The sequence below is a fragment of the Aestuariimicrobium soli genome, assembly GCF_051192575.1.
GTDB lineage: Bacteria > Actinomycetota > Actinomycetes > Propionibacteriales > Propionibacteriaceae > Aestuariimicrobium > Aestuariimicrobium soli.
Genome location: NZ_JBPJSQ010000004.1, coordinates 1 through 57671, shown reverse-complemented (window position 1 = coordinate 57671; position 57671 = coordinate 1). Strand labels below are relative to the sequence as shown.

General features: G+C 67.9%; 51 protein-coding genes and 4 tRNA genes (1 of these 55 running past the window's edge). 18 read left to right on the top strand and 37 right to left on the bottom strand.

Translation table 11 applies throughout. The features are described 5' to 3' along the window. Together ACSDQ9_RS06345 and ACSDQ9_RS06340 are read right to left on the bottom strand one after the other, a co-directional pair. On the bottom strand, positions 1-340 hold the 5' portion of the coding sequence (locus tag ACSDQ9_RS06345; RefSeq protein ID WP_435145075.1) for a DUF4112 domain-containing protein. The gene continues 143 nt to the left of window position 1, outside the view; 340 of the gene's 483 nt are visible here — the first part of the coding sequence; it begins with the start codon at positions 338-340; its stop codon lies off the left edge, out of view. A gap of 29 nt (positions 341-369) precedes the next feature. After that, positions 370-1818: a DUF2252 domain-containing protein gene (locus tag ACSDQ9_RS06340; protein ID WP_435145073.1), complete on the bottom strand. Its 1449-nt coding sequence runs from the start codon at positions 1816-1818 to the stop codon at positions 370-372. An 81-nt stretch (positions 1819-1899) separates the two neighbouring features. Between ACSDQ9_RS06340 and ACSDQ9_RS06335 the strand changes: the two genes are divergently transcribed. Next, complete coding sequence (locus tag ACSDQ9_RS06335) at positions 1900-2922, top strand: LacI family DNA-binding transcriptional regulator (protein ID WP_435145070.1); 1023 nt, start codon at positions 1900-1902, stop codon at positions 2920-2922. A gap of 97 nt (positions 2923-3019) precedes the next feature. Here ACSDQ9_RS06335 and tuf read toward each other — a convergent pair whose 3' ends face one another. The 4 genes from tuf to rpsL form a co-directional block, all read right to left on the bottom strand. Next, a complete protein-coding gene (tuf, locus tag ACSDQ9_RS06330; protein ID WP_435145067.1) occupies positions 3020-4213 on the bottom strand; it encodes an elongation factor Tu in 1194 nt (397 codons plus the stop codon). A 215-nt stretch (positions 4214-4428) separates the two neighbouring features. After that, on the bottom strand, positions 4429-6531 hold the full coding sequence (fusA, locus tag ACSDQ9_RS06325) for an elongation factor G (protein ID WP_435145065.1): 2103 nt from the start codon (positions 6529-6531) through the stop codon (positions 4429-4431). A 114-nt stretch (positions 6532-6645) separates the two neighbouring features. Further along, complete coding sequence (gene rpsG, locus ACSDQ9_RS06320; protein WP_435145063.1) at positions 6646-7116, bottom strand: 30S ribosomal protein S7; 471 nt, start codon at positions 7114-7116, stop codon at positions 6646-6648. After that, positions 7116-7487 carry a 30S ribosomal protein S12 gene (gene rpsL / locus ACSDQ9_RS06315; RefSeq protein WP_435145061.1) on the bottom strand — a complete coding sequence of 124 codons (372 nt, stop codon included), beginning with the start codon at positions 7485-7487 and terminating at the stop codon, positions 7116-7118. The genes rpsG and rpsL overlap by 1 nt, the downstream gene beginning before the upstream one ends. Positions 7488-7999: 512 nt before the next feature. On the opposite strand from rpsL, the gene ACSDQ9_RS06310 reads away from it, so the two are divergent. Continuing rightward, a complete protein-coding gene (locus ACSDQ9_RS06310; protein WP_435145058.1) occupies positions 8000-8647 on the top strand; it encodes a hypothetical protein in 648 nt (215 codons plus the stop codon). Between the two features lie 95 nt (positions 8648-8742). On the opposite strand, the gene ACSDQ9_RS06305 is transcribed toward ACSDQ9_RS06310, so the two are convergent. The 4 genes from ACSDQ9_RS06305 to wecC form a co-directional block, all read right to left on the bottom strand. After that, the gene (locus ACSDQ9_RS06305; RefSeq protein WP_435145261.1) at positions 8743-12633 is read right to left on the bottom strand and encodes a DNA-directed RNA polymerase subunit beta'; all 3891 of its coding nucleotides are present in this window, start codon (positions 12631-12633) and stop codon (positions 8743-8745) included. Between the two features lie 143 nt (positions 12634-12776). After that, complete coding sequence (gene rpoB / locus ACSDQ9_RS06300) at positions 12777-16253, bottom strand: DNA-directed RNA polymerase subunit beta (RefSeq protein WP_435145258.1); 3477 nt, start codon at positions 16251-16253, stop codon at positions 12777-12779. Positions 16254-16550: 297 nt separating this feature from the next. Then, positions 16551-17318, bottom strand: a complete 768-nt coding sequence (locus ACSDQ9_RS06295; RefSeq protein ID WP_435145056.1) for a hypothetical protein — start codon at positions 17316-17318, stop codon at positions 16551-16553. Between the two features lie 150 nt (positions 17319-17468). Next, on the bottom strand, positions 17469-18725 hold the full coding sequence (gene wecC / locus ACSDQ9_RS06290; protein ID WP_435145054.1) for a UDP-N-acetyl-D-mannosamine dehydrogenase: 1257 nt from the start codon (positions 18723-18725) through the stop codon (positions 17469-17471). Positions 18726-18877: 152 nt separating this feature from the next. Between wecC and ACSDQ9_RS06285 the strand changes: the two genes are divergently transcribed. Genes ACSDQ9_RS06285 through ACSDQ9_RS06255 form a run of 7 tightly spaced genes read left to right on the top strand, consistent with a single transcriptional unit; the run spans position 18878 to position 28013 of the window. Then, positions 18878-20092, top strand: a complete 1215-nt coding sequence (locus ACSDQ9_RS06285) for a glycosyltransferase family 4 protein (RefSeq protein ID WP_435145051.1) — start codon at positions 18878-18880, stop codon at positions 20090-20092. Beyond that, positions 20089-21804: a glycosyltransferase family 4 protein gene (locus ACSDQ9_RS06280; protein ID WP_435145048.1), complete on the top strand. Its 1716-nt coding sequence runs from the start codon at positions 20089-20091 to the stop codon at positions 21802-21804. The genes ACSDQ9_RS06285 and ACSDQ9_RS06280 overlap by 4 nt, the downstream gene beginning before the upstream one ends. Next, on the top strand, positions 21804-22697 hold the full coding sequence (locus ACSDQ9_RS06275; protein ID WP_435145045.1) for an ABC transporter permease: 894 nt from the start codon (positions 21804-21806) through the stop codon (positions 22695-22697). Before ACSDQ9_RS06280 ends, ACSDQ9_RS06275 begins: the two co-directional genes overlap by 1 nt. Continuing rightward, positions 22681-23568 carry an ABC transporter ATP-binding protein gene (locus ACSDQ9_RS06270; protein WP_435145042.1) on the top strand — a complete coding sequence of 296 codons (888 nt, stop codon included), beginning with the start codon at positions 22681-22683 and terminating at the stop codon, positions 23566-23568. The genes ACSDQ9_RS06275 and ACSDQ9_RS06270 overlap by 17 nt, the downstream gene beginning before the upstream one ends. Then, positions 23565-23933, top strand: coding sequence for a hypothetical protein (locus ACSDQ9_RS06265; protein ID WP_435145039.1), 369 nt, complete (start codon positions 23565-23567; stop codon positions 23931-23933). The genes ACSDQ9_RS06270 and ACSDQ9_RS06265 overlap by 4 nt, the downstream gene beginning before the upstream one ends. A gap of 10 nt (positions 23934-23943) precedes the next feature. After that, positions 23944-27027: a glycosyltransferase gene (locus ACSDQ9_RS06260; RefSeq protein ID WP_435145037.1), complete on the top strand. Its 3084-nt coding sequence runs from the start codon at positions 23944-23946 to the stop codon at positions 27025-27027. Continuing rightward, entirely contained in the window at positions 27024-28013 is a 990-nt protein-coding gene (locus tag ACSDQ9_RS06255; protein WP_435145035.1) for a polysaccharide pyruvyl transferase family protein, read from the top strand. Before ACSDQ9_RS06260 ends, ACSDQ9_RS06255 begins: the two co-directional genes overlap by 4 nt. Before the next feature lie 18 nt (positions 28014-28031). Here the strand turns inward: ACSDQ9_RS06255 and ACSDQ9_RS06250 are convergent, their stop codons facing one another. Continuing rightward, complete coding sequence (locus ACSDQ9_RS06250) at positions 28032-28919, bottom strand: hypothetical protein (protein ID WP_435145032.1); 888 nt, start codon at positions 28917-28919, stop codon at positions 28032-28034. 476 nt (positions 28920-29395) lie between these two features. Here ACSDQ9_RS06250 and ACSDQ9_RS06245 point away from each other — a divergent pair, with 476 nt between their 5' ends. Next, on the top strand, positions 29396-30241 hold the full coding sequence (locus ACSDQ9_RS06245) for a hypothetical protein (protein ID WP_435145029.1): 846 nt from the start codon (positions 29396-29398) through the stop codon (positions 30239-30241). A gap of 127 nt (positions 30242-30368) precedes the next feature. Then, positions 30369-31121 (top strand): DUF6270 domain-containing protein, encoded by a 753-nt coding sequence (locus tag ACSDQ9_RS06240; protein WP_435145026.1) that lies wholly within the window; start codon positions 30369-30371, stop codon positions 31119-31121. A gap of 15 nt (positions 31122-31136) precedes the next feature. Here the strand turns inward: ACSDQ9_RS06240 and wecB are convergent, their stop codons facing one another. The 6 genes from wecB to ACSDQ9_RS06210 all read right to left on the bottom strand — a co-directional run bounded on the left by wecB (position 31137) and on the right by ACSDQ9_RS06210 (position 38016). Continuing rightward, positions 31137-32297, bottom strand: coding sequence for a non-hydrolyzing UDP-N-acetylglucosamine 2-epimerase (gene wecB / locus ACSDQ9_RS06235; protein WP_435145024.1), 1161 nt, complete (start codon positions 32295-32297; stop codon positions 31137-31139). 43 nt (positions 32298-32340) lie between these two features. Next, a complete protein-coding gene (locus tag ACSDQ9_RS06230) occupies positions 32341-34080 on the bottom strand; it encodes a glycosyltransferase family protein (protein ID WP_435145022.1) in 1740 nt (579 codons plus the stop codon). Between the two features lie 226 nt (positions 34081-34306). After that, entirely contained in the window at positions 34307-35995 is a 1689-nt protein-coding gene (locus ACSDQ9_RS06225) for a hypothetical protein (RefSeq protein WP_435145020.1), read from the bottom strand. A gap of 303 nt (positions 35996-36298) precedes the next feature. Beyond that, positions 36299-36694 (bottom strand): 50S ribosomal protein L7/L12, encoded by a 396-nt coding sequence (rplL, locus tag ACSDQ9_RS06220; RefSeq protein ID WP_435145017.1) that lies wholly within the window; start codon positions 36692-36694, stop codon positions 36299-36301. A 15-nt stretch (positions 36695-36709) separates the two neighbouring features. Further along, positions 36710-37342: a 50S ribosomal protein L10 gene (gene rplJ / locus ACSDQ9_RS06215; protein ID WP_435145014.1), complete on the bottom strand. Its 633-nt coding sequence runs from the start codon at positions 37340-37342 to the stop codon at positions 36710-36712. Between the two features lie 248 nt (positions 37343-37590). Continuing rightward, a complete protein-coding gene (locus ACSDQ9_RS06210; protein WP_435145012.1) occupies positions 37591-38016 on the bottom strand; it encodes a hypothetical protein in 426 nt (141 codons plus the stop codon). 9 nt (positions 38017-38025) lie between these two features. Here ACSDQ9_RS06210 and ACSDQ9_RS06205 point away from each other — a divergent pair, with 9 nt between their 5' ends. Continuing rightward, entirely contained in the window at positions 38026-38184 is a 159-nt protein-coding gene (locus ACSDQ9_RS06205) for a response regulator (RefSeq protein WP_435145009.1), read from the top strand. 247 nt (positions 38185-38431) lie between these two features. Next, positions 38432-39166 carry a C40 family peptidase gene (locus ACSDQ9_RS06200; RefSeq protein WP_435145007.1) on the top strand — a complete coding sequence of 245 codons (735 nt, stop codon included), beginning with the start codon at positions 38432-38434 and terminating at the stop codon, positions 39164-39166. Between the two features lie 29 nt (positions 39167-39195). Here the strand turns inward: ACSDQ9_RS06200 and ACSDQ9_RS06195 are convergent, their stop codons facing one another. The 14 genes from ACSDQ9_RS06195 to ACSDQ9_RS06130 all read right to left on the bottom strand — a co-directional run bounded on the left by ACSDQ9_RS06195 (position 39196) and on the right by ACSDQ9_RS06130 (position 48650). Beyond that, the gene (locus tag ACSDQ9_RS06195) at positions 39196-40317 is read right to left on the bottom strand and encodes a winged helix DNA-binding domain-containing protein (protein ID WP_435145004.1); all 1122 of its coding nucleotides are present in this window, start codon (positions 40315-40317) and stop codon (positions 39196-39198) included. 102 nt (positions 40318-40419) lie between these two features. Next, positions 40420-41127 (bottom strand): 50S ribosomal protein L1, encoded by a 708-nt coding sequence (gene rplA / locus ACSDQ9_RS06190; protein WP_435145002.1) that lies wholly within the window; start codon positions 41125-41127, stop codon positions 40420-40422. 126 nt (positions 41128-41253) lie between these two features. Further along, positions 41254-41685 carry a 50S ribosomal protein L11 gene (rplK, locus tag ACSDQ9_RS06185; RefSeq protein ID WP_435145000.1) on the bottom strand — a complete coding sequence of 144 codons (432 nt, stop codon included), beginning with the start codon at positions 41683-41685 and terminating at the stop codon, positions 41254-41256. Between the two features lie 126 nt (positions 41686-41811). Beyond that, on the bottom strand, positions 41812-42708 hold the full coding sequence (gene nusG, locus ACSDQ9_RS06180; RefSeq protein WP_435145255.1) for a transcription termination/antitermination protein NusG: 897 nt from the start codon (positions 42706-42708) through the stop codon (positions 41812-41814). After that, positions 42705-43316 (bottom strand): preprotein translocase subunit SecE, encoded by a 612-nt coding sequence (secE, locus tag ACSDQ9_RS06175; protein WP_435144998.1) that lies wholly within the window; start codon positions 43314-43316, stop codon positions 42705-42707. Before secE ends, nusG begins: the two co-directional genes overlap by 4 nt. Before the next feature lie 73 nt (positions 43317-43389). After that, positions 43390-43462: transfer RNA gene (locus tag ACSDQ9_RS06170), tRNA-Trp, on the bottom strand. 124 nt (positions 43463-43586) lie between these two features. Further along, on the bottom strand, positions 43587-44648 hold the full coding sequence (locus tag ACSDQ9_RS06165; protein WP_435144995.1) for an LCP family protein: 1062 nt from the start codon (positions 44646-44648) through the stop codon (positions 43587-43589). A 3-nt stretch (positions 44649-44651) separates the two neighbouring features. After that, a complete protein-coding gene (locus ACSDQ9_RS06160; protein ID WP_435144992.1) occupies positions 44652-45938 on the bottom strand; it encodes an aminotransferase class I/II-fold pyridoxal phosphate-dependent enzyme in 1287 nt (428 codons plus the stop codon). A 170-nt stretch (positions 45939-46108) separates the two neighbouring features. After that, positions 46109-47224, bottom strand: coding sequence for a UDP-N-acetylmuramate dehydrogenase (locus tag ACSDQ9_RS06155; RefSeq protein WP_435145252.1), 1116 nt, complete (start codon positions 47222-47224; stop codon positions 46109-46111). A 44-nt stretch (positions 47225-47268) separates the two neighbouring features. Then, positions 47269-47712: a MaoC/PaaZ C-terminal domain-containing protein gene (locus ACSDQ9_RS06150; RefSeq protein ID WP_435144989.1), complete on the bottom strand. Its 444-nt coding sequence runs from the start codon at positions 47710-47712 to the stop codon at positions 47269-47271. Between the two features lies 1 nt (position 47713). Beyond that, positions 47714-48154 carry an FAS1-like dehydratase domain-containing protein gene (locus ACSDQ9_RS06145; RefSeq protein WP_435144986.1) on the bottom strand — a complete coding sequence of 147 codons (441 nt, stop codon included), beginning with the start codon at positions 48152-48154 and terminating at the stop codon, positions 47714-47716. Between the two features lie 92 nt (positions 48155-48246). Further along, on the bottom strand, positions 48247-48417 hold the full coding sequence (rpmG, locus tag ACSDQ9_RS06140) for a 50S ribosomal protein L33 (RefSeq protein ID WP_435144984.1): 171 nt from the start codon (positions 48415-48417) through the stop codon (positions 48247-48249). Between the two features lie 36 nt (positions 48418-48453). Continuing rightward, positions 48454-48528: transfer RNA gene (locus tag ACSDQ9_RS06135), tRNA-Met, on the bottom strand. 49 nt (positions 48529-48577) lie between these two features. After that, positions 48578-48650: transfer RNA gene (locus ACSDQ9_RS06130), tRNA-Thr, on the bottom strand. 304 nt (positions 48651-48954) lie between these two features. On the opposite strand from ACSDQ9_RS06130, the gene deoD reads away from it, so the two are divergent. Next, positions 48955-49692 carry a purine-nucleoside phosphorylase gene (deoD, locus tag ACSDQ9_RS06125; RefSeq protein WP_435144983.1) on the top strand — a complete coding sequence of 246 codons (738 nt, stop codon included), beginning with the start codon at positions 48955-48957 and terminating at the stop codon, positions 49690-49692. A 75-nt stretch (positions 49693-49767) separates the two neighbouring features. Here the strand turns inward: deoD and ACSDQ9_RS06120 are convergent. After that, positions 49768-49853: transfer RNA gene (locus ACSDQ9_RS06120), tRNA-Tyr, on the bottom strand. A gap of 128 nt (positions 49854-49981) precedes the next feature. On the opposite strand from ACSDQ9_RS06120, the gene ACSDQ9_RS06115 reads away from it, so the two are divergent. The 4 genes from ACSDQ9_RS06115 to ACSDQ9_RS06100 all read left to right on the top strand — a co-directional run bounded on the left by ACSDQ9_RS06115 (position 49982) and on the right by ACSDQ9_RS06100 (position 53486). Continuing rightward, positions 49982-50473: a YajQ family cyclic di-GMP-binding protein gene (locus ACSDQ9_RS06115; protein WP_435144981.1), complete on the top strand. Its 492-nt coding sequence runs from the start codon at positions 49982-49984 to the stop codon at positions 50471-50473. Between the two features lie 61 nt (positions 50474-50534). Next, the gene (locus ACSDQ9_RS06110; protein ID WP_435144978.1) at positions 50535-51425 is read left to right on the top strand and encodes an exodeoxyribonuclease III; all 891 of its coding nucleotides are present in this window, start codon (positions 50535-50537) and stop codon (positions 51423-51425) included. An 80-nt stretch (positions 51426-51505) separates the two neighbouring features. Beyond that, complete coding sequence (locus ACSDQ9_RS06105) at positions 51506-52123, top strand: ArsR/SmtB family transcription factor (RefSeq protein WP_435144975.1); 618 nt, start codon at positions 51506-51508, stop codon at positions 52121-52123. A gap of 70 nt (positions 52124-52193) precedes the next feature. After that, positions 52194-53486 (top strand): MFS transporter, encoded by a 1293-nt coding sequence (locus ACSDQ9_RS06100; protein WP_435144972.1) that lies wholly within the window; start codon positions 52194-52196, stop codon positions 53484-53486. Between the two features lie 84 nt (positions 53487-53570). Here the strand turns inward: ACSDQ9_RS06100 and ACSDQ9_RS06095 are convergent, their stop codons facing one another. The 5 genes from ACSDQ9_RS06095 to ACSDQ9_RS06075 all read right to left on the bottom strand — a co-directional run bounded on the left by ACSDQ9_RS06095 (position 53571) and on the right by ACSDQ9_RS06075 (position 57482). Then, complete coding sequence (locus tag ACSDQ9_RS06095) at positions 53571-54539, bottom strand: enoyl-CoA hydratase/isomerase family protein (RefSeq protein ID WP_435144969.1); 969 nt, start codon at positions 54537-54539, stop codon at positions 53571-53573. Further along, positions 54532-56034: a polyprenol phosphomannose-dependent alpha 1,6 mannosyltransferase MptB gene (mptB, locus tag ACSDQ9_RS06090; protein WP_435144966.1), complete on the bottom strand. Its 1503-nt coding sequence runs from the start codon at positions 56032-56034 to the stop codon at positions 54532-54534. The genes ACSDQ9_RS06095 and mptB overlap by 8 nt, the downstream gene beginning before the upstream one ends. Next, on the bottom strand, positions 56031-56417 hold the full coding sequence (locus ACSDQ9_RS06085; RefSeq protein WP_435145250.1) for a 4Fe-4S binding protein: 387 nt from the start codon (positions 56415-56417) through the stop codon (positions 56031-56033). The genes mptB and ACSDQ9_RS06085 overlap by 4 nt, the downstream gene beginning before the upstream one ends. A 74-nt stretch (positions 56418-56491) precedes the next feature. After that, complete coding sequence (locus ACSDQ9_RS06080) at positions 56492-57097, bottom strand: NADH-quinone oxidoreductase subunit C (RefSeq protein WP_435144963.1); 606 nt, start codon at positions 57095-57097, stop codon at positions 56492-56494. Then, positions 57090-57482 (bottom strand): NADH-quinone oxidoreductase subunit B, encoded by a 393-nt coding sequence (locus ACSDQ9_RS06075; protein ID WP_435145247.1) that lies wholly within the window; start codon positions 57480-57482, stop codon positions 57090-57092. The genes ACSDQ9_RS06080 and ACSDQ9_RS06075 overlap by 8 nt, the downstream gene beginning before the upstream one ends. Positions 57483-57671: the final 189 nt, after the last annotated feature.

Here is a 57671-nt window from a genome sequence, read left to right as displayed (position 1 = left end):
CCAGGGCCTTCTCGAGCAGCCGCACGTTCTTGCGGTTGGCCCGCCAGAAGGCGTCGAGGAACGGCCCCGCGTAGGGGATGTAGCCGAGCAGGGCATCGATGCCGAGGTTGAGCAGCATGCGGGCGATGATCGGCAGCGGCAACCTCAGCCTGATCGAGTCGGCTATCACGGCACCCGAGGCGACCGTGCCGGCGGCCGAGCCGAACCCGGGCACGATCGAGGCGATCGCGTCGAGCCCCACCCCCTGCTTGAGGCCGGGAATCTGCACGAGGTCGTCCAACAACTTGCTGATCAGGATGGTCGACCGGGCCGGGCGGTTGGCGGGGCGGGGATCGCTCATGGGTCAAGGGTAGGCGCGCCGGGCTCGGTTCAGCCGGGCAGAGGGACCTTGCCGTGCTTCACAGCCGCGACCAGGGCGGCGTGGTCGTCCTCGGTCTGGTCGGCGTAGGCCCGGGCGAATCGGACGAAGGCCTTGGGCACCTTGTCGCCGCCGCCGAGGTAGCCCGCGATCATCGATGCCCCCGAGGTGCGGGCGTGACCCTTGGCGAGCAGCAGTCCGAGCACCTTCGCGTAGTCGGCGAGGGCGCTCGGGTCGAGCCCGTCGATCACGACGGCGCCCTTCATGTTGCGGTACTGGCGCACGTAGAACTGCATGCCGGGCACGCCGCCCTCGACGCCGGCCAGCGGTGACTTCGTCGGCGCCACCGGCAGGGCCTCGGTGCTGCACCACCCCAGCAGCGGGTCGGAGGCGGTCTGCAGCGCCTGCTGGTACTCCACCACCCGCTGGCCCTGATGGGTGTGCCGCGCCTCTCGTCCGTGCACGAACGGGGCGATCACCGAGCGTTGCGCCTGCTTGAGCTGCAGGAAGAGCACGTCGTCGGGGCTCGACCCCTCGAGCAGCGCGACGAAGGCTCGCAGCCCGACCGAGCCCACGCCGACGACCTTGTGAGCAATGTCGACCACCCGGTAGCCGCCCACCAGTCGCCGCCACTGCAGCGGCAGGGTCTCCAGGTAGTCGTCAAGGGCGGCCGCCAACTGGTCGATCCGGGCGGGTGAGAGCTGCATCACCACCGGCAGGTTCTCGGCGATGCGGCGTGCCCCGGCTTCGTCCGGTTCGGTGAGTTTGGGCAGCGACCGGTCGGAGGTCTGCTTGCGCGCCTTGCGGGTGGCGCGCTCGACCTCGTCGCGCAGGGTCGGGGTCTGCACGGCCTCGGACAGTCGGTCGACGTCGAGCCGGGCGAAGGCACGGGCCAGCAGCGGGGTCTCGGCGAGGTGGGCGAGCTCGTCGCGGTAGGCGGCGACGCAGGCGAACACGGCGGCCTCGCAGTGGCTCTCGGAGTGTCCGTTCTGACGGCCCGCGACGTGCACGCTGGCGGTGAGGCGCCGCAGGTCCCACTCCCAGGGGCCGGGGTGCGCCTCGTCGAAGTCGTTCAGGTCGATCACCAACTCGCCCTCGGGCGAGCGGTAGAAACCGAAGTTACCCAGGTGGGCGTCTCCGCAGATCACCGGACGAATGCCCGAGCTCGGCAGCGTCGCGCAGTCGGCCGCGCACACGTTGGCGGCCCCCCGCAGGAAGCCGAACGGGGTGGCGGTCATGCGCTCCAGCCGCAGCGGGACGAGGGCGCTGATGCGGTGGGCGTGTGAGGCGATGACGGCCTCGACCGGGTCAACGCGGCGGTCGTCGACCCGCCACTCCCCCAGGCTGGAACGCGGCACCTGATGGCGCAGCGACTTGCCGTGGGCGCGCCGGTCGGTGCGGCTGGGGGTGGCGCGGCGAACCGAGAAGTAGTCCTCGCTCGGCTCGGTCATCGAGGTCATGGCTGATTGTGTCACCGGATGGCCACCGGGCAGGCGAGATGCGTCCACCCGCGAGCCACCTCGGCTCGGCATACTGACGCCATGAGCAGCACGCGGCCGACCATCACCGATCTGGCCAGGTCACTGGGCCTGTCGAAATCGGCCGTCTCGAACGCCCTCAACGGACGACCCGGGGTCTCGGAGGCCACGCGGGAGCGGGTGCGCGCGGCCGCCGAGGGCACCGGATGGCGCCCCAATGCCCTCGCCCGGGCACTCTCGACCGGCCACGCGGGCGCGTTCGGGCTGTGCATCGCGCGCGACTCGGGAGTACTGGGCAGTGAGTCATACTACCAGCGGGTGATCGCCGGCATCGAGGAGGTGCTGATCGACTCCGAGCATGCGCTGCTGCTGCGGTTGGTCGGCGGGCCGGGGCGCGACCTCGACGTCTATCGGCGGTGGGCGGGCGAGCGCCGGGTCGACGGGGTCTGCCTGTTCGACCTCACGGCGGACGACCCCCGCCCCGCGCTGGTGGCCGAGCTGGGGCTCCCGGCCGTGATCCAGGGAAGTCTCGCCGACAGCCCACACCCGGTGGTGACCGGTGACACCGATGCGGAGGCGGCGCTGGTCGTCGACCATCTCGTCGAGCGTGGCGCCCGGCGGTTGGTGATGCTGCACGGGCCCTCGTCCTTCACCCACGAGAGCGAGCGGGTGCAGGCGGTGAGGGTGGCCGCCGACCGCGGACGACTGCCGCTGCGGCTCGTCGAGACCGACTACTCACAGCGGGCCGGGCACCAGCACGGACGCGACCTGATGGCCGAAGGTTGGGCCGATGCCGTGATCACGTCGAACGACCTGCTGGCCGTCGGGGTGATGTCGGCGACCCAGGAGGGTTTCAGTGGCCCCGTCGCCTCGCTGGACGAGCCCGGCTCCGGCCCGCGGGTGATCTCCTGGGACGATTCACTGCTCTGCGCGTACGTGAGGCCGGGGATCACGGCCCTCGATCGGCATCCGCAGGCGGTCGGACGACAGGTGGCTCGCCTGCTGCTGGCGCAGGTGCGTGGTGAGTCGGTGGAACCGGAGCCCACGCCGGTCACCCTGGTGGTGCGAGGGTCGACGGACGAGTAGGCCACCCCACCACCGTCGGTCGAGTAGGCCGGGCAAAGCACGAGGCCCGCACCCCCGAAGGGATGCGGGCCTCGTGTCACCCAGGTGTGGGATCAGATCACTTGAGGATCTTGGTCACACGACCGGCGCCGACGGTGCGGCCGCCCTCACGGATGGCGAACTTCAGTCCGTCCTCCATGGCGATGGGCTTGTTCAGGTGAACAGTCATGTCGGTGTTGTCACCGGGCATGACCATCTCGGTGCCCTCGGGCAGCTGAACCACACCGGTCACGTCGGTGGTGCGGAAGTAGAACTGCGGCGAGTAGTTCGAGAAGAACGGCTTGTGACGGCCACCCTCGTCCTTGGTCAGGATGTAGACCGAGCCCTCGAAGTCGGTGTGAGGGGTGGTCGAACCCGGCTTGATGACGACCATGCCGCGCTCCACGTCCTCCTTCTTGGTGCCGCGGAGCAGCAGGCCGACGTTCTCGCCAGCGCGACCCTCGTCGAGGATCTTGCGGAACATCTCGACACCGGTGACGGTGCTGGTCTGCTTGGTGTCGGCGATGCCGATGATGTCGACGGTCTCGCCGGTCTTCACCACGCCACGCTCGATGCGGCCGGTGATGACGGTGCCACGACCGGTGATCGTGAAGACGTCCTCAACGGGCATCAGGAACGGCTTGTCGGTGTCGCGCTCGGGCTGCGGGATGTACTCGTCCACAGCGTTCATGAGCTCGAGAACCGACTCGCCCCACTTGGCGTCGCCGTTCAGGGCCGGGAAGGCAGCCACGCGCACGACGGGGCAGTTGTCGCCGTCGAACTCCTGGCTCGACAGCAGCTCGCGCACCTCCATCTCGACGAGCTCGATGAGCTCCTCGTCGTCGACCATGTCGCACTTGTTCAGGGCGACGACGATCGCGGGCACGCCGACCTGACGGGCGAGCAGCACGTGCTCGCGAGTCTGGGGCATGGGGCCGTCGGTGGCGGCGACCACCAGGATGGCGCCGTCCATCTGGGCAGCACCGGTGATCATGTTCTTCACGTAGTCAGCGTGACCGGGGCAGTCGACGTGAGCGTAGTGACGCTGCTCGGTCTGGTACTCGATGTGAGCGATCGAGATGGTGATACCGCGCTGACGCTCCTCGGGGGCCTTGTCGATCTGATCGAACGGCGAGGCCTCGTTGAGGGTGGGGTACTTGTCGTGCAGCACCTTGGAGATCGCCGCGGTCAGAGTGGTCTTGCCGTGGTCGATGTGTCCGATGGTGCCGATGTTGCAGTGCGGCTTGGTCCGCTCGAACTTGGCCTTTGCCACTGGGGCTCCTTCTTGATGTCGCCGCGCTGGCCGCGAGGCGTTCCGGTTTTCGTCCGCCGGCGATCTGCTGGCGAAGCCTGACTTGGTCCAGGACGGACCTCACCCGAGCAGGCGAGGTACCCGACCCATTTTTCTGCACCCGTGCGTGAGAGTCAAACGACATGGTCGCCGACCCCCACGCACGGTCCCCCGCTGTGGGGGATGCAGAGGTGCGATCACTCGCCTCCGCGAGTCTTCGCGATGATTTCGTCCGCGACCGACTTGGGGGTCTCGGCGTAGGAGTCGAACTCCATCGAGTACGAGGCCTGGCCCGAGGTCTTCGACCGCAGGTCACCCACGTAGCCGAACATCTCCGACAGCGGCACGAGCGCGCGCACGACGCGGTTGCCGTGCTGCTCGTCCATCGACTGGATGTGTCCGCGACGACCGTTCAGGTCACCGATGACGGTGCCCAGGTAGTCCTCGGGGGTGGTCACCTCGACGGCCATCATCGGCTCGAGCAGGGCCGGATCGGCCTTGCGGGCGGCCTCCTTGAAGGCCATCGAACCGGCGATCTTGAACGCGAGCTCCGAGGAGTCGACGTCGTGGTAGGCACCGTCGGTCAGGGTGACCTTGATGTCCTCGACCGGGTAGCCGGCCAGCACACCGAACTGCATGGCGTCCTGGATGCCGGCGTCGACGGCGGGGATGTACTCGCGCGGGATGCGACCACCGGTCACGGCGTTCACGAACTCGTAGCCGGTGCCCGCGGGCTGCGGCTCGAGGTCGATGATCACGCGGCCGTACTGACCCGAACCACCCGACTGCTTCTTGTGGGTGTACTCCACCTTCTGCACCGGACGACGCAGGGTCTCGCGGTAGGCCACCTGGGGCTTGCCGATGTTGGCCTCGACCTTGAACTCGCGCTTCATGCGGTCGATCAGGATCTCGAGGTGCAGCTCGCCCATGCCGGCGATGATGGTCTGACCGGTCTCCTCGTCCGTGTGGACGCGGAAGGTCGGGTCCTCCTCGGCCAACCGCTGGATGGCCATGGAGAGCTTCTCCTGGTCGGACTTGGTCTTCGGCTCGATCGCCTGCTCGATGACGGGGTTCGGGAACTCCATCGACTCGAGGATGATCGGGTTGCTCGGGTCGCACAGGGTCTCACCGGTGGTGGTGTCCTTCAGACCCATCACCGCGCAGATCATGCCCGCACCGATCGACTCGATCTCCTCACGCTTGTTGGCGTGCATCTGGTAGATCTTGCCGATGCGCTCCTTCTTGCCCTTGGTCGCGTTCAGCACCTGGGTGCCAGCCTCGAGCACGCCCGAGTAGACGCGGACGAAGGTCAGACGGCCCAGGTGGGGGTCGGCGGCAATCTTGAACGCCAGCACCGACAGGGGCTCGTCGTCCGACGGCTTGCGGTGCATCTCGACGGTCTCGTCACCGGGCTTGAAGCCGTCGATGGCGGGAACGTCGGTGGGGGCGGGCAGGTAGGCGATGACCGCGTCGAGCAGGGGCTGGACGCCCTTGTTCTTGAACGACGAACCACACACGACGGCGTTGGCCTTGTTGGCCAGCACGCAGCGACGGATCGCGTGCTGCAGCTCGTCGACGGTGAACTCCTCGCCGGTGTCCTCACGCTCGAGCCACAGCTCGGCGAACTCGTCGTCGTTGTCGGCGAGGGTGTGGATGAGCTCCTCGCGGGCCTCGTTGGCCTTGTCGACCATGTCGGCGGGGATGTCCTCGACGGCGTAGTCCTCACCGATCTTGGTCTCGCCGCGCCAGGTGAGGGCACGCATGCCCACCAGGTCGATGACACCCAGGAAGTCGGACTCGGCGCCGATCGGCAGCTGGATCACCAGCGGGGTCGCCTGCAGGCGCTCGCGGATGGTCTTCAGGCAGTGGTCGAACGAAGCACCGGTGCGGTCCAGCTTGTTGATGTAACAGATGCGGGGCACGCGGTACTTGGTGGCCTGACGCCACACGGTCATCGACTGCGGCTCGACACCGGCCACACCGTCGAACACGGCGACGGCACCGTCGAGCACGCGCAGCGAGCGCTCCACCTCGACGGTGAAGTCCACGTGGCCGGGGGTGTCGATGATGTTGATCTGGTGGTCTTTCCAGAAACAGGTGGTCGCAGCCGAGGTGATCGTGATGCCACGCTCCTGCTCCTGCTCCATCCAGTCCATGGTCGCGGCGCCGTCGTGCACCTCACCGATCTTGTAGGTGATACCGGTGTAGAAGAGGATGCGCTCGGTGGTGGTGGTCTTGCCGGCATCGATGTGCGCCATGATGCCGATGTTGCGAACCTTGCCCAGGTCAGTGGTGGCCATTGGCCTCTACCTCAAATCTTGATTGTGGGACTCGGAGAGATGTGAGTGCCCGGCGCTGCGTGCGCGAGCAGGGATGTGCCCCCTCGTCCGACTGAGGGACGAGGGGGCAGCAGATCACCAGCGGTAGTGCGCGAAGGCGCGGTTGGCGTCGGCCATCTTGTGCGTGTCCTCGCGACGCTTGACGGCGGCACCGAGGCCGTTCGACGCGTCGAGGATCTCGTTCATGAGGCGCTCGGCCATCGTCTTCTCGCGACGGGCGCGGCTGAAGGTGACCAGCCACCGCATCGAGAGGGTGGTGGCGCGAGCCGGCTTCACGTCGATCGGCACCTGGTAGGTGGCGCCACCGACGCGGCGGCTCTTGACCTCGACCGAGGGCTTGATGTTGTCCAGAGCCTTCTTCAGGGTCTGCACGGGATCGATGCCGTTCTTCTCACGGCATCCCTCGAGAGCGGTGTAGACGATGTCCTGGGCGACGGTCTTCTTGCCGTCGAGGAGCACCTTGCTCACGAGCTGGGAGACAACCGGCGACCCGTAGACGGGGTCGACCATGACCGGGCGCTTCGGCGCCGGACCCTTGCGAGGCATTACTTCTCCTTCTTCGCGCCGTAACGGCTGCGAGCCTGCTTGCGACCCTTGACACCCTGGGTGTCGAGCGAGCCACGGATGATCTTGTAGCGCACACCGGGAAGGTCACGCACACGACCGCCGCGGACGAGCACCATCGAGTGCTCCTGCAGGTTGTGGCCGACACCGGGGATGTACGCGGTGACCTCGACGCCGGACGACAGGCGCACACGGGCGACCTTGCGCAGGGCGGAGTTCGGCTTCTTGGGGGTGGTCGTGTACACACGGGTGCACACGCCGCGACGCTGGGGCGAGCCCTTGAGCGCAGCGGTCTTGTTCTTGCTGACCTTGTCAGTGCGGCCCTTGCGGACCAGCTGCTGGATTGTAGGCACCGGCTGGTATCTCTTTCGTTGATCCTGAGGTTGAACCCTGGCTTGCATCCGCTCGTGCCACCGGGAGCCACCGTCACTCCGGCAGGCGCCAAGTCGAATGCCGTGCGAACTCCGCATCGACACCTCTCACTTCTGTGCAACCAGAAGGTGATGTCGCGCCAGGGCACGCACAGATGCTCGTGCAACTCCGAGCACAGTGTCCTAGGTTACGTGAGCGGCGAAGCAGGGTCAAAACGTCGGACGAGGCCCCTCCCCCGCGCGGGCCCGGGCCGGTTGCGCCCAGGTTGCGGGTCAGGTCGCCCCTCGCCGGGTCGCCGGGCAGCCCAGGCGGACTTTGTGACACGGACGCCCCAGAGTCCGCCGCGTGGGCCGATCCGGGCGGACTTTGTGACATCAGTGCCACGAACTCGGGCAACTCGTCCGATGGTGGGACGAGGCTGCCGCCGAAACGGACAACACCTCTGCCTGTGGATAACCCTTCTGGCGCCACCTCGCGGAGGCAGCATGGCGGGATGCGCTTGCTCACACCAGCCACCGCCGCTGCTCACGGGGTGACTCGTCACCAACTGCTCGGCCCGCGCTTCCGGCGTATCTTCCAGGGGGTCTACGTCGACGCCGACGTGGCACCGACACTCAGCGTGCTCGTCGCGGCGGCCCGGCTCGTGGTGCCAGGTGCCACCGTCACCGGCGTGACGGCCCTGCGCCTGCGTGGAGCCTCACTCGGCGCCGACTCCCCCGTCTGTCTCGCGACCACCCAGCGGGTTCGACGTGACGGCATCACGTGCGTGCACCGGCCGGCGACCACACCCATCGCCAGCCTGGTCGAGGCTCTGGACGACGCCGACCTCAGGCTCACCGACGAGGTGGTCACGCTCGACGAGTTGCGCCGGCTGGGCATGGTCCGACGCACCGAGGCGGACGACCTCGCGGCCCACCGCCCGCACACCTGGGCGCTGAGCGTGCCCACCTCCGGCTCGGTGCGGGAGTCACGCACCCGCATGCTGCTGATCACGGCCGGGCTGCCGGAACCCGTCGTGCAGTTCACGGTGGTCAGCTCGTCCGGAAGATTCGTGGGCAGGGTCGATCTGGCGCTGCGCGCGGGCGGGTGGCGGGGTCGCCCGCCGATGCTCGGTGCCGCGTGGCTCGCCGAGGTGGCGTGAGGCTGCCCGATCACCAGCCCGACAACGGACGAGGGCCGCCCCACCGAAGTGGGGCGGCCCTCGTCCGCGATCAGGCGATCAGGGGATCAACAAACTCAGCGCACGCCGTCGCCGAAGTCGATGTCCTCCAGCGGAACCGCGGCCCCCGAACCCGTACCGAAGTCGTAGTCGTAGGGATCGTAGTTCATCGTGAACGCGCTGGCCTTGGCCTCGGCGGTGGGCTCGACGCGCACGTTGCGGTAGCGGTCGAGACCGGTGCCGGCCGGGATCAGCTTGCCCAGGATGACGTTCTCCTTCAGGCCACGCAGCGAGTCCGACTTGCCGTGGATGGCGGCATCGGTCAGCACCTTGGTGGTCTCCTGGAACGAGGCGGCCGACAGCCACGACTCGGTCGCCAGCGACGCCTTGGTGATGCCCATCAGCACCGGACGACCCTCGGCCGCACGCACGCCGGACTCCACCGCTTCGCGGTTGGCGGCCTCGAACGACTGGCGGTCGACGAGCTCACCGGGCATCAGCTTGGTGTCGCCACCGTCGATGACGGTGATGCGACGCAGCATCTGCCGAATGATGATCTCGATGTGCTTGTCGTGGATCGGCGCACCCTGGGTGGCGTACACCTTCTGCACCTCGTCGACGAGCAGCTCCTGCACCTTGCGGACACCGTTGATGCGCAGCACGTCCTGCGGGTCCTTGGTACCGGCGGTGAGCTGCTGGCCAGCGGCCACGCGCACACCATCGGCGATGACGACCTGCTGGCCGTCGACCTCGAACTCCAGACGAGCACGCTTGGGCACGATGTACTCGATGTCCTCGCCACCGTCGTCACGCTTCAGCACGATCTTGCGCGAACGATCGGCGTCCTCGATCTCGAGACGACCAGCGGCCTCGGCCAGCGGAGCCTTGCCCTTGGGCTGACGAGCCTCGAAGAGCTCCTGCACACGGGGCAGACCCTGGGTGATGTCGTCACCGGCCACACCACCGGTGTGGAAGGTACGCATCGTCAGCTGGGTGCCGGGCTCGCCGATCGACTGGGCGGCGACGATACCGACGGCCTCGCCGACGTCCACCAGCTTGCCGGTGGCCAGCGATCGTCCGTAGCACTTCGAGCAGGTGCCGGTGGCGGCGTCACAGGTGAGCACCGAACGCACCTTCACCTCGGTGATGCCGGCGGCGGCCAGGGCGCGAATCTCGGCGTCGCCGAGGTCGGCACCAGCCTCGAGCAGCACCGTGCCCGACTCGTCGGTCGCATCCGTGGCCAGAGTGCGGGCGTACGCGGCCGTCTCGACGTTCTCGGGGATCGTCACGCGACCCGAGTCGTCGGTCACGGCGATGGTCTTGGTGAGACCACGCGACGTGCCACAGTCCTCCTCGCGGATGATCACGTCCTGCGAGACGTCCACCAGACGACGGGTCAGGTAACCCGAGTCGGCGGTACGCAGAGCGGTGTCGGCCTGACCCTTTCGACCACCGTGGGTCGAAATGAAGTACTCCAGAACCGACAGACCTTCCTTGAAGTTGGACTTGATGGGACGGGCGATGATCTCGCCCTTCGGGTTGGCCACCAGGCCACGCATGGCCGCCAGCTGACGCATCTGCGTCATCGAGCCACGAGCGCCCGAGTTCACCATCATCACGATGGGGTTGGTGGCCACGAAGTTGTCCTCCATGGCGTCGGTCAGCTCGGCCGTGGCGTCGGTCCAGATCTGGATGAGCTCCTGACGGCGCTCGTCCTCGGTGACCGCACCGCGGTCGTAGAGGGTGTCGATCTTGGACGCCTTCTTCTCGTAGGTCTCGAGAATGGCCGGCTTGCTCGGCGGGATCTGCACGTCACCGATCGACACGGTGACACCCGAGCGGGTGCCCCAGCGGAAGCCGAGGTCCTTCAGGTTGTCGAGCGTGCGGGTGACCACGGTCATCGGGTAGCTGTCGGCCAGCTCGTTGACGAGCGCACCGAGCTGCTTCTTGCCCACGTGGTCGGTGACGAACGGGTACTCCGCCGGGAGCGCCTCGTTGAAGGTGATCTTGCCCAGGGTGGTGTCGAGCAGGGCCGAACCGTCGGGGCGAACCGTCACGGTCGACTTCGGGCCGGCGACGTAGTCCTTCACGAGCACCTTGATCTTGGCGCGCATGTCGAGCTCACCGGCGTCGTGGGCCATGATCGCCTCGGCCACCGACGAGAAGGCACGCCCCTCACCCAGCAGCCCGTCGAGGCTCTGGGTCAGGTAGTACATGCCGATGATCATCTCGTGCGACGGCAGGGTGACCGGACGGCCGTCGGCCGGCTTCAGGATGTTGTTGGTCGACAACATCAGGATGCGGGCCTCGGCCTGGGCCTCTGCCGACAGCGGCAGGTGCACGGCCATCTGGTCGCCGTCGAAGTCGGCGTTGAACGCGGCACACACCAGCGGGTGGAGCTGGATGGCCTTGCCCTCGATCAGCTGCGGCTCGAACGCCTGGATGCCCAGACGGTGCAGGGTTGGTGCGCGGTTCAGCAGCACCGGGTGCTCGGTGATGACCTCTTCGAGCACGTCCCACACCACGGGGTGCTGACGCTCGACCATGCGCTTGGCCGACTTGATGTTCTGGGCGTGGTTCAGGTCGTCCAGACGCTTCATCACGAACGGCTTGAACAGCTCCAGCGCCATGGCCTTCGGCAGACCACACTGGTGCAGCTTCAGCTGCGGGCCGACCACGATGACCGAACGGCCCGAGTAGTCGACGCGCTTGCCCAGCAGGTTCTGACGGAAACGACCCTGCTTGCCCTTCAGCATGTCCGAGATCGACTTCAGCGGACGGTTGCCCGGCCCGGTGACGGGGCGGCCGCGTCGTCCGTTGTCGAACAGCGAGTCAACGGCCTCCTGCAGCATGCGCTTCTCGTTGTTCACGATGATCTCGGGGGCACCGAGGTCGAGCAGACGCTTGAGGCGGTTGTTGCGGTTGATCACGCGGCGGTACAGGTCGTTGAGGTCGGAGGTCGCGAAGCGGCCACCGTCGAGCTGCACCATCGGACGAAGATCCGGAGGAATGACGGGAACGGCGTCGAGCACCATGCCCATGGGCGAGTTGGTGGTGTTCAGGAACGCCGACACCACGCGCAGCCGCTTCAGGGCGCGGGTCTTGCGCTGCCCCTTGCCGGTCTGGATGGTCTCCTTCAGCGACTCGGCCTCGGCGGCCAGGTCGAAGCTGGCCAGGCGGTCCTTGATCGCCTCGGCGCCCATCGAACCCTTGAAGTACTTGCCGAAACGCGACTTCATCTCACGGTAGAGAATCTCGTCGCCCTCGAAGTCCTGCACCTTGAGGGACTTGAAGCGGTCCCAGACGGCGTCCAGGCGATCGATCTCGCGCTGGGCGCGGTCACGGATCTGCTTGGCCTCCTTCTCGGCGCCGTCCTTGATGCGCTTCTTCTGCTCCGCCTTCAGACCGTCGGCCTCAGCCTGGGCCAGGTCTTCCTCGAGCTTCTTGAGGCGGTTGTCGACGTCGACGTCCTTGCGCTTCTCGAGCTGCGAACGCTCCACGTCGACCTTGGCCTGCAGCGACGACAGGTCGCGGTGGCGAGCCTCGTCGTCGACCCAGGTGATCATGTAGGCCGCGAAGTAGATGACCTTCTCGAGGTCCTTCGGGGCGATGTCGAGCAGGTAGCCCAGCCGCGAGGGAACACCCTTGAAGTACCAGATGTGGGTCACGGGAGCGGCGAGCTCGATGTGGCCCATGCGGTCACGACGCACGTTCGAGCGGGTCACCTCGACGCCACAGCGCTCGCAGATGATGCCCTTGAAGCGCACGCGCTTGTACTTGCCGCAGTAGCACTCCCAGTCGCGGGTCGGGCCGAAGATCTTCTCGCAGAAGAGGCCGTCGCGCTCGGGCTTCAGGGTGCGGTAGTTGATGGTCTCGGGCTTCTTGACCTCGCCGTGGCTCCAGCCGCGGATCTCGTCGGCGGTGGCCAGACCGATGCGGAGTTCGTCGTAGTAGTTGACGTCCAGCACGTTGGTTGTCTCCATTTCCCTGCGGTGCGCAGGTGCTGAATGAGGGGTCTGAGTTCAGGGGGTTGGACTGGTCCTGGTGGGCGTCCGCAGGCTCGTCCGTGCTTCAACACGATCGGACGAGCCTGCGGGCCCGCGCACAGAACTCAGACTTCGTCGGCCATCGCGAACGAGTCGGAACCCGGACGACGCGACAGGTCGATGCCGAAGTCCTCGGCGCCGCGGTAGTCGTCGTCGGAGTCGCGGAGCTCGACCACCGTGCCGTCGGAGGAGAGCACCTCGACGTTCAGGCAGAGCGACTTCATCTCCTTGACGAGCACCTTGAACGACTCGGGGATGCCCGGCTCGGGGATGTTCTCGCCCTTGACGATGGCCTCGTAGACCTTCACGCGGCCGGGAACGTCGTCCGACTTGATGGTCAGCAGCTCCTGCAGAGCCCAGGCGGCGCCATAGGCCTCGAGGGCCCACACCTCCATCTCACCGAAGCGCTGGCCACCGAACTGCGCCTTACCACCGAGCGGCTGCTGGGTGATCATCGAGTACGGGCCGGTCGAGCGGGCGTGGATCTTGTCGTCGACCAGGTGGTGCAGCTTCAGCATGTACATGTAGCCGACACCGATGCGCTGCGGGTAGGGCTCCCCGGAGCGGCCGTCGAACAGACGAGCCTTGCCGTCGGCGTCGACCAGACGGTCGCCGTCGCGGGTGGGCAGGCTGTGCTCGAGCAGACCAGCGATCTCTTCCTCGGTGGCACCGTCGAAGACGGGGGTGGCCACGCGGCTGTTGGCGTCGGCGTGTTCGAGGCCGACCTCCTGCAGACGCTTCGCCCACTCCTCTTCCAGACCCGAGATGTCCCAGCCGGTCTTGGCGATCCACCCGAGGTGGTTCTCCAGCACCTGACCCAGGTTCATGCGGGACGGCACACCGAGCGGGTTCAGAACGATGTCGACGGGGGTGCCGTCCTCGAGGAACGGCATGTCCTCGACGGGCAGGATCTTCGAGATGACGCCCTTGTTGCCGTGGCGGCCGGCGAGCTTGTCACCGTCGGAGATCTTGCGCTTCTGGGCCACGTGCACGCGCACCATCTGGTTCACGCCGGGGGGCAGCTCGTCGCCCTCCTCGCGGTCGAAGACGCGCACGCCGATGACTGTTCCGGTCTCACCGTGGGGCACCTTCATCGAGGTGTCGCGCACCTCGCGGGCCTTCTCACCGAAGATGGCGCGCAGCAGGCGCTCCTCGGGGGTGAGCTCGGTCTCGCCCTTCGGGGTGACCTTGCCGACGAGGATGTCGCCGGTACCGACCTCGGCGCCGATGCGGATGATGCCGCGCTCGTCGAGGTTGGCCAGCATGTCCTCGTTCACGTTCGGGATGTCCCGCGTGATCTCCTCGGGGCCCAGCTTGGTGTCACGGGCGTCGACCTCGTGCTCCTCGATGTGCACCGAGGTGAGGACGTCGTCCTGCACGAGGCGCTGCGACAGGATGATCGCGTCCTCGTAGTTGTGACCCTCCCAGGGCATGAAGGCGACCAGCAGGTTCTTGCCGAGCGCCATCTCGCCCTGATCGGTGCAGGGGCCGTCGGCCAGCGGCGAGCCGACCTCGACCCGGTCACCGGGGGCGACCAGCGGACGCTGGTTGATGCAGGTGCCGGCGTTCGACCGCTTGAACTTCTGCAGCTTGTGGCTGGAGTAGGTGCCGTCGTCGTTGGTGATCTCGATGAGATCGGCCGAGACGCTGTTCACCACACCGCCCTTGGCGGCGAGGGTGACGTCGCCGACGTCGGTGGCCGAGCGGTACTCCATGCCGGTGCCCACGAACGGGGACTCGTTGCGGATCAGCGGCACGGCCTGGCGCTGCATGTTCGCGCCCATCAGGGCACGCGACGCGTCGTCGTGCTCGAGGAACGGGATCAGCGCGGTGGCGACCGACACCATCTGACGAGGCGAGACGTCCATGTAGGTCACCTCGGACGGGTCGACGGTGTCGACGTCGCCGTGGCGCTTGCGGACGAGCACGCGCTCCTCGACGAAGGCGCCCCGGTCGTCGAGCACGGCGTTGGCCTGCGCGACGATCTGACGATCCTCCTCATCGGCGGTCAGGTAGTCGATGGTGCCGGTGACGACACCGTCGACGACCTTGCGGTACGGGGTCTCGATGAAGCCGAACGCGTTGACGCGGGCGAACGAGGCCAGCGAGCCGATCAGACCGATGTTCGGGCCTTCAGGGGTTTCGATGGGGCACATGCGGCCGTAGTGCGACGGGTGGACGTCACGGACCTCCATGCCGGCGCGGTCACGGGACAGACCACCGGGGCCCAGCGCCGACAGGCGACGCTTGTGGGTGAGGCCGGCCAGCGGGTTGTTCTGGTCCATGAACTGCGACAGCTGCGAGGTCCCGAAGAACTCCTTCAGCGCCGCGGTCACCGGGCGGATGTTGATCAGGGTCTGAGGCGTGATCGCCTCGATGTCCTGGGTGGTCATGCGGTCGCGCACGACGCGCTCCATGCGACCCAGACCGGTACGCAGCTGGTTCTGGATCAGCTCGCCGACGGTGCGCAGGCGACGGTTGCCGAAGTGGTCGATGTCATCGGCCTCGACGGGGGTGCCGTTCTCGAGGGTCTCCTTGCCCTCGTGCAGCGCACACACGAAGTGGATCGCCTGCACGATGTCGTCGACCGTCAGCACCTGCTGGTCGAAGGGCAGGTCGAGACCCAGCTTCTTGTTGATCTTGTACCGACCGACCTTGGCCAAGTCGTACCGCTTCGGGTTGAAGTAGTAGTTGTTGAGCAGGGTCTCGGCGGCGTCGCGGGCCGGGGGCTCGCCGGGGCGCAGCTTGCGGTAGATGTCGAGCAGGGCCTCGTCCTGGGTGTGGACGTGGTCCTTCTCGAGGGTCTGACGCATCGACTCGTAGCCGGAGAACTCCTCGAGGATGCGCTCCTCGGTCCAGCCCAGGGCCTTCAGCAGCACGGTGACGTTCTGCTTGCGCTTGCGGTCGAGGCGCACGCCGACGAGGTCGCGCTTGTCGATCTCGAACTCGAGCCAGGCGCCGCGCGAGGGAATGATCTTGGTCGAGAAGATGTCCTTGTCGGACGTCTTGTCGGGGGTCTGCTCGAAGTAGACACCGGGCGAGCGCACCAGCTGCGAGACCACGACACGCTCGGTGCCGTTGATCACGAAGGTGCCCTTGTCGGTCATCAGGGGGAAGTCGCCGATGAACACGGTCTGCGACTTGATCTCACCGGTGTCGTTGTTCATGAACTCGGCGGTGACGAACAGCGGGGCCGCGTAGGTGATGTCGCGGTCCTTGCACTCGTCGATCGAGGCCTTCGGGTCTTCGAAGCGGTGGTCGCGCAGCGACAGCGACATGGTCTCGGCCATGTCTTCGATGGGCGAGATCTCCTCGAAGATCTCTTCGAGGCCCGACTTCGTGTTGATGTCGGTGCGTCCCTCAGCGAGGGCCTCCTGGACGCTCTTCTGCCACGCCTCGTTGCCCACGAGCCAGTCGAAGGAGTCGATCTGCAGGTCAAGCAGATTCGGGACTTCCATCGGTTCGGGAATCTTCGCGAACGACAGGCGTCCGCTGGAGGAGATGACGTTGGTGTTCTTTGCGGCGGTGCGCGAGGCGGCCAAGATGCGGTCCTTCCAAGAACTCAACACACAGGTGCTGTGCATGCAGAACGGCCCGCGTCAAAGCGCGCAGGAGCACGCACGGGTCGTCAAGTAGCGATGGGGCAAGAACCCACAGTACGCGGCCGGCGGCAACTTTGCAAAGCGCACGGCGGAGCCCGGGCTGTCAAGCGCAACCCGCTGGGAGGGGCGATGGTGGGTCTCCGGGACGGGCCCCATCATCTGAGCCCTCGGACGACGACCGTCGCGTCGCCACCATGGTAGTCCTCGGTCGGCCGGTGGCAAGCACCAGCCGGTGTGTCAGGAGTCCGAACCGGGCTGAGAGGTGTCGGTGGAACCGTCGGTCGGCCCGAGCGTGGGCAGCGTCGGCAGCTCGGTGGGCGGGTCGGTCGGCACCGAGGTGGGGGGCGTGGGCAGGTCGCTCGGCACGACCACGGTCGGCCCGAGGGTGGGCTGGCTGGTTGCCGTGGGGTACGACGTGGTGGTGGTCGACGTCGTCGGTGCGGACGAGGCCCCCGGCGGGGTCGAGGCCTGACCGGTGGGGGCGGCGCTCTTCCGGGTTGACGTCGGACGAGGCTTGGCCGGCGGCACGTACTGGGTGGTGCGGGTGGTGGGGGCCGCTGGCGCCGACGACTGCGCCGGCGTGCTCACGACCGAGGATCCGGCCGGCGTGCTGGCGGCGCTGGCCGGTGGGGCACTGGAAGCCGGGGAGGTCGGTGCGCTGGTGCTCGCCGCGTCGTGGGTCGGGCTGTCGGCACTCTGGGTCGATGCGGCGCTGGCAGCCGGGTCGGAGGGCACGGCCTCGGCCACGGCGTCACCGCGGTGCAACCAGGCCGGATTGGCGCCGACGAGATAGCCGGACCCGCAGAGCGCGACCCCGACCACGGCCAGCCCGACACCGAGGTGCTGGCGGGTGCGGTCGGTCGACAACCACAGGGCGAAGGCCGCGACCAGGGCGCCCAGCCCGCCGGTGAACAGGGCGAACCACGGGCCGGCGACGAGGATCGCCACCAGCACGTAGGCGATGGCGACGGGAATGACGAACTGCGGCTTCAACGCCTTCTTCACAGCCGTCACCCCCTTTCGCGCACATCGTCGGCAGAACTCGCCCCGATGCTAACCCGCCGCCGCTCCCCCACCAACGCGGGGGTCCGCGGTGATCGAGGGTGGGTTGAGAGTTGCCACGGAGCCTCGTCCGACGGGGGCCCCGGGTGAACCTCAGCGCGTGAGGGTCTGCGGACGACGTCGCCGCCACAGCCCCTTCGTGTCCACGAGCAGGCGACCCTCGAGCCGCTCCGCCGGAATCTCGCGGAACTCCTTGTGGTCGACCAGCAGCACCACCACGTCGGCGGCGCGGGCAGCCTCTAGGTCGACGAGGGTCACGCCTCGTCCGGCAAGGTTCTTGGGCAGTTCGGTGACATTGGGCTCGACCGCGACGACGTTGACGCCCTCGAGTTCGGCGGCCAGCCGCTCGACGATGTGCAGCGAGGGCGACTCGCGCAGGTCGTCGATGTCGGGCTTGAAGGCGAGCCCGAGGCAGGCGACGGTCTTCTCGGCCTTGTCGGCGATCGACGGGTCGGCCAGCGCCGAGCGCACCTGGTCGATCACCCAGTCGGGCTTGCCGTCGTTGACGTGACGAGCCTGGTTGATGAGCTTGGAGTGCTCGGGCGAGCTCGACACGATGAACCACGGGTCGACGGCGATGCAGTGCCCGCCCACGCCGGGGCCGGGCTGCAGGATGTTGACGCGGGGGTGCTTGTTGGCGAGCTCGATCAGCTCCCAGACGTCGATGCCCAGCTGGTCAGAGATCAGCGAGAGCTCGTTGGCGAAGGCGATGTTGACGTCGCGGAAGGCGTTCTCGGTGAGCTTGGCCATCTCGGCGGTGGTGGCATCCGTCAGGTGCAACTCCGCCTCGCAGAAGCTGGCGTAGAGCTCGGCCGCGCGGGTCGCCGCCTCGGGCGTGATTCCCCCGATGATGCGGTCGTTGGTGACCATCTCGACCATGATGCGCCCGGGCAGCACGCGCTCCGGGGCGTGGGCGAACTGCAGCTCGGTGAGGTCGGGGCGCAGGGTGGCGAGCAGGTCGCGCACGTGCTCCGTGGTTCCGGGCGGAGAGGTCGACTCGAGAATCACCAGCTCGTGACCGGTGAGCTGCGGCGCCATCGCGCGGGTGGCGGCGTCGATGTAGCTGAGGTCGGCCTTGTGACCCTCGGCGAACGGGGTGGGCACGGCGATGATGAAGACGTCGCCGGCGGGGGTGGCCTTCTGGGCCGTGAGCTTGCCGTCTCGGACGACCTGGGCCACGACGTCACCCAGCCCCTCCTCGATGAATGGCAGTTCGCCGGCGTTGACGGCATCGACGTGCCGGTCGGAGACGTCGACGCCGATCACCCGCTTGCCCGCGCGAGCCAGCACGGCAGCCGTCGGCAGGCCGATGTAGCCCAGCCCGATCACGACGATGGTGGAGTCGGTCACGCGAATTCCTCACCCATGATGGTGGTCGCCGTCAGGCGCACACACCCATTCTGTTAGCTTGCTGTCCGGAGGTTATCACCCACCTTTGGGTGCAATCCGCGGGGGCTGAACACAGGCATCGGGAGAGGAGTCACGTCATTCGCATTCTGCTTTTGACGCAGCACTTCCCGCCCGAGGGTGGCGCCCATGCCGGCCGATGGGACTGGTTGTCCAGCGGCCTTCTCAACCACGGTCACCGACTCGACGTCGTGGTTCCCCGCTGGGGCAGTCACACCCGCCACCACGGTGGCCGGGGGCTGACGGTGCGCGAGGTGCGCGCGATCGTGCCCGGCCTGAGTCTGCGCCGGCGCGTGGTCAACGAGGCCCTGACCGGGCTGCAGACCATCGTCGCGGGGCTGCGGAGCCCTCGTCCCGATGTCGTGGTCGCGACGGTGCCGGCGCTGGTCACGCTGCCGGCCGGGTGGCTGGTGGCGAAGCTGCGGGGTCGTCCGCTGGTGGTGGAGCTGCGCGACGCGTGGCCGCACCTGCTCGACGACATGCACGAATGGGCCGACGACGGCACCCACGACGAGCCGTTCCCCGTTCCCGTGGCCCGGTTCGCCCCGGTGCTGCGGGCGGCGATCTGGCACGTCCTGCACAGCAGCGACGCCGTGATCACCACCACCGACTCGCTGGCGCGCGACCTGCGCGCCCACGGTCTCGCGCACGTGTCCGTGGCGCGCAACACCGCCCGCGGTGTCGACCTGTTGCCCCCACCGGACGACCACCACCCCGAACTGCGCGTGCTCTACCTGGGGGTGCTCGGGCGCGCCCAACGGCTGGCGGTGGCGATCGACGCCGCCGCCCTGCTGCGCGACTCCGACACCCCCGTCTCGCTGCGGATCGTCGGTGATGGCGCCCACAAACAGGCCCTGATGACGTATGCCCACCGCCTCGGTGTTGAGGTCGACTGGCGCGATCGGGTGCCGGAATCCGAGACGGCCGAGCAGTTGGCGTGGGCTGACACCGTGCTCATCTCGCTGCGCCGGTGGGCCGGCATGAACCTGACGGTGCCGTCGAAGCTCTACCCGACGATGATGGCCGGGCGCCACATCAGCGCCAGCGTGGAGGGTGAGACCGCCGACATCATTCGCCAGAGCGGAGCTGGCGACGTCGTCCCGCCCGAAGACCCCCAGGCCCTGGCCCAGTTGTGGCGTGATCTGGCTCACGAACGGCAGCGGCTGCGGATCTCTCCGCTGGCCCGCGGGTGGGCACTCGCCGGCAGCCCCGAGGTGTCGGTGCGCCACGTCGAGAAGGCCCTGCTCACGGCCGCCGGCCAGCTTCAGGGCGGGCCAGCGCCCAGCCGCGTCGATTCCGGGGCGACGTGACCCCCCGCCCCCTCCCCGCCGGTGGGCGTGATCTGGTGCGTGACCTGTGGCTGGCCGGTACCAACGGCCTGCGCCTCGCGGGCGACGACCCCGCGCACGCGCTGGTGCAGGCCTCCCGGCGTCTGCACCTGGGTCGCCGACTGCGCGCCGGGGGGCCACCGGCCTGGCAGGCGCTGGTCGCGCACGCGGCGGATCGTCCGGGCGACGTGCGCACCCACCTCGAGGCGTGGGCCGCCGACTCCCCCGGCACCACTCCCCTTGATCGCGTGGCCGTCGAGGTCGCGGTCAATCGGGGGCTGGTCGAACTGGTGCCCGACAGCCTGCTCAGCGCGAAAGACCGGGCCCGACTCCGGCTGCAGGCCGGGGACTACAGCGGCGCCATCGCGGCGCTCCCATCGGGCAGTCGCCTGGCGGACCGCATCGCCAGCGAACGCGAGGCGATGACCCCGGGGGTCAGACTGCCCCAGCGTGCCTCGGTCGAGGTGACGCCGGTGCCGCGCCGGGCGCTGCACGTGCTCACCAACTCCCTGCCGCACACGCAGTCGGGCTACACCCGCCGCAGCCAGGCCATCATGCAGGCCCTGATCGGGCGTGGGTGGTCGGTCGAGGCGGTCACCCGCCTCGGCTACCCCGCCAGCATCGGGCGTTTCGGGGTGTCGCCCGTCGAGACCGTCGAGGGCGTGCGGATGCACCGACTGCTGCCGTGGCGCCAGCCAGCCACCGTGATGGCTCGACTCGCCCAGCAGGCCGACCTGCTCACCGAGCTCGTCGTGCAGTTCCGTCCGCAGGTGCTGCACACCACCACCGACCACACCAATGCCGTCGTGGTGCGCGAGGTGGCGACCCGCACCGGCTTGCCGTGGGTCTACGAGATGCGCGGGCAACTCGAGCTGACGTGGTTGGCGAGCCGCCCCGGCTGGGCAGCGGACGAGGCCTCCGCGAGTGAGCGGCTGCGGCTGCAGCGGGGGCGCGAGACCGAGTTGGCGCTGGCCGCCGATGCCGTCGTCGTGCTCTCCGAGGTGCAGAAGGACGACCTGGTCGACCGTGGGGTGCCGGTCGAGAAGATCACCGTGGTGCCCAATGCCGTGGACGAGGGCCTGCTCACCCGCACGAGTACGCCGGCCGAGGCCCGGGAGCGCCTCGGACTGCCCCGGGAGGGCGCCTGGGTGGGTGCCGTGAGTTCGGTGGTGGGCTACGAGGGGTTCGACGTGCTGCTGCGCGCCGTGGCGCGGCTTCGGCACGAGGGACGAGACGTGCGCTGCGCCATCGTGGGCCATGGAGTGTCGCTGCCCGGTCTGGAGGCGCTGGCCGCCGAGCTGGGCATCTCGGAGTTCTGCCACTTCCCCGGTCGGCAGGATCGCGAACTCGCCCTGCGGTGGGTCGAGGCCCTCGACGTGGTGGCCGTGCCCCGCCTCGACACCCCCGTGTGTCGGGTCGTGACCCCGCTCAAGCCGGTGGAGGCGTGGGCGCTGGGTCGTCCGGTGGTCGGGAGCGACCTGCCCGCCCTGCACGAGGTGGTCGCGGCAGCGGGCGGACGACTGGCCGCCCCCGGTGACGAGGCCGCCCTGGCCGCGGCCCTCGCAGGGACCTTGGACGACCCCACCGCCAGCGCTCGGGCACACGGGCAGGGCCGGGCGTGGGCCGCCGAGCGAACCTGGCAACGGGCGGCAGACCGTTACGATCAGCTGTACGCCACTCTGGGAGCTGACTGATGGAACCGACTCGCAAGGCAGCCATTGCCCTGCCGCGCCTGAGTCGCCCCACCCCACGCAGAGGGCTCGACTACGCCGACCTGAAACCGGTCAGCGGACGACTGCCCGTTCGCGATTATCTGCGCCAGCTGTGGGGTCGGCGACATTTCATCTGGGCCCAGGCATGGGCGCAGGCGCTCTCCCGCAATCGCGGCATGGTGCTGGGCAATCTGTGGCTCATCCTCAACCCGCTCTTCGATGCGGCCGTGTATGTGCTCATCTTCGGCGTGCTGTTCCAATCGCGTATCGTGAACTTTCCCTCGTACGTGGTGATCGGCGTGTTCATGTTCAGCTTCACCACGCGCTGCCTCACGAGTGGCATTGGAGCGATCCCCGCGAATGTTGGGATGATCAGGGGTTTCTCGTTCCCCCGTGCCTCCCTGCCGGTGGCGATCGCGCTGCGGGAGGCCGTCCAGACGCTCCCCACCATGGTGGTCATGTTCGTCATCGTGCACCTGTTGTCCCACCACTGGCCCAAGCCGGAAGCCATCATGGTTCCGTTCTTGTTCGCCCTCCAATGTGTGTTCAACCTCGGCCTCACCTTCGTGGCCGCGCGCATCGGATCGGCGTTCCCCGACGCCCGCCACCTGATGAGTTACATCACGCGGCTGCTCATGTACGCGTCCGCTGTGATCTGGTCGGTGGATCGCTTCGACAACATCCCGAATGCACGACCCATCGTCGACCATCAGCCGCTCTACATCCTGATCAACATGTATCGAGAAATGTTGATGCGCGGCTACATGCCGCGGCCGGGCGAATGGGTGCAGCTGGCCGGTTGGGCCATCCTCGTCCTCGTCGTCGGGTTCGTCTTCTTCTGGCGGGGTGAGGTGAGCTATGGCCGAATCCGCTGAGCCGGAGAGCCCCATCTCGGTCGTGATCACCGATGTCTCGGTGACCTACGACACCGAGACGGAGCCGCCCCCCGACGGCACCCTGTTCCGCAAGGTCGCCCACCGGATCGTGAACCGCGTGTCTCGCACGAAGGTGCATGCGCTGCGCGATGTGAGTCTGACCGTGCGCGAGGGCGAGCATGTCGGCATCGTCGGGGCCAACGGGTCGGGCAAGAGCACGCTCCTGCGGGTGATCGCTGGCGTGCAACCACCCGAGGGCGGCTCCGTGTTGGCGTCGGCCACTCCCATGCTTCTGGGTGTCAACGCGGCGCTCATGCCCGGCATGAGCGGGCGCCAGAACGTCAGGCTGGGGTTGTTGGCCCTGGGGTTCACGCCAGCCGAGATCGTCGAGGTGACACCCCGAGTACTCGATCTGGCCCAGATCGGGGAGGCCATCAACCGCCCCATGTCGACCTACTCCTCCGGTATGGGCGCCCGGTTGCGGTTCGCGATCGCGGCCGCCTCGAACCCCGAGATCCTGCTCATCGATGAGGCCTTGGGAACCGGCGACGCCGCCTTCGCCGAGCGTTCGGCGCGCACGATCAAGCATCTGCGCACCCAGGCGGGAACGATCTTTCTGGTCTCGCATGCCGCCCAGACGATCGAGAAGCTCTGCACGCGGGCCGTGTGGCTGCATCAGGGCGAGCTGATCACCGATGGCGACGCGAAACTCGTGGCGCGCAGCTATCGCTGGTGGGCCTGGCAGGTGGCCGACGGCAACCACGAGCGCGCGGACGAACTTCTCGCGCTGGCTCGCCAGGGCGAACTCATCGCCTCCCAACACCCGACCTCACCCCATGCGGAATCCCCCGAAGCTGAGGAGCTCTCATGACTCGCCCACGCCTGACCCTGATGGCCATCGGCGCCCTCGCCGTGGTGGCAGTGGTGGTGTTGATCGTTCAGGTGGCACGGACGGCACCGGCCCTGACCACGGTGGCCCTGCTTGTGGTGATCGTGTCAGCCACAGCGCTCGCGGCCATGGTGGGTCAGAGGCTGCGTCGGACATTGGCCCAACTTCGGACGACCACACGGGGTCACCAGCACCGGATCGCCGTGCTGGAGCGGGCCTTGGTCATCAGGAACGGGCGCTCGGAGTTGCCCACCCGCGAGCAGGACTACCTCGAGCGCGCCAGTATCTACGACCGCCTCGACCGCATCGAACGCGAACTCGACATCGACGCCCCCGACGAGCGCTGAAGGACACCACATGACTCCGTTTCCCCTCATCGGCTTCACCGGCCCCATCCCCAACTCGTGGACCCTCTCGGACCAGAGCGCGATGTCCGTGCACATCGAAGCACCAGGGCGGTCGTACGTTCGCAATGCCTCATCCCGACCGGCCTACATCGTCCTGGGCGGCGAGACCGGCGACTTCACCGTGCTTGCTGAGGGGCACGGTGTCGCACTGCCGCCGGAGTCGGCAGTCCTCCTTGACGTCGCCCTCACCGCGAGCGGGAATGCCAAGACCGAGACGGTGATCATCGAATACGACGATCGCGGCGAGCGGCTGGGAGACCGCCGCATCCCGGAGGGGCGGCACCTCTACTCCCCCAGCCCGCGGGTGCGCCGTGTGCTGGTGGCGTTGCGCATGGGAAGTTCCGGTGGTGTCCGCATCGACCGGTTCCGCCTGGAGGTGACGACGGCGAGCCACGGCCTGCCCGTGGGGCTGCACCCGTTGGCCGACTCCGCCGCCGATGCGGCCCAGCCGAGCCGCAATAGCCTGCAGAGCCGGCTCAAGGCACTCGAACAGTCTGCGCGGACCATTCGCAAGGACCTGCAGCAGGTGCAGCCGACCGAGCAGACCTTGTCGCTGCCTCAGGCCAGCGGCGATTCGGTGAGCAACCGCGCCACCCAGGAGTTGGTTCACCAGTTGCTGGTCAGCATGGCGCGCTCGCTGCCTCGCAGCAACGGCAGCCACTACTTCCGCGAGAAACTGCCCCACCGGCTGGCCGTCATCACCGACGAGTACATGTACAACTTCTACAAGGACGCCTTCCGGGAGACGGTCTACGTCAGTCCCGACAACGTCGAGGATGTGATCGAGCAAGGTTTCGACCTGCTGCTGTACGTGACCTGCTGGCGCGGTCTCGAGGGCGAGGAGTGGCGTGGCATCGGCTTCCGACCCAAGCCCGCAGAGGCACTCGAGCGGCTGTTGGACCACTGCGCACGCGAAGGGAAGCCGACGGTCTTCCAGTCAATCGAGGACCCGAGCAACTATGAGTACTTCCTGGACATCGCTCGCCGCTTCGACCACGTGTTCACGTCGGACACCACCTGCATTCCGCGCTATGTCGCCGACCTGGGACACTCGAAGGTTCACTACGGCGAGTACGGGGCGAACCCTCAGATCAACAATCCCATCGGCAACCGGCGGCACACGCTGACCCATGCCTTCTTCGCCGGTTCCTACCCCGAGCGGTACCCGGAGCGGTGCGCCGACATGGAAACCGTGTTCGACTCCATCCTGGCTTCGGGAGGGGGTTTGCAGATCGCCGATCGCAACGCCGGTGTCTCGGGGCTGGAGTACCCCGAGCGCTTCCGAGCCTTCACCATGCCGCCGCTCGACCATGCCACGCTGCAGGCTGTTCACAAGCTCTTCCGCTACAGCCTCAACTTCAACTCCATCAAGGAGAGCCCAACGATGTGCGCCATGCGCATCTACGAGCTGCAGGCCCAGGGGCGTGGCATCATCTCCAACTACGCCCTCTCGGTGCTCAACAAGTTCCCGGAGATTCGCATCGTCGCGCACCCGGAGAGTCTCGCCCGCACGTTGCTGGGTGAACCCACGGACGACGAGTACCAGCTCTGCGAGCGACTCGTGCGCAACGTGATGACCGCCCACACCAGCGTGGAGGTGGCAGCACGGATGCTGACCGCGATCGGCCTCGACGATGGTGGTGTCGCGGCCGAGCCAACCATCGCGGTCATCGCCGATGACGACGCCCTGGTCGGCCAGAGCTACCCCCACATCGTCCGCTTCTCCCGCGACGAGGCCATCCGGGAACCCGAGCGAATCCTTGAGCACCGCTACTGGGTGGCCGTGGATCCGTCGGTGACCTACGGTCCAGACTTCCTGCGCGACCGGGTGAACGCGTTCAAGTACTGCGATGTCGACTACGTCGCCCAGCCCGCGTTCGCCGCGGAGGCAGATGCCCCCGTCCACGACTTCGTCACCGGACGACCCGACCCAGCCGTGACCTTGTTCGCCTCCGACCGCGTGAGCATCGCCGAGGCCCTCGACCCGCAATCGACCCGACGAGGGTGGTCCGGGTATCACCTTCCGCCCTACCAAGCCTCGTTGACCTCGGCAGGCGAGGTCACGGCGGAGGGGACAGTGACGGACCCACGCCTCACGGTGGTGGTCCCCGTGCACAACAACGGCCGATTCCTGGAAACCAAGTGCCTTCCCAGCCTCCGTCGCAACACGATCTGGGACGACCTGGAAGTGCTCCTCGTCGACGACGGGTCGACGGATGGCTCCACTCCTGACATCTGCCGAGCCATCGCACAGTCGCATCCGCAGGTGCGGTTCCTCGAGAGCGATCGGGCAGCCAGCGGTAGCGCATCGCGCCCGCGGAACCGGGGAGTCGCCGCGGCAACTGCGCCGCTCGTGGCCTTCCTGGACCCTGACAACGAGATCTCGGAGGGGGGTTACGACACCCTCCTCGCCCTCTTCGAGGAGGCAACAGTCAGCCACCCCGACCTCGGGTTCGTGTCGGGGTATCAGGTCAAGGTTGGAGGCAAGACCAACGCCACCGGTCGTCACACGCGGGAACGCCTGACGATCATCCCCGACCTCCAGGAGCACTTCTTCGGGCGGGGCAAGTTCCCGGTGGTCTCCACCCAGGCCGCCGTCATCAAACGCGACCTCCTGGGGCCGGGTCGGTTGGAGTTCGTGGAGGGGGCTGCTGGCCAGGACACGCTCTATGGATGGGAGCTGCTCGCTGGCGCCGGCGTCGGCGCCTTCACCCACGACGCGCACCTGCTGTACTACGCCGAGCGGGCGGACTCGGTCACGAACGTCGTCGACCGACGGTACTTCGAGAAGAAGCTCGTCATGGAGACCGCCCAGGTGGCCGCCCTTGAACGAATGGGATTGCTGGAGCGGTACGTCGACCATCACCTGGCCGCGTTCGTGAAGGACTGGTACCTGGCGAAGCTCAAGCAGGTCTCGTCGACCGACCGGGACGCCTGTGCGAGGATTGTGCGAGACATCGTCCGGTTGTACGGAGTGGACCCAGACTCCTTGGTGCCTGGACACGAACGTCAAACGAAGGACGGGAAGAAGTGAAGCGAATCGGACTGGTCGGATACTTCGGCTGGGGAAACTTCGGCGACGAGCTCTTCGTCAAGGTCCACCGGCAGGAGTTGTCGGGAACCTACGACTTGCACGTGGTGAACGACCTGCTGGAGGCGCCCTACCATTCGCGCCCCTTGGAGGAACTCGTCGACGAGTACGACGGCTTCCTGATTGGTGGCGGTGACCTGCTGAACCCGCAGCGGGTCAGCGATCTCTACTGGCGCCATGAGTACCTCAAGAAGCCCACCTACATCTACGGCCTGGGGGTTCCCAACCAGCCGTACCGGCGTGAAGCCGTCATCGCCACCTACCAGAAGTTCCTGCGGGACGACAACTGCAAGCTTGTCGTCGCCCGCGACATCGAGTCCTACACCTGGATCAAGAAGAACATCGATCCCGGCGAGAAGCTCACCTGGTATCCCGATCCAGTGTGCGCCATGAACCGCCCGGAGCCACTCCCCAACACGGAGAAGACTCTGGGGGTGGTCATGCGTGAACACCGCAGCCTCAACCAGGACATGGCCCCGGTTCGCCGGCTGATCGATGAGGCCAAGGACATGGGGTACCGGGTGCGCCACCTGGTGCTGTCGAACATGTCGCTGGGCGCTTCCGACCTCACTCGCGCGCAGTTGATTGCGGCGGGCACCGACGAGGAGATCTTCCACAGCGAGGACCTCGACGAGCTGTGCCAGCAGATCTCGTCGTGCTCCGCCCTCGCCACCATCAAGTTCCATGGGCTGATCGTCGCGACGATGTACGGCGTGCCCTCGATCGCGATGTCCGTGACGCCCAAGAACCGCAATTTCCTGCGGATGATCGAGCGCACCGAGATGCTCTGCAGCTACACGGATCCCAACGTCTATCAGCGCCTCTCGCACTACCCTGCTCGCATCCCCCAGAAGGTGCGCGGCGATCTCTACCGCCGCTCGCGTGCTGGTTACGAGCACCTTCGGAAGGTCATGGCCGAGACGTTGTGACCGGCCGCCAGGTGTGAGTCAGCCGGGCAACGCGCCTGGCACGAGGAACTGCCGCGAAGCGGGTCGATGGACGGCCACAATCGCCCCGTCGACCCGCTGAATCACCGTCCAACTGGTCAGCTTGGCGGTGCACCCTTCAGGCAGGCCGTTGGTGGTGATGATGGCGCGCACGGGAACCATCAGATGATGTTTGGCCTGGGTCAGGGCCATCGTCTGGTCGAAGACCTGCCGGGCGCCCGTGCAGGCGGTGCCGTCTTGTTTGGTCCATCGCGCGAAGACTCGAACCCTCAACCAGGTGGGCGACGACGAGATCGACAGACCCTCACACGTGCTGGCGAGGTCAGACCCGTAGACACATGCCGTCAGTCGGTGGCTCGCGATCAGCGTGACGGACGACGACTGTCCCCCCGAGGACGGGTCCCAGCCCGTCAGCTCGAACGTCGCGGGAGTCGTCCGATAAGCCTCGTACGGGCGACGGAGCATGACATCGCTCCCCTCACCCAACTGGGACGTGAACTGATTCTCGGCCGGCGACTGGTACCGCCTCCCGTCGAGGTTGAAGACCTCGGAGGACTTGTGCTCCTTCTCGAGCATCAACTGATTGATCCACGCGGGCATCGGATCAGACACCTCGTACCGCGAGCTGGTGCCAAGGTAGAGCGGTGACCGGGTGTCCCCGTAGGTGGATGCCTTCACGAGCACCTCGCAACCGTAGGTGTCGCGGGGCCACGAACGCACGGTGACCGCTCGGTCGAGGGACACCTGCAGGGGCGCCCCTGCCACCAGATTCTCGCTGGCCCACACTTCTGCCCACGCGGACGACGATGTGGTCGGTCGGCACCTGAGGCGTGCGGCCACGAAGACATTCGGCCCCTTCACCGCTCGCTCGACAAAGTTCAGGCGCACGGTGATGAGCCTCCCGTCGCCCGACCACGTCTCCCACGAGAATCCGGCGACCTTCACCCAGTCCGACTCCGTGCCCCCCTTGGCGAGAGGGATGGAAACCCGCGGGATCGGGGCCACGAACCCACCCGGACGTGCGGCTTCCGGCCCGGCGGAGGGACGCTCCGAGGGCGGCGAAGCCGCTGAGCGGGCCGGAGACGGCGACTGACCGGGTGACTCCCCCCGCGTGCACGCCCCCAGGAGGACCACCACTATGGTCAGGAGGGCAACGAACCTGCGCACCTCAAGCAGCCCAGCCGCACGGCAACTGGGAGGCGATGAGCATGCGGCAAGGCTACCTCGGGCCCGGGCCGGGTGGTCATTGGCCACCCTCCCGCGAATGGACCACCCGGGCTGAGGACTCACGGGGTTGCCCGATCCATGAGCCCAACGGCTATCCGATGGCGTGTGCGGCTCCAGCCATCTGCCATGCTCACAGCATGCGTGATGTGAAGTTCAGCGGCGCGGTCACCCGATTCGCGTCCCTCGAGGCATTTCTCCAGGACCCCGGCCGGCCCGCGGGTGGATGGGAGGTCAGCCACGGCGAGTTGCCCATCCACGCCACCTACCTTCCCCGAGGGGCGGACACCCTGTTCGTCACGTTCAGCGGGGCGATGTCCCCCAAGCTGCGCACAGTGCCCGCCTATCAGGGGGTGGGGACGTCGGGGCACCTCAAGGTGGACCGGCTGTTCCTGTCGGACTCGTCACTGATTCTCGACGACCAGTTGCGGCTCGGTTGGTATGGAGGCTCGACGAGGCAACCTGACTTCCAGGACGCCACAACCCGGATCATTGAGTCCGTCGCGGGCGGTCGACGGGTTGTCCTGTTCGGACCCTCCGGCGGGGGTTTCTCCGCCTTGCTGCAAGCCACCCGGCTTCCAGGGTCAACAGCCGTGGTCTCCAACCCACAAACCGACGTCAAGCAGTTCACCACGGCAGCCGTCGAGCGCTACTTGGACATTGCCTGGGGCATACCCAAGCTCGACGGCCATCCGCTCCCCTTCGCCGACGAAGTCGTCTCCCTCTACCAGCGACCTGTCGACTCATCGATCGTCTACCTGCAGAACCTCGGCGACACAGACCACGTTGAGAAGCATCTGACTCCGTTCCTGAGCGAGTTGCATTCCTCAAACCGAGTCGTCCAGCTCCTCCCGAACCTGGGTATCGGCCACATCGGCCCGGACAAGGAGAGTTTTGCTCGGCTGTTCAGCGTCGCGTGTGAGCACTCCGACTGGCAGACACTCAGCCAGTCAGCGAGCGCCGTCGAACTCACGCGGAACATGTGAAAGCCAGTGTGCGCAGGGGCAGGTTCGGCGTCATCCGGCGAGTACCCCGACGGTGGCAACCTCCGCCGAGCGATCGAGGGAGCGCAGTAGACTCGGCCTACTCCGACCAAGCGTGAAGGACCTCAGCGTGACTCGACTCCTGATCTATGGCAGTTGCGTGAGCCGAGACGCGTTCCAGCCAGAGCAGGCCGATGAGTTCCAGATCGTCGACTACGTGGCGCGGCAGAGCCTGATCAGCGCCTTCCTGGGCGACTCACGGCTTCCTGACCTCGACCTGAGCAAGCTGGCCTCACCCTTCCAGCGACGGATGGTTGCCGGAGACCTCACGGGCAGTCTTCGCTACGTTCTGCGAAAGCGGCACGGATCGTTCGACGTGCTGGTCTGCGATCTGGTGGACGAGCGACTGGGGGTGGTCCGTACCGCCGATGGGGGGTTCGCCACCCGCTCCATGGAACTGCATGCCAGCGAGGCTCAGGCCGAGTTGTTGGACCGCGGCGAACTGTTCGACTTCGGCTCGGACGCCCACTTCGAGCTCTTCGCCCAGGCGGCAGTCAAGTTCCGGGACTACCTCAACACGCTGGGCCTCCTGGAGCGAACGGTGATCGTCCAGACCCCATGGGCGAGCCTTCCCGAGATCGAGGGAACGGTCTCCCCCACCGACGAGGATCGACTGGCCGAACGGGCTCGCTCGTGGAATGACCTGTCAGCCCGTTACTACGCCGCGCTCACCGATGCCGGCCTGGAGGTCTGTGCCATCCCCGAGACCGCCATGCGGTTCACCCCCGATCACCAATGGGGCCTGGCGCCGTTTCACTACTCGGAGGACGTCTACCGCAGAATCCGGGCGATCGTGCGATCGGCAGCCGCCGCGACCGACTGAGAACAGAACGCTGATTCAGGCGGGATCGAACGCGGGAACGCGCCGACCGACGCCGAGCAGTTCGGCGATGGCGGCGGTGGCCCGGGATGCGGCCTGACCATCCCCGTACGGGTTGGTTGCCTGGGCCATCTCTTCGTAGGCGAGCTCGTCCTCCAACAGCCGGTGAGCCTCGAAGACGATGCGCTCGGTGTTGGTGCCAATCAAGCGAGCCGTACCCGCCGTGACCGCCTCCGGACGTTCGGTGTTCTCGCGAAGCACGAGCACGGGCTTGCCGAGGCTCGGCGCTTCCTCCTGGACACCCCCGGAGTCGGTGAGCACCAGATGGGCCGCCTTCTGCAGGTGCACGAATTGCAGGTAGTCCAGCGGCTCGGTGATCACCACGTTCGGGAGCGGCTCGAGCACGGGGAAGACGGTCTCGCGCATCTTGGGGTTGCGGTGGGCCGGGAACACCACGACCACGTCAGGGTGGCTCCGTGCGAGGATGGCCAAGGCGTCGGCGATGCGGGCCATGGGGGCACCCAGGTTCTCGCGGCGATGCACGGTCAGCAGGATCAGACGTTGGCCCGATGCCACCGCCTTCGCCACCTTGGGGTCAGCGAATTCCACCGGCTTCTCCGCGGCCTCGAGCAGCGCGTCGATGACCGTGTTGCCGGTCACGACCACGTCGTCCACCGTGAAGCCCTCGCGCAGCAGATTGTCCCGAGCCTGCGGAGTGGGCGCGAGATGCAACGAGGTGACCTGGCCCGCCAGACGCCGGTTCGCCTCCTCGGGAAAGGGCGACAGGATGTCATGCGAGCGCAGCCCCGCCTCGAGGTGGATGACTTTGATGCCGCGCATGAACGAGGCGATCGCGACCATCGCCACCGTCGTGGTGTCGCCCTGCACCACGACGGCGTCGGGGGCGATCGAATCGAGCAGGTCGTCGGTACCGGCGATCACACGCGCGGCCAGCGTGTTCAGTGACTGGCCGGGGGAGAACAGATCCATGTCGTGGTTCGGCTCGATGCCGAACAGTTGGTTGACCTGATCGAGCATCTCGCGATGTTGGCCGGTGACTGCGGTGATCACCTCGAGGCACTCCGATCGATCCAGCGCCGCGATCAGCGGGGCCACCTTGATCGCCTCTGGGCGGGTGCCGTACACCACGAGTACCTTGCCGGTCACACTGTTCCTCACTCCGAGCTCCACTGATTCCCCCTGGGAAACCGTAGCGCCTGAATCAGATGAAGATCCCCCCGAAGGGTGAACCGTCTACCACTTCGCCGCGCTGGAAGTCCTCGTCGGTGGCGACCCAGGTGTGGCCAGCCCCGTGGGCGTTGCGCATCTGGACGAAGTTGAAACGATCGGCAGCGGCGATGCTCATGCCCGCCTCGAGTGCCGCCCGCAGGAACCCCGTGTCCTCGCCCGTGGGAAGGTCGGGAAAGGGCACCTCCCTCGCTGCCTCACGGGCCACGGTGATCGTCGGTCCTGCGACGAAGGTCGAGGGGCAGTGCTCCATGTGACCCGCCACGAACCTTGTCTGTCCAGAACCCGCCAGATGGACGAACCTCGCCTGCTTGCCGACCACATCGGCACCGCTGACCGCACGCCAGTCGAGCAGATCGGCCAGGTACTCCGGGCCGTAGAGGTCGTCATCGTCCATCTTCGTGACGACGTCTCCCTCCGCGTGAGCGATCAGGTCATTGAGGATCGCCCCTAGCGGGCGGTCCGTCGGCTGTGGCAGCACCCTGAGGCGGAGGCCCCCTTGCTCGGCGAGTCGATGGTGGTCGGGCGTGAGGTCGAATCCGTGCGTGCCGAGCAGCAGTTCGAGCTCCACCTCGCACTGCTGGGCCACCTGCCTCAACAGGTGGGCAACCTGCTCGGGGCGTCGGGTCGCGGTGACCACGCTCACCAAGGGGCGCCTGCCCGCAACCCCGGCGTGACCGAAGGCAGACAGCAGCTGGTCAACCCGGTGCGAGTACGTGTGATGGCGCCACAGCTCGCGCTGCCCCAGGTGCACCAGGCGTGCACGCTCGTGCTCGTCCGAGAGCAGCCGACCCAAGGTGTCGGCGGCCTCGTCCGCTGACTCGACAATGGCGACACCTTCGCCCAAGAAGGGTCGAAGGGCGGCTGCCGGTGGAGACAGCACCGGGGTGCCACAGGCAGTGATCTCGAGCACCCTTCGGGCACACATGGTCGGAGAGTCCGTGACCGTGTTGACGTTGAGGAAGACCTTGTAGGCGCGGTAGGCACTGAGCATCTGGTCGTAGGTGAGTGACCCCACGACGTGCCCACTCCACGGTTCGGGGAACTCGTACTGCTCCCCCTTGCCGGCAAATCTGGACCAGATCTCAAAGGGATCCGAGTCGCCTGATACCGCAGCCGCGGCGGGGAAGAGGAGTTCCATCTGCGCACGACGCTCGGGGAACTTGTGCGCGAACCACGTGCCGGCGAACGCCACACCCGACGGCTTGTCAGCCAACGTTCGCAGAGGATGATGCACAGCTGGTTGCACGGCGAAAGGGAGCACGCCCACTCGGTCGTGACCGAGACGTTCTCGGTAGCGCCCCACCGTGCCCGCGTCGGTCGTCCACACGTGATCGAAGAGCTCTGCGGTGGCGATGAAGTCGTCGAAGTGTGCGGGATCTTCCTTGTTCCAGAACACCGTGGGCACTCCGCGCTCCCGGCACGCCCCCACCAAGTCGACCAGGGCTCCCGAGGGGGCCTTCGGGCCGGTCACCTGGTACTGCCACAGCCCGCCATTGCCGGCCCAGGCCGACTCCACGAAGAGCAGGTCGATCCCGTCCAGTTGATCGGGCCAACCCTGAGGATCGGCTTGCACCTGGTGCCATTCGTACTTGAAGGCTGCCAACGTGAAGTCATCGGCGATGACCAGGGCCCTGGCGTTCCTGGCCGGCTCACGACTAGGCCACTCCCAGGGTGCGACGTGGACGCCCCGATCGTCGCGGACGATCTTCACGGTGCGACGAGTTCCGAAGCGTGCATTGTGAAGAAAGCGTCGCGCCTGCGGCAGCCCCCCTGTTCGCAGATGCCAGACCAGGCGTCGAAGCTGCTGGACGGGGTGCGCCCTGAAGATGCGGGGAAGCCCCCTGGGAATCGTCACCCCCGTCACGCTAGTCGACCCTGCCGACCTGGGGTCGTCCGCTCGCCACCGTCGTCGGAGATACCCTCCCAGGACCTCCCAGTCAGGCGAGCACGCCGATTCCCACCAGCTTGCCCATCGCCCCCGCCGGGCGACTCGCGGCGCCCAACCGTGTGGTGCTCATCGGGTCGATCGATTCAAGTGCCTCGCGCACCTGGGGCGACACCAGACCGTCGAAGACGGCCAAAGACCTCGACACGCTCGGCATCAGGTCGCGGGGTGCGAGCCCGCCGGTGAATCCCGCGCGGCGCGCCAGGTCGATCTGGGTCCCGATCACCCCGTGACCGAGTCTCGGCGTTCCTTCACGCCGGTAGGACGACAGGGCACGAGCATCGAGCTGCCCGCCGAGCTTCGCCAGCCGCTCGCCCACGTAGTCGTCACCGACATCCTTGCGGTGGTCATCGAACGGAACGGTCGCCAGCTGCGGGCTGAGTTTGATGAGGGTGTCCAGGATGATCGACTTGCCTGCCTTCCTGGGGGCGGGCAGGTCGTTGAGCGGAGAGCGGCTCAGGCCGATGAGCGGGACCTGGGCCGCGGGCCTCGAGATGTACTCGCTCGACAGCCCGGCTCGCCCCCCGTGGATGGCGTTGCGGAAGGCCAGGTAGTGCCACTCCGACCCCCACCGATCGTCCTCATCAGCGCCGATCAGGCGAAGCGCTCGCCTGCACTGCTCCTGCCCTTCCGCTGGCATGTTGATGGAGGACAGGGGACGCCAACCAAAGTTCCCCTTGGAGATCTCGGCTCCCTGACCACCCACGGAGAAGTACGGCACCGATCGCCGACTGACAGCTGGCGGCGTGTACGTGGCGTCGTAGAGGCCCAGCGATGTGCCTGCCCACGTCGCCGCATGGTCGATGGGCGACACGTCTCCCCTGAGACGGGCGTCAGTCCGGTTCAGGGGGAAGCCGAAGCGCTCCGAGAGGTCAAGCGCCACCTGGTAATCCGGGGTTCCGTTGTTCTTCGATGCCACGTGCAGCGCGTCGCCGACATCAGCGGCCAGGCCCGCCGCGAGACACAGCCGGGAGTCAGTTCCACCCGAGAGTCCCAGGGAGATGAGGCCGCCGGCCTCGGCGTAGGTGCGCATCACCCGCACCATCCGGCTGGCGGATTCGGTCACGGCCTCCTCATGCGACGCGAACGATCCGGAGTAATGCGCCACGAGGTCGAGCGGGGCCAGCTGGACGCTGCAGTCGTCGGCGTCGATGCGCAGTTCGGTACCCGGTGTCACGTACTTGATCTCGGCGCAGTAGGTGTCAGTACCCAACTGCTGAAGGCTCATCGAGTTCAACCACATTCGCCCCCGAATGGTCACCTCGTCCGGGCTGCAGGAGAGCCCCAACACCCGCCGCAGCGTGACGAGCGACAGGAAGGAGTCAGAGGCAGCGACGAAGTTCGGCCCTTGGGTCCACATCATCGGCACGAACCCGAAGACATCGGTGCTCACCCGCACTGCCGAGCTCTCGACGCGCGCCACCAGGTAGGAACCCTCGAGCGGGCGGCTTGGATCGGGGGTGGACCGCGGCCCTGCCAACCCGAAGATCATCGACTCGCCCGTGTGATCGATGGCGTAGCCCTGGAACAGCCCTTCGGCGTTGAGCAGGCCCGAGTTCGACACGTACAGCAGGGTTCGACCAGAACTGAGCGGCAAGGTCTGCGTCTCGTCGGCCCGGAAGATTGACTGGAGGTTCTCCACTCGATCGTCATCGATCACACAGAGGATGTAGCCAGACATCAGGCACCGGCCTCTGGCTGGCCGGAGCGTGCGCTGATCACCATTGCGTTGGCCACCACTGCGCTGAATCCACCGAACCCCCGATGGGCGTCGTGGCCCACGATCTGCACGTCTGCGTGCGGCACACCCATGCGAGCAACGTAGCGTGCGTGCGGGTCACATCTCCCCGCGCCGACAAGGGTCTGGCCCGTGTCGAGCCCCACCAAGCACTCAAGGCTGGCCCCCATCAGGGGACCAGCCTTGAGCAGTGTCTCGTCCGCCTTCTTCAGGCGTACGTGAGCGAAGCGGGCGAACCCGCCCAGATCACTTGACGGTGACGGTGGCGCCAGCAGCCTCGAGCTGCTCCTTGGCCTTGGCGGCGACGTCCTTCTTGACCTTCTCGAGGATCGGCTTCGGAGCGGCCTCCACCAGGTCCTTGGCCTCCTTCAGGCCGAGCGAGGTGAGAGCGCGCACCTCCTTGATGACGCCGATCTTCTTGTCGCCAGCCGACTCGAGGATCACGTCGACCTCGTCCGACTCCTCGGCAGCAGCCTCGTCGCCACCGGCGCCGCCGGCAGCAGGAGCGGCAGCGGCCACGGCCACGGGAGCAGCGGCGGTGACGCCGAAGGTCTCCTCGAACTGCTTCACGAACTCAGAGAGCTCGATCAGGGTCATCTCCTTGAAAGCCTCAAGGAGCTCTTCGTTGTTGAGCTTCGCCATGATGGGCGTCCTTCCTTACTCAGTCTCCGCCGCGGCGGCGGTGTTGTCGTCTGCCGCGTCGGCGGCGGTTTCGTCCTGCTTCTGATCGGCCTCAACGGCAGGAGCCTCGCCGGCCCCACCGATGACACCAGGGTCTGCCTGAGCGGCGGTCTCGAGGGCACCCAGAGCACGGGCAGCCTGCGAGAGCGGAGCGGCAAGCATGAAGACGGCGCGCTGCAGGTTGGCCTGCATGCCACCGGCGAGCTTCGCGAGCAGAACCTCGCGCGACTCGAGATCGGCCAACTTCTTGACCTCGTCGGCATCAAGGACGCGACCGTCCATGACACCACCCTTGATGACCAGAAGCGGGTTGGCCTTTGCGAAGTCACGCAGACCCTTCGCGACGGAGGCAACGTCTCCGTTCACGAACGCGATTGCGGTGGGGCCGACGAGCTGCTCGTCGAGACCCTCGATACCCGCTTCGCGGGCAGCAATCGTGGTCAGGGTGTTCTTCGCAACGGCGTAGGTGGCGTCCTGCCCCAGGGACCGACGAAGGTCCTTGAGGTTGGCCACAGAGAGTCCTCGGTACTCGGTCAGCACCACGGCGTCGGCCGAAGAAAACTGTTCCTTCAGCTCGGCAACCGCCGCTGCCTTGTCAGGCCTCGCCATTGCGTCTCCTTCCCACTTCCTGGATTGACACCGTCATCCGCCGGACAAACAAAAAGCCCCGAGCGCAGGGCTTCGGGGCGATCACGTGGCCGGGCCACGTTCTCATCTCAGCTGTCCTGCGCGGGCGTTGGTGTTGCCACCAACCTTGGGGATCTCTCCACCGGCGGTCTTCGGTACCTCGGAAACGATACGGCACGGGGGGCACGCGTCCAAATCGGACGAGCGCCCCCCGCTCTTCACCTGTCCGCTCACGCGGCGCGACCCGCCTGTTCGGCATCGCGTCGCAGCGCCCCCCGCGCCACGAACACCAGTCCGATCACCTCGAGCACGTCAGCGGCCACCGCGAACCATTCGTTCGTCACGACCAGGTTGATGATGTGCCCGAGGGGCCACCCGATCACCAGCAGCCCCGCCCACCAGGGCATCAGCCCGGCGAGGCGACGTCGTCCGATGATGATCGACACTCCGAGCAGCAGGGTGCCCAGCAGGTTGCCGGCCACGACGATGAGGAAGACCCACATGCCGAGCGTCTCGGCAGGCGTGCCTTTGAGCACGGTGGCGGGCGCCCCGTTGCGGGCCATGTCGAGGGTGTCGAAATTGCTGAAGACCAGGGCGAAGTAGCCGACGTAGCCGGGCCAACCGCCCCCACCGCCGTGGCGCAGGTGCGGGCGCATCGTCCCGACGTGGTGGTGCTCGACGTGCGCATGCCCCACGACGCCGAGGGCATCGAGGCCGCCCGCGAGATTCGCGCGTGGACTCCTCCGACACCGGTCGTGCTGTTATCGCAACACATCGAGTCGCGGCGCGCACTGAACCGTCGTCGGTCGACCAGCGGTCGCTGAGGTGAGGGCATCGACGGTCCCCTGAGAGCTCAACGGTTGAAGATCACACCGATGTGATCTCTTGCGCACGCCTGCGCGCGTAGCCACAGCCGGATCACAGGTCCAGCCGCCACCCCGCGTGAATCCAAGCTGAATTTTGTCTGAGAGAAGTTGAGAGCTTATGCTTCCAGAGCCGTTGGACGGAACGACGGCCCAGCAACCAATCGCCGGCCTCGTCTACCCCCGGTGAACGACCAGAGGGGACTCCATGTCCAAGCTCCGTAACACCCTGGCCACCGCGGTGGCCTCCCTCGCACTCGGGGCTGGCATGCTCGTCGCTGGCCCTGTGCAATCGGCCCAAGCCGCCACCTGCACCACCACGCCGAACGTGTACTGCTCCATGTACTGGGCGAACCGCACGAACACCTCGGCGAAGTACAACACCCGCAGCTACTACGTGACCGCGCTGCAGAAGTCGCTCAACAACGTGGGCTTCCCCGTGGGTGTCACCGGCCACTACAACACCTACACGGTGAAGGCCGTCAAGAACTACCAGTACACGCGCCTGCTCCCCGTCACCGGCGTGCTCGACTACAAGACTATCCAGTGGCTGCGCGTGGGTGCCGGCGGCAAGCGTGCCCTGACCACGACCACCACCCGCGCCCAGAAGGCCGTCACCTTCGCCTACGCGCAGATCGGCAAGCCGTACTCCTACGGCGCGACCGGGCCGTCGGCCTACGACTGCTCGGGCCTGACCGGCGCCTCGTGGCGTGCGGCGGGCATCACCGTGCCCCGCACCAGCTACTCGCAGCTGTCGTACGGCACCGCCGTCTCGAAGGCCAACCTCAAGCCCGGCGACATCGTCGGCTTCTACTCCGGTGGCCACGTGGGCATCTACGTCGGCAGCGGCTACGTGATCCACGCCTCTCGTCCGGGAACCCCGGTGCAGAAGGTCGCCATGAGCACGATGCCGTTCTACAAGGCCGTTCGCCCCGCGAGCTGAGCCACGCTCGTCCCCCTTGACAGCGTGATTCAGGGGGAGGGGAACGGAAACGCGTCGAAGAGCCGCTGGTACTCACCAGCGGCCTTCTTCGTCTCCCGGACGAACCAGGTGGTCTCGAACGAGCGCGCCCCGACCCGCCCGCCGCGCGTCCAGGTGCCGACGACCCGGCCGTCGCGCACCATGGTCTTGCGGAAGACGCCGTTGTTGCCGGGCACCAGGGCCTCGTGCTCGGTCGCAGTCATCGCGAACAGCCGATCCTGGTAGCCGAGAATGAACTCGTCGAACCCCGGCAGCAGCAGTGCGTGGTCGGGCACCTCGTCCACCTCGGACGAGAGCCCCGGCCGCGCCCACAGGGTGTCGAGCACCCCGCCGGTCGTGGGTCGACCCGGGCACTCGAAGGGTTCGACCTCGGGCTCGACGAGCGCGAAGGCCGGCTTGATCTCGCGCTGCGGCAGCTTCGTCCACCACGCGAAGTCACGCAGCGTCGCCGGGCCGTGGCTGGTGAGGTAGCGGCGCAGCAACTCGGCGGCCGCGGCCACCCGGTCGCCGTTGAACCGCCCCTCGAGGTCGCTGGCGGCCGGCAGCCAGGCCCGCGGCACGACGTTCTGGTCGCTGCCGTTCCAGGGGCCGAAGGCCACCTCTCCCCGACCGATGAGGTACGAGAGCACGTGGTAGCCGCGTCCGCCCTGGGGTGCGAGCCCCGCCTCGGCCCAGTGCTCCATCAGTACCGTCCGCTCGAGGCCGCGAGGTTCGTCCGCGAGCAGCCGCTGGGTGAGCTCCGAGGCCTGCTCGACGTGCTCACCCTCGAGCCCCAGGTTTCCGCGGCGCTTCTCCTGGGCCGTGAGCATGGCCCGGTTGCACAACTCCTGCACCCAGAGCACGTCGTCGGCGGCCATCAGGAAGACGGTGCCGCGCATCGGGTACCCGCGCACCAGGCGGCCCGCGTCGAGATCGGCGATCACGGCCTCGACGCCCCCGCCGCGCACCCTGAGCGCGGCCGACGCCACCACTCCCGGCAGGTCCTGGCCCTGCATCGCCCCATGGGCGGCGACGGCGGCGTGCGGGGAGTCATAGGGACGCGTGAGCAACCCTTGGGCGAGCAACCGGGCTCGTCCGAGGTGAGGGTTCGGGGCGGTCGCAGTCGTGGGCACGCACCGACGCTACCCCGCACACGCCCCCGAGAACGCGAACGGGCCGCCACCCCGAGGGGTGACGGCCCGTGGTGCGACGGCCGGGGCGTCGGCGGCGAAGGCTCAGGCCTCCGCGTCGCCAGCCTTGGTCTTGGCCGGGTCAAGGTTCACACCGGGGCCCATGGTCGAGCTGATGGTGATCTTCTTGATGTAGCGACCCTTCGAGCTCGAGGGCTTCAGACGCAGCACCTCGTCGAGCGCGGCGAAGTAGTTCTCCGCGAGCTGCTCGGCGGTGAACGATGCCTTGCCGATCAGGAAGTGCAGGTTGGCGTGACGGTCCACGCGGAACTCGATCTTGCCTCCCTTGATGTCCGAGACGGCCTTGGCGACGTCCATGGTGACGGTGCCGGTCTTGGGGTTCGGCATCAGACCGCGGGGGCCGAGCACGCGACCCAGACGACCGACCTTGCCCATCATGTCGGGGGTGGCCACGACCGAGTCGAAGTCGAGGTAGCCGCCAGCCACCTTCTCGATCAGCTCGTCGGAGCCCACCTCGTCGGCGCCCGCCTCGCGGGCCGCCTCTGCCTTCTCGCCGGTGGCAAACACCAGGACCCGTGCGGTCTTGCCGGTGCCGTGCGGAAGGTTGACCGTGCCGCGGACCATCTGGTCGGCCTTGCGGGGGTCGACGCCGAGCCGCATCGCGACGTCGACGGTCTCGTCGAACTTGGCAGCCGCACCCTGCTTGACGAGGACGACAGCCTGCTCCGCGGAGTAGAGCTGGTCCTCGTTGATGGCTTCGGCGGCGGCGTTGTAAGCCTTGCTGCGCTTCATGCTGGTTCCTTTCATGTCAGCCTCGTGGGCTGATCCACCAGTTCTGGTGCGGGCGCGTGGCCCTCCCAGGGATTGATTCGTGGTGAGTGGACGAGGCCGGTGCCCCGCTCACTCGAGAGCCGGGGCTCAGGCCTCGACGGTGACACCCATCGAGCGGGCGGTGCCGGCGACGACCTTCATGGCGGCCTCGACGTCATTGGCGTTGAGGTCGGGCATCTTGGTCTCGGCGATCTCGCGCACCTGGGCCTGGGTCAGCTTGCCGACCTTGTCCTTGTGTGGGGCGGCGGAGCCCTTGTCGAGGCCGGCGGCCTTCTTGATCAGCTCAGCAGCCGGAGGGGTCTTCAGCACGAAGGTGAACGTGCGGTCCTCGTAGATGGTGATCTCGACGGGGACGACGTTGCCGCGCTGGGCCTCGGTCTGGGCGTTGTAGGCCTTGCAGAACTCCATGATGTTCACGCCGTGCGGACCGAGAGCGGTACCGACCGGAGGAGCAGGAGTGGCTGCGCCAGCCTTGAGTGCGACCTTGACGAGGGCCGCAACCTTCTTCTTGGGAGGCATGGTTGTGGGGTCCTTTTCTTGCGGATGGGTGGGGGCTGGTGCCCTCACCCGGGGTGGTGGCCGGATCCCCGAAGGGTTGGCGGTCCGGCCGGCGTGATCACGCCCGACGTGCCCGGGTCCAGAGGATCAGATCTTCTGGATTTGGGGGAACGTCAGGTCGACCGGGGTCTCGCGACCCAGGATCTCGACCAGTGCCTTGAGGCGCTGGGTGTTCACGTTGATCTCGGTGATGGTGGCCTGGACGCCGGCAAACGGGCCGTCCACGACCTCGACGGAGTCGCCCACTGCGTAGTCGACGACCTCGACCTTCTTCTTCGACTTGCGCGCGGGCTTGCCCGACTGCTCGGCGTTGACGCGAGCGATCACCGACGGGGTGAGCATGCGCTCCACCTCGTCGAGGCTCAGCGGCACCGGCTGGGTCGCGTGACCGACGAAGCCGGTCACCGACGGGGTGTGGCGCACCACACCCCAGGCCTGGTCGGTCATGTCCATGCGCACGAGCACGTAGCCGGGCAGCACGCAGCGGGTCACCGTCTTGCGGGCCCCGTTGCGAATCTCGACCACTTCCTCGGTCGGCACGACGGTCTCGTAGATGTAGTCCTCGACCTCGAGCGAGGTGACGCGGGCGTCGAGGTTCTGCTTCACCCTGTTCTCCATGCCGGAGTAGGTGTGAATGACGTACCACTCGCCGATCTTGGTGCGCAGTGCCTCGCGCAGCTCGCTCAGGGCGGCCTGGGTCGCGGCGTCCTCGTCACCCTCGGCCTCGCCGTCGGTCTCGGCGGCGTCGGACGAGTCGTCGGCGGACTGCTCGTCGCCGAAGTCCAGGTTCAGGTCGTCGTCGCCCTCGGCCTCGTCGGCACCGAAGTCCAGGTTCAGGTCGGACTCGTCGGCCGGGGTCTGCTCGTCGGCACCACCCAGCGTGTCGAGGTCGATCTCGACCTCGGGGGTCTCGTCGGTCTCGGCGGTCGCGAAATCAGGATCGTTGGTCACTGTGTCTTCTCTCGTTGTCGGCCGATGGGTCAGGGCGTGCCCGCGCCGAACAGCTTCAGCACGACCCACCCGAAGGCGAAGTCGAGCAGGCCCACGTAGGCGATGATGATCAGCACGAACACCAGCACGACGATGAAGTACTGCCGCAGCTGGTCACCGGTCGGCCACTGCACCTTGCGGAGTTCGGCCACCGACTGGTTGACGAACACTCCGGGAGTGGTGCGGGTGGGCTTGTCGACGGCGCCGCCGGCGGACTGCTTGCGGGTGGCCGTGGCCTTCTTGGGCGTCACCGCCCCGGTCGTGGCCTGGGGGGTCTTGCGCACCGGACGAGAGCTCCGCGCCGCCGCGGCGACGGTCTCGGCCTCGGCCAGCTGCTCGGGATCATCGATCACGACGTCATCGGGATCGCCCTTGTCGGGGGTGTCGTCGACGGTCTCGTCGGCGTCAACCAGTTCCTCGGCCTCGGTCTCATCGTCGGCGATCTCGTACTCACCGGGATCGGCCAGCTCGCCGACCAGACCCTCACCCTGGGGGTCGGTTGCCTCGTCCGGGGTGGAGACCTCAGCCGCAGGGGCCGCCTCGGGTGCACCGGCGTCGACGTGCTCGCGCTCGTCCGGTGACGAGGTGGTGTCGTCGGCCACGGTCATCCTTCGGTAGTCGTTGCCTCTCGGCTTGGTGCTGACTGGTCAGCAGGACCACTTCGATCCTGCCTCGCAGGGCAAGAGGGACTTGAACCCCCAACCTGCGGTTTTGGAGACCGCTGCTCTGCCAATTGAGCTATTGCCCTTCGGTGGCCACCGTTTCCGAACAGGCCGGAGCCGGTGGAGCCACCAAGGGAACAGTGTAGGCGAATTGGTCCGGGGCGTCGAACCGGCCGTTCCTGCTCCCCGCTGGGTCGACGGCGGCGGCCGTCAGGCCCCGTACTTCTTGGCGTAGGCGTCCATGGTGTCGGTCTGCATCGCCTTGGCGAGCTCGGCCAGACCGGCCTTGTCGACCACGTCGATCGACTGCCCGTCGGCCGAGGTGCCGAAGCCGTCGATGGGCGCCTGCAGCGAGTGGATGCCCGTCTCGGGGTTCACCCGCAGCGACGTCGCCACCGAGCGGATCGTCTTCGAGTCGAGTTCGGACGAGACCGTCATGCAGGCGGCGAAGGTGTCGACCGTCTGGCCGAACTTCACCGGGTTCGCGAGGGTCTCGGGAGTGAGGGTCTTCTTCATGATGGCCGTCACCACGTCGCGCTGACGACTGGCCCGGTCGAGGTCACCGCGGGCCAGGTCGTAGCGCTCGCGCACGTAGGCCAACGCCTGCTTGCCCTGGATGGTGATCTCGCCCTCGGGGAAGGTGTAGCCGTCGCTCGCCGACGCCTGCGAGTTGTAGACGGTCACCCCACCCAGCACGTCGGTCAGCTTGATGAAGCCCTCGAAGTCGATCACGGCGGCGTGCTGCATGCGCACGTTCAGCATCGACTCGAGCGTGGCGATGGTCAGCGGCGGGCCACCCCACGAGTAGGCCGCGTTGATCTTGGCCTCGCCCCGCCCCGGGACCGTCACCCACATGTCGCGGGGGAACGAGACCAGGTAGATGTCCTTGCGGTCACCCGACAGGTAGGCGACCATCAGCGAGTCGGAGCGCCCCTGGTCGGCACCGCGCGAGTCGGAGCCCATCAGCACGAACGTCATCGGCTGACCCGAGGCCGCCGTGTTCGTCGGTTCGGCCGGGCGCGGGCTGCCGTCGGACGAGGTGTCGGACGGCATCATCGACGAGTTGCGGCTGACGTGGTCGATGGCACGACTGACGCGACCCAGGTAGTAGGCGACGGCCGCCCCGCCGGCGAGCACCACCACCAGCAGCACCGTGAAGAACACGGTGGCGAACCGGCGCCGCTTGCGCCGTTGGGCCGGGGTCACCTCGGCCTGGCCGGACTCGTTCTCGTCCGGCTGGTCGGGCGAACGCTCGTCATCGGGGCTGGTCATCGGTCACGCCTTCTGGTGGGAGGGGTCCTGCTCACTACGGTGCTTCTCGAGAGCGGCCACGAGCACGCAGGTGGCCAGTCCGTCCATCGCTTCGGTCAGTTCCCCGAGCGTGGGGAAGGTGGGCGCGATCCGGATGGTGCGATCGTACGGGTCATGCCCAAGCGGATGGGAAGCCCCGGCCGGAGTGAGCGCGATGCCCGCCTCCTTGGCCAGCTGCACGACCCGCGAGGCCGTGCCCTGGGGCACATCGAGGGTGACGAAGTACCCACCCGTGGGACGAGTCCAGCTGGCGATGCCGTACTGCCCCAGTCGCCTCTTCAGGGTGTCGAGCACGATCTGGAACTTGGGCTCGATCAGGGCGCGGTGCTTGCGCATCAGGGCGCGCACCCCCTCGGCATTGCGGAAGTAGGTGGCGTGGCGCAGCTGGTTGACCTTGTCGGGGCCGATGGCGCGCTTGCCGTAGTGGCTCAGGTACCAGTCGAGGTTCGCCGACGAGGCGCCCATGAAGGCGACCCCGTCGCCGGCGAAGGTGACCTTCGAGGTCGACGCATAGGTGAACACCCGATCGGGGTTGCCGACCTCGGCGGCCAGGGAGACGACGTCGAGCGGGGCGGGCTCGTCCGCGGTCAGGTGGTGCAGGGCGTAGGCGTTGTCCCACAGGATGCGGAAGTCGTCGGCGGCGGGCATCGACAGCAGGGCGCGGGTGGTCGACTCGTCGTAGGTGACGCCGGTCGGGTTGGCGTACATGGGCACGACCCACATGCCCTTGACCTGCGGGTCGGCGAGCAGGGTGCGCACCTCGTCGAGGTCGGGGCCGTGCTCACCCAGCTCGATCGGGATCATCTCGATGCCCAGGTCCTGGCAGATGGCGAAGTGGCGGTCGTAGCCGGGAACCGGGCACAGGAACTTGACCTTGCGACCGGCCCAGGGCTGGCCGCCGGGGAGCCCGTGCAGCATCGCGAAGGCGACGGTGTCGTGCATCAGCGACAGGCTGGAGTTGTCGCCGGCCAACAACAGGTCGGGGGTGGTGTTGAGCAGTTCGGCGAAGATCGCCCGCAGCTCGGGCAGACCGTTCAGCCCGCCGTAGTTGCGCACGTCGGTGCCATCGGCAGCCTTGGTCGCGACCGGGGTGGTGAGCAGGGCATTCGACAGGTCGAGCTGATCGGGGGCGGGCTTGCCTCGGGTGATGTCCAGCTTCAGTCCACGGGCCTTCAGTTCCTCGTACAGCGACAGCTGCTCGTCGGCGAGGTCGGACCGCTGCTCGGCGGTGAGGTCTGCGAAAGTGCTCATGGGCCCATTGTCATGCATGCCGGTCGGTGCGGACGAACGCGGCGGTGACGACGGACGATCGCCCGGGGTTGCCGCCCTCATCGCATCTGCCGCGTCTCGTCGCATCTGCCCACGTTGCACCATGGTGCAAACGCGACAAGAGGCGGCAGATGCGACTCAGCAGATGCGACTCAGAGGGAGCAGTTCACCAGCACCGGCTCGGGCACCAGCGTGATCCCGAAGGCGTCCCGCACGCCGTCGCGCACCGCCCTCGCCAGGGCCAGCACATCGTCCGCGGTCGCCCCGCCGCGATTGGTGAGCGCCAGGGTGTGCTTGGTCGACAGGGTCGCGCGCCCCTCTCCCAGCTGGGCACCGAACCCCTTCTCAAACCCCGCGTGCTGGATCAGCCAGGCGGCGCTGGTCTTCACCAGGCCGTCAGTCTGGGTAAAGCGGGGGGCGTCGGCGGGCAGCTCGTCCGCCTGATCGGGAGTGAGCAGCGGGTTGGTGAAGAACGAACCGGCGCTCCAGGTGTCGTGGTCGGCCTCGTCGAGCACCATGCCCTTGCGGCCGCGGATCGCGAGCACCGTGTCGCGCACCTGGGTGAGGGGCGCGCGTTGGCCGACCTCGACCCCTAGCGCCGCCGCGAGTTCGGGGTAGCGGATGGGCATCGACAGCGGTCCGAGCTCGAACTGGAAGCTGACCTGCAGCACCACGTAGCGATCGGGCTGGGCCTTGAATCGGCTCATGCGGTACGAGAAGTCGCAGTCCGAGGCCGCGAAACTGGCGATCCGGTTCTCGTGGCGGTCCCAGGTGCGCACGCGGGCGATGGTCTGGCTGACCTCGGTGCCGTAGGCCCCGACGTTCTGGATCGGCGTCGACCCCACCAGCCCCGGGATGCCCGACAGCGTCTCGATGCCGATCCATTCCTTGGCGACAGCGAACGCGACCAGATCGTCCCAGTTCTCGCCGGCATTGACGGTGACGAAGGCGCCGGCGCAGTCGCTGACCTGCGCGGTGACGCCGCGCCACGCGACCCGCACCACAGTGCCGGGGAAGCCGTCGTCGCCGATCAGCACGTTCGACCCGCCCGACAGCACGAGCACGGGCTCACCGCGCTGGTCGGCATCGCGCACGGCCGCCACGATGTCGGCCTCGGTGGTGGCGCGCACGTAGCGGCCCGCGGGTCCGCCGACGCGGAAGGTGGTGTGGTCGGCGAGCTGCGCGCTGGTCGACGTGTCGGTCTCCGGTCCCTGCGTGGCGACGCGGTCGGTGATCCGACAGGAGTCGGCCGACGAGGTGAACTCCATCGTCTCGTCCTGCTCCACGGGCTGGCGCGAGGCCTCGGACGAACTCACGGCCGCACCTCGACCTTCGCGTTGCCGAGCACCGTCTGGTCGTCCACGGTGACGTCGACCTGAATCGTGACCAGGTCGTCGGTCACCGACGACACGGTGCCCGCGATCTGCAGCGCGGTGCCCTCGGCGGTGTCGGGCACGGGCACGGGGCGGGTGAACCGCACGGCGTACCCGACGAGGTCGTCGGCGGCGCGTCCGGTGGTCGCGAGCCAGGCGGTCACCTCGCTGAGGGCGCGACCCATCGTCCACATGCCATGGGCGATCGGGGTGGCCAGACCGAGTTCGTGGGCGGCCCGGTCGGAGTGGTGAATGGGGTTGAAGTCACCCGACGCACCGGCATACCGGACGAGGTCGGTGCGGGTCACGTTGACGGTGACCGACGCGAATCCGTCGCCGGGGTTCAACGGCTGGCGCGTGGCGGGGGTGGGTGCGTCGCCCATGTCAGGCCTCCTTGCGGGAATCGTCCGAGAGGGGAGCGTCGTCTGCCGGGCGGGTGTGCACAAGGGTCGCGGTGGCGCGGCAGACCGGCTCCGACTCGACGGACATCTCGACCACGATCGTCACCATGTCCATCGCGCCGCGGTTGCGCACCTTGTCAACGACCAGTTCGGCCGTCACCAGGTCGCCATCGCGCAACGGCCGGACGAAATCGAAGCGCTGGTCGGCGTGCATCGTGCGGTGCAGCGCCAGCCCCAACTCGGGGTCGGCGAACAGGCCGTCCCACGCCCGTGCACCGATCACCATGGCGAACGTGCCGGGAGCCTCGGGGCCGGTGCTGCGGTCGCCGATGGCGGCGCGGAACTCGTCGATCTTGGTCTGGGTCACCAGGTAGGGCGTCGCCAGCGGGTAGCGGCGGCCCACGTGGTCGGGCGTGATCGGCATGCCCCCAAGGCTAGTGCCCGTCCCGGGAATGCAACGACCCCGCCGGGCAGGGCCCGACGGGGTGTCGCTGAAGACTCGGAAGAGCCGCTGGGTCAGCGGGTCTCGCGGTGCAGCGTGTGCTGGTTGCAGCGCGAGCAGTACTTCTTCAGGTCGAGACGATCGGGATCGTTGCGACGGTTCTTCATCGAGATGTAGTTGCGCTCCTTGCACTCAGTGCAGGCAAGCGTGATCTTCGGGCGAACCTGGGAAGACTTCTTGGCCATGATGGTCCTCGTTTCGAAATGATGTGCGGAGCTGCTTGGTAGCGAGGACGGGATTTGAACCCGTGACACAGCGATTATGAGCCGCTTGCTCTACCCCTGAGCTACCCCGCCACTGGTGGGTCCGGGTCTCGCAGCGGTGCCGCGAGACCCGGTTCCATCGAGCCCCCATGCGGAATCGAACCGCAGACCTTCTCCTTACCATGGAGACGCTCTGCCTACTGAGCTATAGGGGCCAGCCGAAGAAGAAACTTACAGGACGAACCGGGGCTCACGCAAAACGAGGGACGAGGCCCCGGGCTCGCGTGGATCCACCGGCTCGGCGAGCGTGCTCGACTGGCCGATCCGATGGGAGTGGAACGCTCGGCGGGCGGCGGTTGTTCCCGGGGTGCGGGCCGGTGCCGATCGATGATCTCGACACGGCCGCAGGCGGCCTACTCGATCGGCGGTGGAAGGGTCCGTCGGTCGAGACCACGGGCGTGCGGTGAGAGACTGGGCCGGTCGTCGCCACCACATCAGCACGTCCGAGGAGGACCCCCGATGCCGACTCCCCACATCGCCGCCCAGCCCGGCGAGATCGCTCCCCTGCTGCTGATGCCGGGCGACCCCCGCCGGGCCGCCCGCATCGCCGAGACCTTCCTCACCGACGCCACGCTGGTCAGCGAGGTGCGCGGCAACGGCTGCTGGACCGGCACCCACGAGGGCACCCCGATGTCGGTGATGGCCTCGGGCATGGGCATCCCGACCCTGTCGATCTACGCCACCGAGCTGTACCGGGAGTACGGCGTGCAGCGTATCTGCCGGGTCGGCACGTGCGGCGGCATCTCGTCCAAGGTGAAGGTGCGCGACGTGGTGATCGGGTCGTCCGCGCACACCAACTCGCAGGTCGCCACCATCGACGCGCCGGGGCTCTCCCTGAGCCTGGCCGCCAGCTTCGACATGCTGCGGGCCGCGGTCGACACCGCGCGCGCCGCCACCGAGCGCGCCGACACCGATCTGGGCGAGGCATCGGTGCACGTGGGGCCGGTGTTCTCGTCCGACTTCTTCTACTCGGCGCGCACCGACATCGTCGCGGCGCTCGACCGGCTCGGCACCCTGGGCGTCGAGATGGAGGCGGCCGGCCTCTACAAGTGCGCCCTCGAGAACGACCGCGAGGCGCTCACCGTGCTGACCGTCTCTGACCACCTCAAGGACGGCTCCGGCGACATGTCGTCAGAGGAACGCGAGACCCGATTCGGGGCCGCCCTGAGGATCGCGGCCGCGGGCCTGATGGCCTGAGGATCGTCCGTCTTCAGCGGCTCGAAACCGGCCCTGACAAGCAACAAGCCCCGGAATCCATCCGATTCCGGGGCTTGGTGGCAGGTGTAGGGTTCGAACCTACGTAGGACGACGCCGACGGTTTTACAGACCGCTCCCTTTGGCCACTCGGGCAACCTGCCGTGCTGGTTCCCCAGCGATCGGCAACGATAGCCCATCGCCCCCGGCCAGCACCAACTCGATAGGTTGGATCGCGAGGCTTCGCCCACCACCATCGACCAGCCACCACCACGAACAAGGGGATCACGCCATGGCCGACAGCTCGTTCGACATCGTCTCGAAGATCGACCGCCAGGAGGTCGACAACGCTCTGGGGCAGGCGGCCCGCGAGGTCAGCCAGCGCTTCGACTTCAAGAACACCGACTCAACCATCAAGTGGTCGGGCGAGACGACCATCGAGATGGAGTCCAGCGGCGAGGAGCGGGTGAAGGCCATCTGGGACGTCTTCCAGTCCAAGCTGATCAAGCGCGGCGTGAGCCTGAAGGCCGTCAAGGCCGGCGACCCCCGACTCTCGGGGAAGATGTGGAAGATGACAGCCTCGACCGAGGAAGGCATCACCCAGGAGAACGCCAAGAAGGTCGCCAAACTCATTCGCGACGAGGGCCCCAAGGGTGTCAAGACCCAGGTTCAGGGGGACGAGCTGCGGGTCTCGTCGAAGAGCCGTGATGACCTGCAGGCGGTGCAGCGGCTGGTCAAGGAGGCCGACTACGACTTCGCCGTGCAGTTCGTGAACTATCGCTGAGAGGGCTGGCCGGTCAGGGATGGGCAGCGAACCTGTCGGAGCGGCCCCCTAGGGTGGTGCCGTGCTCAGGATTTCGACCTTCAACGTCAACGGCATCAGGGCCGCGCAGCGCCGCGGGTTCACCGACTGGCTGACCCGCCGCGACCCCGACGTGGTGGCACTGCAGGAGATGCGCTGCCCCCTCGCCGAGCTGCCCCGTGACGCGTTCGGCCGGCTCCACCTCAGCTACCACCCGGGCACGACCGCCGGACGCAATGGCGTCGCGGTGCTCACCCGCGAGGCGCCCGCCGCCGTCCGCGCCTGGGGCGAGGGGTCACTGGTGGCCCACCTCGACAGCGATCATCCGCTGACCGTCGAGGTCGATCACTCGACGCTCGCCCGGGAGTTGCGCCACTTCGCCGACGAGGGTCGCTACATCGAGGTCGACCTGGCCGATCGTCCGTTGACCGTGGCGTCGCTCTACCTGCCCAAGGGCGGCACCCCCTTCAGCGACGAGGCATCGCTGGCCAAGTACGAGCGCAAGATGCGCTTCCTCGCGGGCTTCGCCCGTCAGCTCGGACGATCCCGGCGCGCGGCTCTGGCCGCCGGCCGCGAGTTCGTGGTGCTGGGTGACTTCAACGTGGCGCACACGAAGCTGGACCTGAAGACGTGGAAGACCAACCAGAAGTCCGAGGGATTCCTGCCCGAGGAACGCGAGTGGTTCGCATCGATCACCAGCCCGCGCACCCTGATCGACGTGGTGCGTCGGCTGCATCCCGACGAGCCCGGCCCCTACTCGTGGTGGTCGTGGCGGGGGCAGTCGTGGGCCTTGGATTCCGGTTGGCGGATCGACTACCACCTGGCCACGCCGACGTTGGCGAAGGCCGCGGTCGCCGGCGGCACGGACCGTGACGAGACCTACGAGGCCCGCATCTCGGACCACTCCCCCGTCACCGTCGACTACGACGTCTGATCTGTCCCGATCACCGAGCCATCCGATTCATTGCACAAGAGCTCTTGTGCAATGCCTCTTGTGCATCTAGAGTGGTGCCCATGAGCACCCCCGTCGACCCGACCACGCCCGACCGGACGACCCCCGAGCAGGGCGTCCCCGAGCGGACGATCACCGACCCGGCCGTGCTCCGCGCCTACGCGCACCCCACTCGCCTGCGCATCCTCGACCTGCTGCGCGCCAAGGGACCCCTCAAGGTCTCCCAGATCTCCGACGACCTCGACGAGGCCATCGGCTCGATCAGCCACCACCTCAAGCCCCTCGAGGGCGCCGGCCTCGTCGAGCGCGCCCCAGAACTCGCCCAGGACCGCCGCGAAACGTGGTGGCGCGTGCCCGTCGGCCGCACCTCCTGGAACCGCTCCGACATGACCCCCGCGGCCGCGCAGGCCGCCCTGCAGGCCGAGGAACTGATGCTCCAACGCCAGTTCGACCTCTTCCGCCGTGCCCTGCACGAAACCCCGGACGAGGGCTGGACCGACGCCAGCTTCGCCACCTCGACCTGGCTGCACCTCACCGCGGACGAACTCCGCGACCTCAACCAACGCCTCAACGAGCTGATCGACCAGTTCCGCGAGACCTCGCAGCATCACCGGGCCGAACCGGGGAGCGGGTCTCGTCCGATCTTCTTCTCGGCGCGGGGCATCACCGCCGAGCCCTGAGCCAGCCGCCTCACCCGTTCACCCCACCCCGGCACTCCCACCCCAGCCCTGCTCCCGAGAGGAGCCACTCATGGCCACGTCCACAGGCACCGCCATGCCCTCATCACCCATCACGACCCAGCCGACACCACCGCCCCTGCATTGCAACAGCGGCTTCGTGCACCTGTTCGCCTCGCAGACCCTGGCCATCACCGGGAGCGCCATCTCGTCGGTGCTGCTGTCGCTGGTGGCGATCTCGACCCTGCACGCGAGCGGCCTGTGGGTGGGGCTGATCACGGCCGCCACCTGGGTGCCGTGGGTGGTGATCGGACTGCCGGCCGGCGCGTGGATCGACCGGCTGCCGCCGCTGCGCGTGATGATCGTGGCCGACCTGGCCTCGTTCGCGGCCCTGGTGTCGCTGCCGATCGCGTGGGCCACCGGCACCCTCAGCCTCGTCCAACTGCTGCTCGTACAGGTGACGGTGGGCACGGCGGCGGTGTTCTTCCAACCCGCCCGCACAGCGCTCATTCCGCAGCTCGTCGAGCGCGGACACCTGCCCAAGGCCAACTCCTGGCTGTCGGGGAGCGAGTCGGTGGGGGTCACGGCCGGCCTGCCGATCGGTGGCCAACTGGCTGCCGTGATGGCCCCGGCGCTCGGGGTGGTGGTCGACGCGGTCGGGTACCTCGCCTCGGCGATCCTGCTCAGCCGGATTCGCCTGACCGGGCGCGAGGCCACCGCCAGGGGCGAACATCCGCCCTTGTGGCAGGGCATCAAGGAGGGCCTGCGGTTCACCTTCGGCGACCCCCTGCTGCGGTGGTTCACCGCCCTGGGCAGCCTGGCCAACTTCGGGCTGACGGGGTTCCAGACGCTGCTGGTGCTGTTCTTCGTGCGTGAGGTGGGGCTGTCGTCGACCGCCATCGGGTGGGCCATGGCCTGCAACACCGTCGGGAACATCGGCGGGGCTCTGCTCGCGCCGGCCATCGGCCGCCGCTGGGGCACCGGACGCTCCCTGCTGGGGCTGTCGGTGGTGATCGCCGCGGCCGTGATGATGGTGCCGTGGGCCGACACCCCGCTCACCCTCACCCTGATGCTGGTGGGGCTGGCCACCACCGGCTTCGCCATCGTGGCCATGAACGTGATCCGTCAGGCCTGGCGCCAGGGCTACGTGCCCACCCGGCTGATGGCTCGCTCGACCACCGCCTCACAGTTCGTCAACTTCGGGCTGATGCCGGTGGCCTCGGTGGTCGCGGGCGTGCTGTCGGGCCCGTGGGGCATTCGGACGACCATGCTGGCCATGTGCGCCGTCGTGGCCGTGGCGAACCTGGCCATCTTTGCGGGCCCGGTGCGCCGCCATCGAGACCTGCCGGAGCGCGTCGCCGCCTGATGACCGCCACAACCCGCACGCGGGCTTCGTCGACCCCCCTTGTTGAGGCGTCGACGAAGCCCGCGTGCGGGTTGTGGTACTGATTCAGCCGAAGAAGGCGTCGACCTCGGCGGCGGAGACCTCATCGAGCGAGGCATGGCGCCAGGTCGGCGAGCGGTCCTTGTCGACCAGCTGGGCGCGGACGCCCTCGACGAAGTCGGAGTCGCCGGTCATGAACCGGGTGGCCAGCGCCAGATCCTGGGCCAAAACCTCGTCGACGGTGCTCATCGATCGCGCCCGGCGCAGCGCCTGCAGGGTCACCGCCACCGACAACGGCGACTTCGCGGCCAGCAGGTCGGCCGCCTCCCCAGCCCCCGACGCCCCATACTCCCGCAAGCGCGCCAGAATCTCGGGCGCCGACTCGGCCGAGAAGCACTCGTCGATCCAGCCTCGCGCCCTGGCCAGTGCTGACGAGTCCGGGTGGGTCTCGAGCTCGTCGACCTCGGTGAGCAACCCCGCCCACAGCGCCGACGAGGCATCGACCGAGGCACCGGTCAGCGCCATCCACTCCCCGGTGCGCCCGGGCATGCGCGACAGCGGGAACAGTGCCCCGACATCGGGAAACAGTCCGATGGTGGTCTCGGGCATCGCCAGCTGGGTCGTCCGATCGCCCTCGCGGCTGCGGCAGTGCACGGACAGTCCCATGCCGCCGCCCATGGTGATGCCCGTCATCACCGCGTGGGTGGGCTTGGGGTAGTGGGTGATCAGGGCGTTCAAGCGGTACTCGTCGGTGAAGAACTGCACCGCCTGGTCACCACCGGACAGCACCTGGTCGCGCAGCGCGCGCACGTCGGCTCCGGAGCAGAACCCGCGCTCGCCCGCACCCTCGAACCGCACCCGGGCCACCGCATCGTCGTCGGCCCAGGCCAGCAGCGTGCGCTCGATGTCGAGCACCATCGCGTGGGTGAGGGCGTTGATGGCGCGCGGCCGGTCGAGAGTCACGACCCCCACACGGTCGCGCACCTCGAACCTCACCTCGGGCGCGTTCAACTCAGACATGGGTGCCTCAGACATGGGTTGCCTCCTGTTCGGCACGCTCCATTTCGGCCCGGGTGCGCCGCTCGTGCGACCAGACCTGGAATCCGTAGGCAGCCAGAGCCGCCACCCCCAACGCGACCGCGCCATTGCGCATCGACAGGTTCACGGCCGCGTACGACAGCAGCACGATGGTGGCCACGATCGCGGCGCGCACCACCTTCGCCGAGGGCCGCGCGAGCGGCAGCAGCAGTCCACCCCACAGCACGTACCAGGAGTGCAGGGCGGGCGCGAAGATCGCCACGGCCAGGTACGACCACGACAGGTAGGTGATCGGACGACGCCTCGCCACGGTCACCGCCCCCACCGCCAGGACGATGACCGAGGCCGCCAGACCGACGGCGCGGGAGTAGCGCACCGACACCTCGGCAGCCTGCTCCCACCCGACGAGGTCGAAGAGGATCTTCAGCCCCTGACCGAGCACGGTGAACGGCGACACCGTGGTGACCATGCCGGGCACGTTGACGGCGTTGTACCAGCCGAAGTACAGCCCCGACACGACCGAGATCAGCGCGAAGACCCCACCCGCGAGTCCGAGCGCGACCAGCGCCCGGAACACCACGATCGCCACATCGGACGGGGCCACGGTGCGCCACGGCCGACGGATCAACGGGAGCGCATAGGCCGCCAGCAACGCCGGTTGTTTGATGGCTGCGGCGACGCCGACGACCACCGCGGCGGGCAGCCACCCCCAGTGAGCCTTGTGGGCGACGTAGACCGCGAACACCACCAGACCCATCATCAGCGAGTCATTGTGGGCGCCGCCGATGAAGTCGATCACCAGCACCGGGTTGAGGGTGGCGAACCACGCCGCGAACGCGGGATCGACGCGCATCAGGGTGGCGAGCCGGGGAATGCACAACCCGATCAACCCGACGCCGATCAGCGCCGGGATGCGCATCAGCAGCGCGGCCAAGTAGGGGTCGAAGCCCGACACGTCGACGAGCAGGTGGCTCATCTGCAGCGCCAAGGGACCGTACGGAGCCGGCGTGAACCGCCACACCCAGGCGACCTGGTCGGCGAAGCCACCAGGCAGCACCCCGGGGCCCTGCTGGTAGGGGTCGACACCGTTGTGCAGCATCCATCCTTGGGCCGCGTAGGAATAGGCGTCGTGGCTGAAGATCGGCGGCGCGAACACGAACGGCAGCCCCCAGATCAGAAGCACCGCCCAGTGCCGCAGGTCGTGCCAGGTCTCGGTGGTTCGGTGGGGCACCCCACCCGCCGGACGAAGCCGGAACCACGCCTGCACCAGCAGCGCCACCCCCGCGAGCACCAGCAGGTTGAAGGCCACCTTGGCGACCGGGTTGTCGAGGTGCGCCCACCGCATGATCGGCCACCAGGGCGAGTTGCGCGGCAGGTAGGCGGGGGTCAGCGACCCCACCGCGATCAGCAGGGTGCCGTACATGCCCCGGCGCACGTCGGCCACGCGCCAAGCTTCGGCCAGTTGCTCCCAGCGCTCCCGCAGCGCGTTCATGACGTCCCCGGTTCGGGCGGCGCGAGCGGCTCGGGCGGCGCACCCAGATCGGGCGGGGCCAACAGGATCCGATCGTGCACCAAGTCGGCCCGACTTCCGCCCGACGCGACGTGCTCGCCGCCCCACTCGAGCGCGTCGAAGGGACACTCCTCGATGCAGATGCCGCAGTACATGCACAGGGTCCAGTCGATGTCGAAGCTGTCGAGCACGTTGTGGGTGCGCTCGCGGCCGCGACCCGGGTGCCGCCCGCTCGGGCCGACCCCGGCATCGGGCACCACCTCGGAGTGCGACCCGATGCTGATGCACCACGTGGGGCATTCGCGCACGCAGATCATGCACGAGGTGCACCGGTCCTCGATCAGGTGGATGCGCCCGTGCCCCAGGCTGGCTGCGGACTCGGGGGCACCCGTCGTCTCGCCGGCCCCGAGCTCCGCCCCGGCCGGCCTCTGGTCGCTCGTCATCCGCGCCGCCTGCGCACGCGTCCGCCCGAGACATCGGCCGCCACCTCGGCGGGGTCGGCCTGCACCCCGCGGGCCCGCACCTCGGGGCCCCACACCTGCGCGTCGGGCACCCCCACGGGCAGCGTGCGTCGACGCGAGGCCTGGGCTCGTCCGTCGGCCTCGGGATCCTTGGCCCCGGGCCACGGGGTGACCGCGCGAGCCACCAGCACCGAGTCCTTCAACAGCGGACGATGGGCCCTCACCCCTGCCGGCTGGTGCCAGAGCAGCGGCCGATCGTCGCCGTCGGCGAAGCTCACCCCGAAGAAGTCGTGCGCCTCGCGCTCGTGCCAGCTCGCACCCGGGAACACTCCCGCCAGGGTCGGCAGCGAGCCGCCCTCGCGGGGCACGCGCGTGTGCAGGTCGAGGGCGTCGCGGCCCTCGGCGGTGACCCGCACCACGCGGACGACGACCCGCAGCTGCTCCTCACCGGGAGCCGCGTCGGGGGCGGGTCGTCCGATCTCGTCGACGGCGTGCAGCGAGTCGAACCAGTCGAAGCCCTCGTCGACGGCGGCCCGGACGGCCTCGACCCACTGCTCGGGGGGCACCGTGCGCGGCTCAGCCATGGCCCACCTGCGAGGCGACGGCGGCGACGTAGTCGGCCAGCGACGAGGGCGCCGGCGGGCACCCCGGAATGTAGTGGTCAACCTCGACCAGCTGGTCGACACCCTTGGTGACGGCGTAGGAATCCCAGTACGGACCACCGGCGCAGGCGCAGGCCCCGAACGAGACGACCAGTCGGTCGGCAGGGAGCGCGTCGATGCGGTCGGCGACCAGGGTTGCCACCGGGTCGGTGAGGGTTCCCGAGACGACGGCGACCACGCGTGCTCCGGCCGGCACCTCGGCGAGGCGGGGGGCGCCCTCGGGCACGGCGAACTCCGACTCCACGGCGCAGCAGGCCAACGACAGGTCGACGACGACCACGCTGCCGTCGCCGAACCAGTCGATCACCGGTCCCCTCCCCCGTTCCGGGGGGCGCGGCGGCGCGGACGCCAGCACGGGCAGGTCGACAAAGGTCACCGACCCAGCCTAGCGAGCGCCCCACCCGTGGGGTCGGACGAGGCAGCGATCCACATCGGTCGGCCGGTGGGAGGTTTTTTCTCCCGGTGGGAAGAACTCTCACCCCAAAAACCGAGTGGG

Coding starts and splice junctions, on each gene's coding strand:
- ACSDQ9_RS06340 (WP_435145073.1), bottom strand. CDS start 1,818: ATGACCTCGATGACCGAGCCGAGCGAGGACTACTTCTCGGTTCGCCGC.
- ACSDQ9_RS06335 (WP_435145070.1), top strand. CDS start 1,900: ATGAGCAGCACGCGGCCGACCATCACCGATCTGGCCAGGTCACTGGGC.
- fusA (WP_435145065.1), bottom strand. CDS start 6,531: ATGGCCACCACTGACCTGGGCAAGGTTCGCAACATCGGCATCATGGCG.
- rpsG (WP_435145063.1), bottom strand. CDS start 7,116: ATGCCTCGCAAGGGTCCGGCGCCGAAGCGCCCGGTCATGGTCGACCCC.
- ACSDQ9_RS06310 (WP_435145058.1), top strand. CDS start 8,000: ATGCGCTTGCTCACACCAGCCACCGCCGCTGCTCACGGGGTGACTCGT.
- ACSDQ9_RS06275 (WP_435145045.1), top strand. CDS start 21,804: ATGGAACCGACTCGCAAGGCAGCCATTGCCCTGCCGCGCCTGAGTCGC.
- ACSDQ9_RS06270 (WP_435145042.1), top strand. CDS start 22,681: ATGGCCGAATCCGCTGAGCCGGAGAGCCCCATCTCGGTCGTGATCACC.
- ACSDQ9_RS06265 (WP_435145039.1), top strand. CDS start 23,565: ATGACTCGCCCACGCCTGACCCTGATGGCCATCGGCGCCCTCGCCGTG.
- ACSDQ9_RS06260 (WP_435145037.1), top strand. CDS start 23,944: ATGACTCCGTTTCCCCTCATCGGCTTCACCGGCCCCATCCCCAACTCG.
- ACSDQ9_RS06245 (WP_435145029.1), top strand. CDS start 29,396: ATGCGTGATGTGAAGTTCAGCGGCGCGGTCACCCGATTCGCGTCCCTC.
- ACSDQ9_RS06225 (WP_435145020.1), bottom strand. CDS start 35,995: ATGTCTGGCTACATCCTCTGTGTGATCGATGACGATCGAGTGGAGAAC.
- rplL (WP_435145017.1), bottom strand. CDS start 36,694: ATGGCGAAGCTCAACAACGAAGAGCTCCTTGAGGCTTTCAAGGAGATG.
- rplJ (WP_435145014.1), bottom strand. CDS start 37,342: ATGGCGAGGCCTGACAAGGCAGCGGCGGTTGCCGAGCTGAAGGAACAG.
- ACSDQ9_RS06210 (WP_435145012.1), bottom strand. CDS start 38,016: ATGCGCCCGCACCTGCGCCACGGCGGTGGGGGCGGTTGGCCCGGCTAC.
- ACSDQ9_RS06200 (WP_435145007.1), top strand. CDS start 38,432: ATGTCCAAGCTCCGTAACACCCTGGCCACCGCGGTGGCCTCCCTCGCA.
- rplA (WP_435145002.1), bottom strand. CDS start 41,127: ATGAAGCGCAGCAAGGCTTACAACGCCGCCGCCGAAGCCATCAACGAG.
- rplK (WP_435145000.1), bottom strand. CDS start 41,685: ATGCCTCCCAAGAAGAAGGTTGCGGCCCTCGTCAAGGTCGCACTCAAG.
- ACSDQ9_RS06165 (WP_435144995.1), bottom strand. CDS start 44,648: ATGACCAGCCCCGATGACGAGCGTTCGCCCGACCAGCCGGACGAGAAC.
- ACSDQ9_RS06160 (WP_435144992.1), bottom strand. CDS start 45,938: ATGAGCACTTTCGCAGACCTCACCGCCGAGCAGCGGTCCGACCTCGCC.
- ACSDQ9_RS06155 (WP_435145252.1), bottom strand. CDS start 47,224: ATGGAGTTCACCTCGTCGGCCGACTCCTGTCGGATCACCGACCGCGTC.
- ACSDQ9_RS06150 (WP_435144989.1), bottom strand. CDS start 47,712: ATGGGCGACGCACCCACCCCCGCCACGCGCCAGCCGTTGAACCCCGGC.
- ACSDQ9_RS06145 (WP_435144986.1), bottom strand. CDS start 48,154: ATGCCGATCACGCCCGACCACGTGGGCCGCCGCTACCCGCTGGCGACG.
- rpmG (WP_435144984.1), bottom strand. CDS start 48,417: ATGGCCAAGAAGTCTTCCCAGGTTCGCCCGAAGATCACGCTTGCCTGC.
- deoD (WP_435144983.1), top strand. CDS start 48,955: ATGCCGACTCCCCACATCGCCGCCCAGCCCGGCGAGATCGCTCCCCTG.
- ACSDQ9_RS06115 (WP_435144981.1), top strand. CDS start 49,982: ATGGCCGACAGCTCGTTCGACATCGTCTCGAAGATCGACCGCCAGGAG.
- ACSDQ9_RS06105 (WP_435144975.1), top strand. CDS start 51,506: ATGAGCACCCCCGTCGACCCGACCACGCCCGACCGGACGACCCCCGAG.
- ACSDQ9_RS06100 (WP_435144972.1), top strand. CDS start 52,194: ATGGCCACGTCCACAGGCACCGCCATGCCCTCATCACCCATCACGACC.
- ACSDQ9_RS06095 (WP_435144969.1), bottom strand. CDS start 54,539: ATGTCTGAGGCACCCATGTCTGAGTTGAACGCGCCCGAGGTGAGGTTC.
- mptB (WP_435144966.1), bottom strand. CDS start 56,034: ATGAACGCGCTGCGGGAGCGCTGGGAGCAACTGGCCGAAGCTTGGCGC.
- ACSDQ9_RS06080 (WP_435144963.1), bottom strand. CDS start 57,097: ATGGCTGAGCCGCGCACGGTGCCCCCCGAGCAGTGGGTCGAGGCCGTC.